At 66.5% G+C, this 56,656-nt stretch carries 50 protein-coding genes, 1 other RNA gene and 1 pseudogene (2 of these 52 running past the window's edge); 20 read left to right on the top strand and 32 right to left on the bottom strand.

What is annotated here, in order from left to right; translation table 11 throughout:
* Positions 1–1,229 carry the 3' portion of a Gfo/Idh/MocA family protein gene (locus VT85_RS22540; protein WP_068420224.1) on the top strand. 103 nt of this gene lie to the left of the window's left edge, so the window shows 1,229 of its 1,332 coding nt (coding positions 104–1,332); its start codon lies off the left edge, out of view; it ends in the stop codon at positions 1,227–1,229.
* A 203-nt stretch (positions 1,230–1,432) separates the two neighbouring features.
* Here VT85_RS22540 and VT85_RS22535 read toward each other — a convergent pair whose 3' ends face one another.
* The 5 genes from VT85_RS22535 to VT85_RS22515 all read right to left on the bottom strand — a co-directional run bounded on the left by VT85_RS22535 (position 1,433) and on the right by VT85_RS22515 (position 8,272).
* Positions 1,433–1,906, bottom strand: a complete 474-nt coding sequence (locus tag VT85_RS22535) for a hypothetical protein (protein WP_068420222.1) — start codon at positions 1,904–1,906, stop codon at positions 1,433–1,435.
* Positions 1,907–2,009: 103 nt separating this feature from the next.
* Positions 2,010–3,146, bottom strand: coding sequence for a DUF1559 domain-containing protein (locus tag VT85_RS22530; RefSeq protein WP_068420220.1), 1,137 nt, complete (start codon positions 3,144–3,146; stop codon positions 2,010–2,012).
* A 246-nt stretch (positions 3,147–3,392) separates the two neighbouring features.
* On the bottom strand, positions 3,393–5,054 hold the full coding sequence (locus VT85_RS22525; protein WP_068420218.1) for an acyltransferase family protein: 1,662 nt from the start codon (positions 5,052–5,054) through the stop codon (positions 3,393–3,395).
* An 819-nt stretch (positions 5,055–5,873) separates the two neighbouring features.
* A complete protein-coding gene (locus VT85_RS22520; RefSeq protein ID WP_068420216.1) occupies positions 5,874–7,691 on the bottom strand; it encodes a DUF2207 domain-containing protein in 1,818 nt (605 codons plus the stop codon).
* The gene (locus tag VT85_RS22515) at positions 7,688–8,272 is read right to left on the bottom strand and encodes a LemA family protein (RefSeq protein WP_068420214.1); all 585 of its coding nucleotides are present in this window, start codon (positions 8,270–8,272) and stop codon (positions 7,688–7,690) included. Before VT85_RS22515 ends, VT85_RS22520 begins: the two co-directional genes overlap by 4 nt.
* A 198-nt stretch (positions 8,273–8,470) precedes the next feature.
* Between VT85_RS22515 and VT85_RS22510 the strand changes: the two genes are divergently transcribed.
* A complete protein-coding gene (locus VT85_RS22510; RefSeq protein WP_156513034.1) occupies positions 8,471–9,166 on the top strand; it encodes a Uma2 family endonuclease in 696 nt (231 codons plus the stop codon).
* Between the two features lie 122 nt (positions 9,167–9,288).
* The gene (locus tag VT85_RS22505) at positions 9,289–11,349 is read left to right on the top strand and encodes a LamG domain-containing protein (protein WP_068420211.1); all 2,061 of its coding nucleotides are present in this window, start codon (positions 9,289–9,291) and stop codon (positions 11,347–11,349) included.
* 15 nt (positions 11,350–11,364) lie between these two features.
* Here the strand turns inward: VT85_RS22505 and VT85_RS22500 are convergent, their stop codons facing one another.
* Positions 11,365–11,664 (bottom strand): polyhydroxyalkanoic acid system family protein, encoded by a 300-nt coding sequence (locus tag VT85_RS22500; RefSeq protein ID WP_068420209.1) that lies wholly within the window; start codon positions 11,662–11,664, stop codon positions 11,365–11,367.
* Between the two features lie 146 nt (positions 11,665–11,810).
* On the opposite strand from VT85_RS22500, the gene VT85_RS22495 reads away from it, so the two are divergent.
* The 4 genes from VT85_RS22495 (at position 11,811) to VT85_RS22480 (ending at position 16,241) form a co-directional block, all read left to right on the top strand.
* The gene (locus VT85_RS22495; protein ID WP_068420208.1) at positions 11,811–12,266 is read left to right on the top strand and encodes a hypothetical protein; all 456 of its coding nucleotides are present in this window, start codon (positions 11,811–11,813) and stop codon (positions 12,264–12,266) included.
* A 294-nt stretch (positions 12,267–12,560) separates the two neighbouring features.
* Positions 12,561–13,460: a ThuA domain-containing protein gene (locus tag VT85_RS22490; RefSeq protein WP_082859037.1), complete on the top strand. Its 900-nt coding sequence runs from the start codon at positions 12,561–12,563 to the stop codon at positions 13,458–13,460.
* 147 nt (positions 13,461–13,607) lie between these two features.
* Entirely contained in the window at positions 13,608–14,801 is a 1,194-nt protein-coding gene (locus VT85_RS22485) for an acyltransferase family protein (RefSeq protein WP_082858810.1), read from the top strand.
* A gap of 252 nt (positions 14,802–15,053) precedes the next feature.
* Positions 15,054–16,241: a transposase gene (locus VT85_RS22480; protein WP_068411429.1), complete on the top strand. Its 1,188-nt coding sequence runs from the start codon at positions 15,054–15,056 to the stop codon at positions 16,239–16,241.
* A gap of 102 nt (positions 16,242–16,343) precedes the next feature.
* Here VT85_RS22480 and VT85_RS22475 read toward each other — a convergent pair whose 3' ends face one another.
* From VT85_RS22475 to VT85_RS22465, 3 genes are all read right to left on the bottom strand, one after another.
* Positions 16,344–16,886, bottom strand: a complete 543-nt coding sequence (locus VT85_RS22475) for a BON domain-containing protein (protein ID WP_082858809.1) — start codon at positions 16,884–16,886, stop codon at positions 16,344–16,346.
* A gap of 240 nt (positions 16,887–17,126) precedes the next feature.
* Entirely contained in the window at positions 17,127–18,248 is a 1,122-nt protein-coding gene (locus tag VT85_RS22470) for a DUF1559 domain-containing protein (protein ID WP_068420204.1), read from the bottom strand.
* A 255-nt stretch (positions 18,249–18,503) separates the two neighbouring features.
* Positions 18,504–18,707: a hypothetical protein gene (locus VT85_RS22465; RefSeq protein ID WP_156513033.1), complete on the bottom strand. Its 204-nt coding sequence runs from the start codon at positions 18,705–18,707 to the stop codon at positions 18,504–18,506.
* Between the two features lie 634 nt (positions 18,708–19,341).
* On the opposite strand from VT85_RS22465, the gene VT85_RS22460 reads away from it, so the two are divergent.
* The gene (locus tag VT85_RS22460) at positions 19,342–20,199 is read left to right on the top strand and encodes a hypothetical protein (protein ID WP_156513032.1); all 858 of its coding nucleotides are present in this window, start codon (positions 19,342–19,344) and stop codon (positions 20,197–20,199) included.
* Here VT85_RS22460 and VT85_RS22455 read toward each other — a convergent pair.
* The 5 genes from VT85_RS22455 to VT85_RS22435 form a co-directional block, all read right to left on the bottom strand.
* Positions 20,180–21,667 carry a DUF1501 domain-containing protein gene (locus tag VT85_RS22455; RefSeq protein ID WP_068420198.1) on the bottom strand — a complete coding sequence of 496 codons (1,488 nt, stop codon included), beginning with the start codon at positions 21,665–21,667 and terminating at the stop codon, positions 20,180–20,182. The two genes, VT85_RS22460 and VT85_RS22455, sit on opposite strands and share 20 nt — an antisense overlap.
* A 63-nt stretch (positions 21,668–21,730) precedes the next feature.
* Positions 21,731–22,258, bottom strand: coding sequence for a methylated-DNA--[protein]-cysteine S-methyltransferase (locus VT85_RS22450; protein WP_068420196.1), 528 nt, complete (start codon positions 22,256–22,258; stop codon positions 21,731–21,733).
* Positions 22,255–23,715 carry an AlkA N-terminal domain-containing protein gene (locus tag VT85_RS22445; protein ID WP_068420194.1) on the bottom strand — a complete coding sequence of 487 codons (1,461 nt, stop codon included), beginning with the start codon at positions 23,713–23,715 and terminating at the stop codon, positions 22,255–22,257. Before VT85_RS22445 ends, VT85_RS22450 begins: the two co-directional genes overlap by 4 nt.
* A gap of 73 nt (positions 23,716–23,788) precedes the next feature.
* Positions 23,789–24,403: a nitroreductase family protein gene (locus tag VT85_RS22440; protein ID WP_156513031.1), complete on the bottom strand. Its 615-nt coding sequence runs from the start codon at positions 24,401–24,403 to the stop codon at positions 23,789–23,791.
* Between the two features lie 24 nt (positions 24,404–24,427).
* Positions 24,428–27,553: a PSD1 and planctomycete cytochrome C domain-containing protein gene (locus tag VT85_RS22435; protein ID WP_068420192.1), complete on the bottom strand. Its 3,126-nt coding sequence runs from the start codon at positions 27,551–27,553 to the stop codon at positions 24,428–24,430.
* 280 nt (positions 27,554–27,833) lie between these two features.
* Between VT85_RS22435 and VT85_RS22430 the strand changes: the two genes are divergently transcribed.
* Genes VT85_RS22430 through VT85_RS22415 form a run of 4 tightly spaced genes read left to right on the top strand, consistent with a single transcriptional unit; the run spans position 27,834 to position 31,347 of the window.
* A complete protein-coding gene (locus tag VT85_RS22430) occupies positions 27,834–28,751 on the top strand; it encodes a glycosyltransferase family 2 protein (protein ID WP_068420190.1) in 918 nt (305 codons plus the stop codon).
* Positions 28,752–28,806: 55 nt separating this feature from the next.
* Positions 28,807–29,163, top strand: a complete 357-nt coding sequence (locus tag VT85_RS22425) for a lipid-A-disaccharide synthase N-terminal domain-containing protein (RefSeq protein ID WP_082859036.1) — start codon at positions 28,807–28,809, stop codon at positions 29,161–29,163.
* Between the two features lie 32 nt (positions 29,164–29,195).
* Positions 29,196–30,743: a hypothetical protein gene (locus VT85_RS22420; protein WP_068420188.1), complete on the top strand. Its 1,548-nt coding sequence runs from the start codon at positions 29,196–29,198 to the stop codon at positions 30,741–30,743.
* Positions 30,744–30,798: 55 nt separating this feature from the next.
* Entirely contained in the window at positions 30,799–31,347 is a 549-nt protein-coding gene (locus VT85_RS22415) for a dihydrofolate reductase family protein (RefSeq protein WP_068420186.1), read from the top strand.
* 4 nt (positions 31,348–31,351) lie between these two features.
* Here the strand turns inward: VT85_RS22415 and VT85_RS22410 are convergent, their stop codons facing one another.
* Positions 31,352–33,559, bottom strand: coding sequence for a PQQ-dependent sugar dehydrogenase (locus VT85_RS22410; RefSeq protein ID WP_197490937.1), 2,208 nt, complete (start codon positions 33,557–33,559; stop codon positions 31,352–31,354).
* A gap of 311 nt (positions 33,560–33,870) precedes the next feature.
* Between VT85_RS22410 and ssrA the strand changes: the two genes are divergently transcribed.
* Positions 33,871–34,237, top strand: a transfer-messenger RNA (tmRNA) gene (gene ssrA, locus VT85_RS22405).
* Positions 34,238–34,530: 293 nt separating this feature from the next.
* Here the strand turns inward: ssrA and VT85_RS30095 are convergent.
* Positions 34,531–34,947 (bottom strand): annotated as a pseudogene (locus VT85_RS30095) (hypothetical protein); the annotation flags it as partial.
* 54 nt (positions 34,948–35,001) lie between these two features.
* Here VT85_RS30095 and VT85_RS29380 point away from each other — a divergent pair.
* Positions 35,002–35,568: a hypothetical protein gene (locus VT85_RS29380; RefSeq protein ID WP_231871427.1), complete on the top strand. Its 567-nt coding sequence runs from the start codon at positions 35,002–35,004 to the stop codon at positions 35,566–35,568.
* 43 nt (positions 35,569–35,611) lie between these two features.
* Here the strand turns inward: VT85_RS29380 and VT85_RS22395 are convergent, their stop codons facing one another.
* The 11 genes from VT85_RS22395 to VT85_RS22345 form a co-directional block, all read right to left on the bottom strand.
* Positions 35,612–35,812 carry a helix-turn-helix transcriptional regulator gene (locus tag VT85_RS22395; RefSeq protein WP_068420180.1) on the bottom strand — a complete coding sequence of 67 codons (201 nt, stop codon included), beginning with the start codon at positions 35,810–35,812 and terminating at the stop codon, positions 35,612–35,614.
* 16 nt (positions 35,813–35,828) lie between these two features.
* On the bottom strand, positions 35,829–36,122 hold the full coding sequence (locus tag VT85_RS22390; protein WP_068420178.1) for a hypothetical protein: 294 nt from the start codon (positions 36,120–36,122) through the stop codon (positions 35,829–35,831).
* 143 nt (positions 36,123–36,265) lie between these two features.
* Positions 36,266–36,769 carry a hypothetical protein gene (locus VT85_RS22385; RefSeq protein ID WP_068420176.1) on the bottom strand — a complete coding sequence of 168 codons (504 nt, stop codon included), beginning with the start codon at positions 36,767–36,769 and terminating at the stop codon, positions 36,266–36,268.
* Between the two features lie 46 nt (positions 36,770–36,815).
* Positions 36,816–37,568: a hypothetical protein gene (locus VT85_RS22380; RefSeq protein WP_068420174.1), complete on the bottom strand. Its 753-nt coding sequence runs from the start codon at positions 37,566–37,568 to the stop codon at positions 36,816–36,818.
* Positions 37,569–37,611: 43 nt separating this feature from the next.
* On the bottom strand, positions 37,612–37,800 hold the full coding sequence (locus VT85_RS22375; protein WP_068420172.1) for a hypothetical protein: 189 nt from the start codon (positions 37,798–37,800) through the stop codon (positions 37,612–37,614).
* Positions 37,801–37,902: 102 nt separating this feature from the next.
* Positions 37,903–38,823 (bottom strand): hypothetical protein, encoded by a 921-nt coding sequence (locus VT85_RS22370; RefSeq protein WP_068420171.1) that lies wholly within the window; start codon positions 38,821–38,823, stop codon positions 37,903–37,905.
* A 2-nt stretch (positions 38,824–38,825) separates the two neighbouring features.
* Entirely contained in the window at positions 38,826–40,031 is a 1,206-nt protein-coding gene (locus VT85_RS22365; RefSeq protein ID WP_068420170.1) for a hypothetical protein, read from the bottom strand.
* A 73-nt stretch (positions 40,032–40,104) separates the two neighbouring features.
* A complete protein-coding gene (locus tag VT85_RS22360) occupies positions 40,105–40,455 on the bottom strand; it encodes a hypothetical protein (RefSeq protein WP_068420169.1) in 351 nt (116 codons plus the stop codon).
* Between the two features lie 50 nt (positions 40,456–40,505).
* Positions 40,506–42,371 carry a type IV secretory system conjugative DNA transfer family protein gene (locus VT85_RS22355; protein WP_068420168.1) on the bottom strand — a complete coding sequence of 622 codons (1,866 nt, stop codon included), beginning with the start codon at positions 42,369–42,371 and terminating at the stop codon, positions 40,506–40,508.
* 114 nt (positions 42,372–42,485) lie between these two features.
* Complete coding sequence (locus VT85_RS22350; RefSeq protein WP_068420167.1) at positions 42,486–43,277, bottom strand: ParB/RepB/Spo0J family partition protein; 792 nt, start codon at positions 43,275–43,277, stop codon at positions 42,486–42,488.
* A gap of 92 nt (positions 43,278–43,369) precedes the next feature.
* Positions 43,370–43,588 carry a hypothetical protein gene (locus tag VT85_RS22345; RefSeq protein WP_068420166.1) on the bottom strand — a complete coding sequence of 73 codons (219 nt, stop codon included), beginning with the start codon at positions 43,586–43,588 and terminating at the stop codon, positions 43,370–43,372.
* A gap of 479 nt (positions 43,589–44,067) precedes the next feature.
* On the opposite strand from VT85_RS22345, the gene VT85_RS27935 reads away from it, so the two are divergent.
* Complete coding sequence (locus VT85_RS27935; protein ID WP_156513030.1) at positions 44,068–44,334, top strand: hypothetical protein; 267 nt, start codon at positions 44,068–44,070, stop codon at positions 44,332–44,334.
* Between the two features lie 78 nt (positions 44,335–44,412).
* On the opposite strand, the gene VT85_RS27040 is transcribed toward VT85_RS27935, so the two are convergent.
* Positions 44,413–45,618 carry a HEAT repeat domain-containing protein gene (locus VT85_RS27040; protein WP_197490936.1) on the bottom strand — a complete coding sequence of 402 codons (1,206 nt, stop codon included), beginning with the start codon at positions 45,616–45,618 and terminating at the stop codon, positions 44,413–44,415.
* A gap of 797 nt (positions 45,619–46,415) precedes the next feature.
* Here VT85_RS27040 and VT85_RS22330 point away from each other — a divergent pair.
* From VT85_RS22330 to VT85_RS22320, 3 genes are all read left to right on the top strand, one after another.
* Entirely contained in the window at positions 46,416–47,309 is an 894-nt protein-coding gene (locus VT85_RS22330; RefSeq protein ID WP_068420160.1) for an ArdC family protein, read from the top strand.
* A gap of 286 nt (positions 47,310–47,595) precedes the next feature.
* Positions 47,596–47,910, top strand: a complete 315-nt coding sequence (locus VT85_RS22325) for a hypothetical protein (RefSeq protein WP_231871426.1) — start codon at positions 47,596–47,598, stop codon at positions 47,908–47,910.
* A gap of 77 nt (positions 47,911–47,987) precedes the next feature.
* Complete coding sequence (locus tag VT85_RS22320) at positions 47,988–49,886, top strand: ParB/RepB/Spo0J family partition protein (protein WP_082858803.1); 1,899 nt, start codon at positions 47,988–47,990, stop codon at positions 49,884–49,886.
* A 130-nt stretch (positions 49,887–50,016) separates the two neighbouring features.
* Here VT85_RS22320 and VT85_RS22315 read toward each other — a convergent pair whose 3' ends face one another.
* Together VT85_RS22315 and mobF are read right to left on the bottom strand one after the other, a co-directional pair.
* On the bottom strand, positions 50,017–50,493 hold the full coding sequence (locus VT85_RS22315) for a hypothetical protein (protein WP_068420158.1): 477 nt from the start codon (positions 50,491–50,493) through the stop codon (positions 50,017–50,019).
* On the bottom strand, positions 50,483–53,212 hold the full coding sequence (mobF, locus tag VT85_RS22310) for a MobF family relaxase (RefSeq protein ID WP_068420156.1): 2,730 nt from the start codon (positions 53,210–53,212) through the stop codon (positions 50,483–50,485). Before mobF ends, VT85_RS22315 begins: the two co-directional genes overlap by 11 nt.
* 280 nt (positions 53,213–53,492) lie before the next feature.
* On the opposite strand from mobF, the gene VT85_RS28725 reads away from it, so the two are divergent.
* Positions 53,493–53,702: a hypothetical protein gene (locus VT85_RS28725; protein WP_068420154.1), complete on the top strand. Its 210-nt coding sequence runs from the start codon at positions 53,493–53,495 to the stop codon at positions 53,700–53,702.
* A gap of 47 nt (positions 53,703–53,749) precedes the next feature.
* Positions 53,750–54,619, top strand: coding sequence for a prepilin-type N-terminal cleavage/methylation domain-containing protein (locus VT85_RS27035; RefSeq protein ID WP_082858802.1), 870 nt, complete (start codon positions 53,750–53,752; stop codon positions 54,617–54,619).
* 514 nt (positions 54,620–55,133) lie between these two features.
* Here VT85_RS27035 and VT85_RS27030 read toward each other — a convergent pair.
* Positions 55,134–56,039 carry a prepilin-type N-terminal cleavage/methylation domain-containing protein gene (locus VT85_RS27030; protein WP_082858801.1) on the bottom strand — a complete coding sequence of 302 codons (906 nt, stop codon included), beginning with the start codon at positions 56,037–56,039 and terminating at the stop codon, positions 55,134–55,136.
* A gap of 316 nt (positions 56,040–56,355) precedes the next feature.
* Positions 56,356–56,656: the 3' portion of a hypothetical protein gene (locus VT85_RS27930; protein ID WP_156513029.1), read on the bottom strand. 104 nt of this gene lie beyond the right edge of the window; 301 of the gene's 405 nt are visible here — the last part of the coding sequence; its start codon lies beyond the right edge, outside the window — the gene reads right to left on this strand; the stop codon is at positions 56,356–56,358.

Here is a 56,656-nt window from a genome sequence, read left to right as displayed (position 1 = left end):
CCCCCAGCGAGACCCTCCGCCACGCCAGCTTCGGCGCGTCCGGCATGGCGCTCGCCGACGTCCGCAGCCTGGCGGCCAGCCCCCACTTCAAGCTGGTGGCCGTGGCCGACGTCGACCTCGCCCGCACCGGCGAGATCAAGAGCCTCTTCCCGGACGTGAAGATCTACCAGGACTGGCGCGAGCTGCTCGACAAGGAGAAGGGCCTCGACTCGGTCAACGTCTCCACCCCCGACCACATGCACGCCCCGATCGCCATGAGCGCCATGCAGCGCGGGCTGCACGTCTACGGCCAGAAGCCGCTCACGCAGACGATCTATGAGGCCCGTCGGCTCACCGAGGCCGCGGCCCGAGACAAGAAGCTCGTCACCCAGATGGGCATCCAGATCCACTCGCACCCGGTCCATCGCCAGGTCGTCGCGACCATCCAGGCGGGCCTGATCGGCAAGGTGAAGGAGGTCCACAGCTGGAGCGGCAAGGACTGGGGCGACCGCAACCCCCGGCCCGACCGCCAGGACCCGGTCCCGGCCGGGCTGAGCTGGGACGGCTGGCTGGGCGTGGCCGCCGAACGGCCGTTCCTCGAAGGCTACTACCACCCCGGCAACTGGCGGAAGCGGCTCGATTTCGGGACCGGCACGTTCGGCGACATGGGCTGCCACATCCTGGACCCGGTGTACGAGTCGCTCGCCCTCACCGCGCCGAAGTCCGTCCGCTCCGACGGCGACGCCCCCGGCGCCGACAGCTGGGGCCTCGACAACCGCGTCCACTACATCTTCCCCGCCACGCCGCACACCGCCGAGGAACTCTCCCTCCACTGGTACAACGGCGCCAATCGGCCCTCCGACGAGGTCAAGGCGCTGCTGGGCGGCCGCGGGCTGGCGGACCAGGGCTCGCTCTACGTCGGCTCCGAAGGGGTCCTCTACTCCCCCTACATCGACTCGCCGGTGCTCTTCCCCGCCGACAAGTTCAAGGACGTCAAGCTCCCCGAGGCGGCCGGCGCCGACCACTACGTCCAGTTCCTCGACGCCTGCCGCGGCGAGGGCCGGACCTCGGCCCCCTTCGCCTACTCCGGCCCCCTGACCGAGATGGTCCTCCTGGGCTGCCTCGCCACCCGGTTCCCCCACACGACCCTCGAATGGGACGCCCCGAGCCTCAAGGTCACGAACTCCCCCGAGGCCTCCGCCCTGGTCCGCAAGAAGTACCGCGGCGGCTGGGAAGTCGAAGGCCTCTGAGAGTCCTCCCACCCGGCCCCCTTCCTCCGTCGCGGGGGAAGGGAGGCCGCGGGGCCGGATGAGGGGGAAGTCGCATTCGAAGGATGGCGTCCCTGCTCGTCCCCCGCGCGGGGGGACGCTTTGGAAAGTCCGCCTTCCGACCTTGGCCCAGCTCAGGGCCGATCGTCCAGAAGCGGTTGGCGGAGACGCCGCGCTTCGGGGGGTCACGCGCCCAGGGCGGCTTTGAGGGCGGCCTTGAGCTCCTCCTTGGCGTTGGGGGGGATTTCGGAGTCGGCGTCGATGGCGGCGACGAGCTTCGCGAGGACGTCCTGGGGCGCGGCGTCTTCGATGAGCCTGGCCTTCTTGGCGATGTTCTGCGCCAACTCCTCGGTCGACATCCCCTTCACGCCGCCGTCGGCGTCGCGCGCGGCGAACTCCTCGCCGTACTTGGCGGCGGCGGCCGACTCCTTGTCGCCGTCGTCGGGGTCTCGGCCGGCCTTGGCGTTCGCCTTGGCCTTGGCGTTCACCGGGGGCTTGCGGAGCGCGGCCTTGTAACGGACCAGTAGCTCCTGCGAAAGATTCTCAGGCGTGTACCGGGACAGCTCCTTGAGGTGGGAATCGTCGTCGCCGCAACCCGCGAGGAAGAGCGAAACGATCATCGCCAGGGCCGCCGGCGCGAGGAGGGAGGGAGTGCGCATGGCTTGAAGCTCGTTGGGGCAGAGGGGGGCGCCCGCGACCGCCGCCTCGTCGAGAATCGGGCGCGATCGCGGGCGATTCGAGTTCCTTCGGAGAAAGGCCGGATCAGTACGAGTCGGCGCTGACGACCTCGCCGCCGTTGCGGGTGCCGAGGGCCCACCAGGTGGGCAGGCTGATCGAATTCTTGATGAACCGGACGGAGCCGTCCATCATCGCCGCGACGACGCCCCCGGGGTGGTTGCTGGTCGGGTTCATGGCGCCGTCGCACTCGTGGCAGCGAAACGTGTCGGAGTAGTAGCAGACGACGGGGGAGACATTGGGGGGGAAGACGGTGGAGAACGTGTGCTTCTGCCAGCCGTCGGCGAACGACCAGGTCATGCCCCGCTCCTCGGTCCACGCCGGCCAGTTGTAGGCCGTCGCCAGCCCTTCGCGGACGACGATGTCGATGTAGGCGTCGTAGTTGTCCATGTAGTCCGAGTCGAGCGACCGGAGGTTCCGGCGCGGGTCGCGGTTCGTCCCGGTGCCGTTGCTCACGAGCGACTCGCTGAACGCCAGCGTGTTCGAGAAGCCGTCGGTGAACGAGCCGGCGCTGAAGCTCCGGTTGGTGTTCGCCCGCCACTTGGCGCTCCACGGCCCGTTCTCATTCATCCGGGACGACGAGATGAAGCCGGTCGACGCCGGCGGCGAGGCGGCGTTGGTCGACGGCGCGCCGGGCATCAGGTAGTTCCGCGGCACGCCGCAGCTCGCCACGTAATTGAAGTTCCCCCAGTTCACCCCCAGATAGGTGTTGCGCTCGCCGTCGGACGGGCAGAGGAACGCCGAGACCGATGCGAGGCTCGACGTGATGTTCGGCCCCTGCCGCGTCTCCATCTCCGTCCAGCCGTTCGTGTAGCCGAAGTTGATCGAATTGTACATCGGCATCTGTTCGACGAACGGCAGGATCACGCAGTACCACGAGCGGTTCCCCGACGAGCCGTTGGCCGGGCCGTCCCACTCGCTCGACCGCCGGAACATGTGCAAGGGCGTCGTCGTGTTCACGTCCATGTAATTCGCCGACGCCAGCGCCAACTGCTTCAGGTTGTTCGTGCACTGCGCCCGACGCGCGGCCTCGCGCGCCGCCTGGACCGCCGGGAGCAGAAGCGCGATCAAGACGGCGATGATCGCGATCACCACCAGCAGCTCGATCAGCGTGAAACCCAGCGGTCGGGAAGGTCGGGAGACGAGTCGGTTCGATCGTTTCATGGCTCGAAACCTCATCACGAAGATGAAAGAATCCGGCCTCTCGGCGCTGCGGGGAGCCGCGCCCAGGGTCGCCCGTCGAGGCGAGGAACGCCTGGAATATCAGTCATCCCGTTAAGATGTCCTTCAGACAAGCATCCTCGCTTTATGGCGCAACGTAACAGAACTCTTCTCCGATTCAAGTGGTCGGCCGATGAAATTCCCTGAATCTCTCGTCGAGCCCGAGGGGACCTCCTCGACGCGGAGCCGTCACGCGGGGACCGCCGACGCCTCCATGCGCGCCGGCCTCGTGCGCGGGCCGTTGAGGAACCGTCCCAGCCAGGTGTAGCGCACCAGGGTCTGGTACGTCCACAACAGGAAGGCGGTCACGACCACGACGATGAGCAGGAATTTCGCCAGGGCCGGGATCGGCCAGTCTCGCACCACGTACTGCGCCCCGATGATCAGGGGGAGGTGGGCGACGTAGAGCCAGTAGGCCGAGTCCGACAGATACCGCATCCTCGCGTTCTCGGCCGGGTGGGCCCGCCGGAACATCCCCATCAGGCCGAACGTCATGAGCCACGGGTAGGCCGCCTGTAAGAAGATCGAGAGGATTCGGCTCGACCGCGGCCCGAGCCCGATCCCTAAAGGCCCGGGCCATCCCGCCGCCAGGGCCGTCCCCAGCGGGAAGACGACGAGGAGCCCGATCGCGACCGGCAGCCACCAGGCCTCGCCGACGCGGCCGGATCGGTCGTCGGCCCGGTAGTAAAGCGCCCCGAAGCCGAAGAAGATCGCGTAATAGGCCAGGACGTGCGGGATCGGCAGGAGTCCGCTCGAGGAATCGGGCCCGAAGAACGGCGACGTTCCCCCGCCCCCCATGAACGCCTGCGGGAGCATCGTCAGGGGGACCAGCCAGAGGTATCGGGCGGGCGAGAGGACCAGCCAATCCGGCGTGCGGGCCGACGGAAGCCTTGCGACGAGGGCGGAGACGGCCGCGTAGCCGAGGACGAGCCACCAGAGGAACCAAAGGAACCAGAGGTGGCTGAAGACGGGGATCAGCATCAGCAGCTCCCCCAGCCCCAGTTGCTTCCCCGCCGTCGCGCCGTGGCTCCGCAGGAGTTCCGCGATCGCGGCCTTGCGGCCGCCCAGCCCGTCCTCGTCGAGGTCGAGCTTGAGGAGCGACGCGTAGTAGCGGGTCGTCTCCTCGTCGAGCGACGCGACATCCAGGGGCGTGTTGCCGGTTTTGTTCATCGCGTCGAGCTTCGCTCCGGCTCGCACGAGCGCCTCGACGACTTTCTCATGGCCCAGGAAGGCCGCCGCGTGCAGCGCCGTCCCGCCTTCCCGGTCGGCGGCGTTCACGTCGGCGCCGCGCGCGAGGAGCAGCTCGACGGCTTCGGCCCGACCGCCGGCCGCCGCCCAGAGCAACGGTGCGCCGCCTTGTTTGGGGTCCGGGTCGTTCACGGCCGCCCCGCTCGCCAGCCGCCGCTCGATGCCGTCGAGGTCGCCGACTCGCGCGGCCCCCCAGATGTCCGTCGCCTCGGCGTCGGACCGCGACGCGTCGCCGGGCTTGCCGACGGCGGACGAGAGCGCGACGCCGGAGATCCAGTTCGTGAGCGGGACGATGGTGACCATCCCCAGCAGCAAGGGGAGGAACACCCTGCGGAACCGATGCTTCACCAGCGCCCCGCGACCCCGCCGTTGCAGCAGCATCGCGCTGAAAAACCCGCACATGACGAAGAACAGCGGCATCCGAAAGCCATGGATCGCCGAGAAGAGGATCCCGAATCCCGAAGCTTGCCGACGATCCGCCACCATCCAGAACGAGGGGAAAAACGAGAGCGACCCATGCAGGACGATGCCCAGCAACATGGCCCAGGCTCGCAGGGCGTCCAGGTCGGCTCGACGGTCGGCGGCGGAGGTTTGGATGCTCATGGAAGACGTTCGCCCCGCCTCGTTCATTATTGAATTGAGCCAGCCCTTCCCGACCCCGGAGACCAATCGCGAAACCTAAGACGACCCAGAGACCGCCCGGACGTCCCGGCCGCGCCACGGGTTGGGCGAGCGGAGCAACGTCGAGTGCATTCGCCAGAGCACCCCGAGACGAGGCGGAAAGCGGCCGATCCTCGTCTCCCCTGGGGAATCCGGTTGTACTGTGCCAGATACGGGATGTTGCGGAACGACGTCACGGGCGGATCGTCGAGGGTCATGAGGCGTCGATGCTTCGCGCCGGTTTCGCTCAAGCGGCGCGGCCCCGAGGAACATCCCGAGGCATGGCGAAAGGGAGACTCCTCACTTAACACCACCACCTCAAGGGGGTCGGGAGGCGGCGAACGGGGCACCACGGGTTCTCTGAACCGGTGGACCGGCCGGGGAGTCGGACGACGGCTCGGGACCGGCCCGACGCCGATCCACGGGTTCGCGGAACCCGTGGCACCCGAGGAGATTCCGCCGGAACTCGGTGGCGTTGAGTGAGGAGTGTCGCGAAAAGCGCCGAACGAAGCCAATTTCGAGGCCCGAGAATCCAGCCGAAAGGACATGCAGCAAAAAGCTTTGCGATCAATGGCTTCGTTCGTGGGCGGGGGCGAACGAAGCCACTGGCGAAGAACGGGGGGCTCCATGACGAATCGAGGAAATCGTGACGAACGAAGCCGATTTCGGCTCCCTGATTTTGGCCTAAGTTTCATTCAGGTTGAGCTTTGCGGCCGATGGGTTCGTTTCGGAGGTCGCGCGAACGAAGCCAAATCTTCGGGGTCACCAGGAGGAGCCGCCGCCGCCGCCGAAGCCGCCGCCGGAGGAGCCGCCGCCACCGAAGCCGCCGCTCGACCAGTTGTAGCCGGCGCCCCGGCCGGAGGAGCCGCCGCCGGTGGAGCGGGGTTGGGTGGGGAACGTCCGGTTCATCGACCACATCGAGCGGTCCATGTCGTTGACCAGGACCCAGGTCGAGAAGTTGCCGGGGTCGGCCGGGCGGTACCAATCGGGGGGCTGGCGGTAGAGGTCGGCGAACGCCTTGCCCCAGCGGTCGGACAGGCCGAAGATGATCGCGTAAGGGAGCAGCCGCTCGAAGATCCCCTGGCGCTCCTGCTCGCGGATGTCGTCGACCTCGGCCCGGCGGATGTACTCCTCGAGCCCGGCGATCTTCTCCCAGGCGATCCGCCCCTTGCGCGTCTTCCGCGACATGTAACGGCTCGTCGCGACCACCGTCAGGGCCGACAGGATCAGGGCGACGATCACCGGGAACACGAAGATCCGGGAGAGGATCACGAGCTGGATCACGGCCGTCAGCCCGACCGCCGCGGCCACGGCGACCAGGCCCCCGACGAGGAAGCCCGTGCGCACCGACTGCGGGTTGCCGTCGAAGTACCGGTCCCGAGTCAGGATCTCATACAGGTAGTTCGTGACCACCGGCAGCACCGGGTAGAACTTCTCGCGGAGGTCGCTGAGGAGGACCTGGTCGCCGTCCCGGAAGATCCGGTCGAACAGCATCTTCTCGAACATCTTGAGCCCCTTCGGCTCGCGGATCTTGACGAACCGGGTGTCGGCTCCGGAGGAGAACCAGCCGCTGCGGGGGACGTCCTCGATGCGGAGATACCCGCGCACGGCGAGGTCGATGATCGTGGCGGAGACGTCCTTCATGTCGACCTGCTCGTCGACCAGCGTGCCGACCTCGGCCGGGGTCAGGCCGTCGGGGGGCTCGTAGCCGACGACGATGGTCCCCATCCCGGCCAGGTCGCGGCCCCTGGCGAACCAGGTGAGGAAGCAGAGGGCCGCGGTGATCGGGAAGACGACGTACGGGAAGTTGTCCATGAGCCACCAACCCAGGCGGCGGGCCGGGCCGGGCCGGGCGACGGCGTCGGCCGGCATGGTGACCTCGACGGTGATCCCCTCGCGGGCGGCGAGCCGGCCGGTCTCGTACTCGATCGTCCGGGCGTCGACCCGGCGCTTGCGGAAGTCGCGCCCGGAGACCCCGAAGCGGCCCACCCAGGCGTCGTACGAGACCTGGGAGTCGTCCAGGTCGCGGGGCAGGTGGACCGTCACCTTCGACTGGGCGATGGGGACCTGCCACTCGGTGCCGGTGGCGTTCCAGCGCAGGACGGCCCGGCCGCCGTCGGCCCAGGCCTGGTTCCCCTCCCAGAGGACGGCCCGCTGGACGTGGTAGCGGATGCGGTACCGGTTCCGCCCCTGGACCTCGTAGTCCGGCGAGCCGATCCGGATGCGGACCAGGTTCGACTCGTACGAGACCGAGGTGGGATACGACCGCCCCTCTCCGTCGTCCACCCCCAGGAGCCGGAACCGCAGCGAGTACTGGTGCACGCCGACGGCGTAGCGGATGGGGATCTCGCGGAGGATGCCGTGTTTGGGGACCTCGAAGTCGGCGTCGACCGTCTCCACGACGTCGAGCCCGGCGTCGGCCCCGATGGCCGCGTCGACGTCGAAGGCGGCGATCGTCCAGCCGTCGTCGCCCCGCGCGGGGGGGGCCGCGAAGGACGCGAGCAACCCCAGCGCGAAGGCCGCCGCGAACGCCCGCCCGGCCCGACTCATCAGCGTCTTCAAGGCCGTCGTCCCTTTCATCCCGGCGTCCCCGCAGGCCCGGACGCGGCGTCGAAGCTCACGCGAGGGGTGGCGCGCTCCCCCTCCTCGATCTGGAAGAAGGCCCGGGGCGAGAAGCCCGAGGCCGAGGCCACCAGCGACGACGGGAAGCCCTCGATCAGCGTGTTCAGGTCGCGAATCACGGCGTTGTAGTAGCGCCGGGCGTACTGGACGTGGTTCTCGACGTCGACGAGGGACCGATGCAGCTCCTGGAAGTTTTGCCCGGCCTTCAGCTCGGGATAGGCCTCGGCCACCGCGAACAACCGGCCCACGGCTCCCGAGAGGGTCTGCTCGGTCGCCCCGCGCTCGGGGACCGTGCCGGCCTGCGTCGCCTTCGTCCGCGCCTGGACCACTTCCTCCAGCGTCGCGGACTCGTGCCTGGCGTAGCCCTTGACCGTCTCGACCAGGGCCGGGACGAGGTCCCACCGCCGCTTCAGCTGGACGTCGATGTCGCTCCACGCCCCATCGGCCCGTCGGCTCAGGCTCACCAGCCGGTTGTACGTCCACGCCAGGTAGACCAGCGCCAGCCCCACCACCCCGGCCACAATCCAGAAGACCGTCACGGCAACGCCCCTTTCCCCGCCCGGAGCCTCCCCATTCGCCACGCGTCCATCGTATTCCGCCGCCCCCCCGGGACGAAGACCCTAAGCCGCCGAGTTTCCGGAATCGTCCCGCTCGCCTCCTTGCCCTGTACGCGATTCCACCTTAAGCTGGCGCGCAGGTGGGGACGCAGGACTCCCGGAACCGAGATGGACGCGATCATGAGCACGTCGGCCCTGAGATCCCGAAACGACCAGATCCTTTACCCGGACAGCGACGGCCAGCCGATGTCGGATAATACGGTGCAATTCCGCTGGATCGTCCTCATCAAGGAGGGCCTGGAGTTCCTGTTCCGGGACCGGCCCGACGTCTTCGTCGCCGGCGACCTCCTCGGGTACGCGGAGGAAGGGAACCCCAAGGCCCGGACCGCGCCGGACGTGATGGTCGCCTTCGGCCGGCCCAAGGGGGATCGCGGCTCCTACAAGCAGTGGGAGGAAGGCGGGATCGCGCCCCAGGTCGTCTTCGAGATCCTCTCGCCCGGCAACCGCGTCCCCGAGATGATGCGCAAGTTTCGCATCTATGAGGATCGCGGCGTCGAGGAATATTACATCTACAACCCCGACGACGGCGACCTGCAAGGCTGGATCCAGAAGGACGGCCGCCTGCAAGAAGTCCCCGACCCGCGCGGCTGGATCAGCCCCCGCCTCGGCGTCCGGTTCGAGCCCGGCGAAGGCCCCGAGAGCCTCAAGATCCTCCACCCCGACGGCACCCCCTTCAAGACCGCCCTGGAGATGCAGGAAGACGCCCAGGCCGAACGCCTCCGCGCCGACGCCGCCGAGGAATCCGCCAGGGTCGAACGGCTCCGCGCCGAGCGACTCGCCGCGCGGCTGCGCGAGCTGGGAGAGTCCGCCGACTGAGCCCGTCCAGAACCCTTCGATGGTGAAGCCTCCATGATGACCCGAACGATGCTCCTCCGGCTGTTCGTCCTGACGCTTTCGATCCTGGGCCCGACCGCCGCGCAGGCCGGGGAAGGGGGGCCTTGCGGGCGGGGGCGGCCGTGGTGGACGTGTCGCCGTCGACGTTCCCGGTGATCGTCAACGGCGGCTTCCTCCAGGCGATCGGCCACCAGACCCGCGACCCGCTGCACGCGCGCTGCGTGGTCCTGGACGATGGGACGACCAAGCTGGCCGTCGCGATCGTCGACAGCTGCATGATGCCTCGCGAACTGATCGACGAGGCCAAGGAACTCGCCTCCAAAACGACCGGCATCGCCGTCGATCGGATGCTGATCGCCGCGACCCACACCCACACCGCGCCTTCGGTCATGGGCGCGTTGGGGACTCCCGTCGATCCGGCCTATGCGAAGTTCCTGCCGGGGAAGATCGCCGAGGCGATCGAGAAGGCGGCGGCGGCCCTGGCCCCGGCGGAGATCGGCTGGGGAGCCGTCGACGACCCCGAGCACACCCACACCCGGCGCTGGATCCGACGGTTCGACCGGATCATCGACGACCCGTTCGGCGACAAGACCGTCCGGGCCAACATGCACCCCGGCTACGAGAACCCGGACGCCATCGCCCCCTCCGGCCCCACCGACCCGGCGCTCACCGTGCTGGCGATCCGCGAGCCCGGCGGCCGGCCGATCGCCGTCCTGGCGAATTACTCGATGCACTACTACGGCTCGACGCCGGTCTCGGCCGACTACTACGGCCGGTTCGCCGCGACCCTGGCGAAGAAGCTCGCCCCCGACGGCCCCGCGCCGGTCTGCATCATGTCGCAGGGGACCAGCGGTGATCAGATGTGGATGGACTACGGCAAGCCCAAGGTCGACCCCGGCCTCGACGCCTACGCCGACGGCGTCGCCGAATCGGCCCTCCGCGCCTATCAATCCATCAAGACCTACCGCGACCGCCCGGCCCTGGCGATGGCCGAGACCACGCTCACGCTGGGTCGCCGCACCCCCAGCCCCGAGCGGCTCGAATGGGCCCGCAAGATCGTCGCGGCCATGGGGGACCGGCCGCCCCAGAACTTCGGCGAGGTCTACCCCAAGGAGGCCGTCCACCTGCACGACGAGCCCGAGCGGACGCTCAAGCTCCAGGCCCTCCGCATCGGCGACCTGGGCGTCGTCGCCATCCCCGACGAGGTCTTCGCCCTCACCGGCCTGAAGCTCAAGGCCCGCAGCCCGCTCCCCCTGACCATGAACATCGAGCTGGCGAACGGCTCCGAAGGCTACATTCCGCCCCCGGAGCAGCACACGCTCGGCGGTTACACGACGTGGCCCGCGCGCACCGCCGGCCTGGAAGTCCAGGCCGAGCCGAAGATCATCGACGCCGCGCTCGGGCTGCTGGAGAAGGTCGCCGCCGCCCCCCGACGCGCCGAACGTCCCGCGCCGAGCCGATACGCCGAGGTCGTCCTCGCCGCCAGGCCCGCCGCCTTCTGGCGGCTCGACGAGATGGACGGGGCCGAGGCCCGCGACGCCACCGGCCATGAACGCCCGGCGCTGCGGCGGGGGGGCGTGGCCCTCTTCCTCCCCGGCCCCGACCTGCCGGGATTCCGGCCGAAGGACGGCCCGATCGACCGCGCCAACCACCTGGCGGGGGGCGCTCTCACGGCCGAACTCGCCGTCTCGCCCGAGGTCTATTCCGTCGACCTCTGGTTCTGGAACGGCCTCGAACCCGCCGGGCGAGCCGTCGCCGGGGTCCTCTTCGAACGCGGCCGTGACGACGTCCCCGGCGACGCCGTCCACCTCTCCGGGGCCGCCGAAGGCGTCCCGCCCCACCGCCTCGTCTTCACCCATGGCGGCCCCCAGGACCCCCGACCGGTGGTCGGCAAGACCGACGTGACTCCCAAGGCATGGCACCACCTGGCGCTCGTCCGGCAAGGCCGACGCGTCCTCGTCTACCTCGACGGGGTCCTCGACCTGGAGACCGACGCCGACGCCGAACCGTCGCCGAAGCGGGCCCCCTCCGCCTTCACCCTCGGCGACCGTCGCCAGCCCGCCGAGAGCCTGGAAGGCCTGCTCGACGAGGTCGCCGTCTACGACCGGGCCCTCACCGCCGACGAGATCGCCGAACACCTCCGCGCCGCCCTCGATCCGCAGTGACCACCGGCCGGGTCCTCACGCCCCCCCCTCCCGCTGGGCCTTCACCGTGCGTTCGATGAACCGACGCACCGAGGGCTCCAGCAGCTTGATCGCCAGCGGCACCCGCCCCCGCGCATGGACATGCGTGGGGTCGAGGTCCAGCACGACCTCGTACGACGGGCCCGAAAGCGCCGCTGACGTCCGATCCTCGGACCACCTCACCGCGTGGATCCACCGCGCGTAGTCCTCTCGCGCCTTCTCGATCACCGACTCGAAATTGGCCCGCGCGACATCCCACGCCTGGCCATGCTCGATCGACATGTTCAACTGGGCCATTTCTCAACTCACTCCTGGAATCTGCTTGACGCCCGTACACTGACGATGTATGTTTCGACGTCTCTGGTGATGGAGCAACCGGAACGGAGACCTGAGCGATCGATCGGAACCACGTCGCATCCCGAACGGATTATAGGGAGCCTCACATGCAGCGTCTCTTCGCATTCAACCTGCTGGTCCTGTCCGCGAGCCTCGTCGCCACCGCCCTGGGGGCGGGGGACGAGAAAAAGGCCGACTCGCCGGTGACGGCCATTGCGGCGTTCGACCGCCTCAAGACCCTGGTCGGCGACTGGAAGAACTCGTCCAGCGCGTGCGATCCGGGGGCCGAGGAGGTTCCCGGTTCCGACGTGGTGAAGTACAAGCTCACAGGCGCCGGTTCGGCCCTGGTCGAGGTCTCCATGCCCGGCACGCCGATGGAGATGACGTCGATCTACCACCTGGACGGCGACGACCTGCGGATGACCCACTACTGCGCCCTCGGGAACCAGCCCCGTCTGAAGCTCGACAAGACCGCGTCGAAGGCCGACCGCCTGGTCTTCGTGTCGACGGCGGCACGAACCTCGATCCGGCTAAAGACACCTACATCAGCGGACTGGTCGTGAACTTCCATCCCGACGGCCACGTCGTCGCCGACTGGCAGGGCTGCCAGGCGGGAGTGGCCGGCGGGCCCACCACGTTCGAGCTGACCCGCGCCCCGAAGTGAGGCTCGCGGTAAGCCCCCGTACTACCGGGAAACCGGAAGGCGCCCCGCCCCGGACGCCCCGCGCCAGCGGAGGCCCCGGGGCGTCGCCTTTTCCCCGTCGCAGCCTTCGGGCCGTTGTGCCCGGCCGGTGACGCGGTATCTTGGGGGTCGGTGGAATCGACAGGTATCTGGGCCGATCAGGGGGATGGCGAGCATGTCGCGAACGATGGGGATGCGGGCGATGGTCGCGGCGGGGGCGTTCGGGATGGCGGCCCTCACGCTGGGAGGGGCCGCGAAGGCCGCCGACAAGCTCAAGGTCCTGATCGTCGAGGGCCAGAACAATCACACCTGGGAGACGACGACGCCGCTCCTGAAAGAGGAACTGGAGCGGTCGGGCCGGTTCGAGGCGAGCGTGGCCACCACGCCCCCGGCCAAGGCGCCGGCCTCGGCCTGGGAGTCGTTCCACCCCAGCTTCAAGACGTACGACGTCGTCCTGACCAACTACAACGGCGAACCCTGGCCGGCTGCGATCCGCAAGGAGCTGGAGGAGTACGTCGCCGGCGGCGGCGGGCTCGTCGTCATGCACGCGGCCAACAATTCCTTCCCCGACTGGCCGGCGTACAACGAGATGATCGGCCTGGGCTGGCGCGATCCGGGCTTCGGCGATCGGATCACCATCGACGACGCCGGCAAGGTCGTCCGCACCCCCAAGGGCGAGGGACCCGGCTCCGGCCACGGCCCCCGGCACGCCTACACGGTCGTCGTCCGCCAGGCCGACCACCCCATCGTCAAGGGCCTCCCGAAGGAGTGGACCCACGCCGTGGATGAGCTTTACCACGGCCAGCGCGGGCCGGCGAAGAACATGGACGTGCTGGCCTCCGCCTTCTCCGACAAGGCCCAGGGGGGGACGGGGACCAACGAGCCGATGCTCTGGACCGTCCCGTTCGGCAAGGGGCGGGTCGTCACCAACGTCATGGGGCATACCGCCGGCGACGACCTCGGCGCCGTCCAGGCACCCGACTTCCGCGCCCTGATCGTCCGCTCCGCCGAGTGGGCCGCCACCGGCGCCGTCACCACCCCGGTCCCCGCCGACTTCCCGACGGTCGCGAAGTAATCCGCGAACGGCGAGGCGGCGTCGCGATCGTCGCCGCTTCGCCCCGTCAAACCGGCCCCCTCGACCGCGAAGCGATCGACGCGACGACCGCCCGGCCATTAGAATCGTCGTCGCGAAGATCAACACCCGACGATGGGGGAGCCTTTCATGTCGAGCCTCGCGACCGATCCGTCGATCGAAGACAACCTGGACGACCAGCCCGAGGACCGCGCCTTCGCGGTCGACGCCCCGCCGCCTCCCAGGCCCGAACGGCTGGTCTCGATCGACGCCCTCCGCGGGTTCGACATGTTCTGGATCATCGGCGGCGACGCCCTGGCCCGCTCGATTTGCGCCTGGTGGGGCACCCCCGAGAGCGCCCGGATCGGCGAGCAGATCACCCACGTCGACTGGGAAGGCTTCCGGTTCTACGACCTGATCTTCCCCCTCTTCCTCTTTGTCGTCGGGGCCGTGATCCCGTTCTCCCTGAAGAAGTACCAGACCGGCGAGCACCCCCGGGCGCTGGCTCTCGGGCGGACGGCGCGGCGGGTGGTGCTCTTGCTGGCGCTGGCGTTCATCTACAACGGCGCGCTCAAGTTCGACTTCGCCAACCTCCGGTACGTCGGCGTCCTCCAGCGGATCGCCGTCTGCTACGGGATCGCGGCGGTCATTTATTTGTTCACGAAAACGCGCACCCAGGCGATCCTCTTCGCCGCGATCCTGCTCGGCTACTGGGCGCTTCTGGCCCTGGTTCCGGCTCCCGAGACGGGCCTCCGGGGCGACTACAGCAAGGAGACGAACCTCTCGGGGTACGTCGACCGCCACGTCTTGCCGGGCCGGATCATGAAGAGCTATTACGGCTACGGCGACAACGAGGGCCTGCTCTCGACCATCCCCGCCGTGGCGACCGCGCTCCTCGGCGTCCTGGCCGGCGAGTGGCTCCTCTCGGCGCGCAAGCCGGGGATCAAGGCCCTGGGGCTCCTGGCCGCCGGGGCCTTGAGCGTCGCGGCCGGCTACTTCTGGGGCCAGAGCTTCCCCATCATCAAGAACCTCTGGACCAGCTCGTTCGTCCTCGTCGCGGGGGGCTTCAGCCTGCTCCTGCTGGGCCTCTTTTACCTGATCATCGACGTCTGGAAGCTGCGGGCCTGGGCCTTCTTCTTCGTCGTGATCGGCATGAACGCCATCACCATCTACATGGCGCAGAGCATCATCCCGTTCGGCACGATCCGCGACTACTTCCTGTCCGGGACGCTGGCCCTGCTCGACAAGCCCATCGCCCTCATCGTCGGCGCCGTCGGCGTCCTGGCCGTGAAGTGGCTGTTCCTGTACCACCTCTACCGGACCAAGACGTTCCTGCGCGTGTAAACGACACGCGGAAGATGGGGGATCCGAGGACGAGAGCCATCGACGTCGCTGGCGACTTGGCTGCGAACCCCGACGACGCCCGTGCTGGTCTTCCCCCTCATCTAACCCCTCCGGGGTTCGTCTTCCCCCGCGAGGGGCTTTCAGGGGGAGGTATTTCGTCCGGCTTATGGGAGAGGGGTATGGAACGGGGCACGGTCCCGGTTTATAGCGGACGGCTTACCAGGGCTGACCGCTGTTCGACCGGGAGGAGCCATGCCCCGCCCCGAACTACTGTACCGCTGGTCCGACCGCGTCGCGACTCGGTTCCCCACGCTGTCGCGATGCCAGGCCCGGGTCCTGGCCTGGTACAGCCTCGGGATGATCCTGGCACGCGGCGGCGGGCTGGACCGGGTGGCCGTCCACCTGGCGGCCCTGCTGGACGTGGGGCCCGGCACGGTCCGCCAGCGGCTCCGCGAGTTCTACCGCCCGGCCGCCTCGAAGCGGGGCCGGTCCCGCCGCGAGCTCGATCCCGAGGCCTGCTTCGGCCCGCTGCTGGGCTGGGTCCTCTCGAGCTGGGGCGACGGCCCCCTGGCCCTGGCCGTCGACGCCACCGCGCTGGGCGATCGGATGACGGTCCTGTGCGTCGCGGCGCTCTACCGGTCGTGCGCCGTGCCGGTCGCCTGGGCGGTCCTGCCGGGGAACGAGCCGGGGGCCTGGAACCCGCACTGGAAGCGGCTCCTGGGCCTGCTCCGCGAGCACGTCGGGCCGGACCGACGCGTGTTCGTCCTGTCGGACCGGGGGATCGAGTCGTCGGGCCTGTTCCGGGCGATCGTCGAGCTGGGCTGGCACCCGCTGATGCGGGCCAGGGCCCGGGGCTGCTTCCGGCCCCAGGGGGGCCGATGGGCGCGGATGCCCGAGCTGGCCCCGCGGCACGGGGCCCGGTTCCGGGCCCGCGGCCAGGCCTTCAAGACGAAGGAGGCGCGGCTGGACTGCACGCTGCTGGCGCGGTGGGACGAGGGCCGCGCCGACCCCTGGCTGATCCTCACCGACCTGCCGCCGGAACAGGCCGACGCGTCCTGGTACGCCGTGCGGGCCTGGATCGAGTGCTCGTTCAAGAAGATCAAGAGCGACGGCTGGCGGTGGGAGCGGAGCCGGATGGCCGACCCGGCGCGGGCGGCCCGGCTGTGGGCCGCGATGGCCCTGGCGACCCTGTGGACGCTGGAGGTCGGCGGCGCGGCCGACGCCGCCGATCGACCCGAGCCCGAGCCGGGGCCGGGGCCGGCCGCCGCCCCCAAGCCCCGGCGCTGGTCGACCTTCCTGCTGGGGGGCGCCGCCGTCCTGCGGGCCTGGATCGGGGGGGCCGACCCCGCCGGCCGCTTCCTCCCGGAGCCCTGGCCCGGCCCGCCGCGCGACGCCGCCCCGCCCCCCGAAGTATTGATGAAAATCGATACCTCCCCCTGAAAGCCCGCGAGGGGGGAAGACTGTTTGGATGGAAAGGGAGGACGAGCACGATATCCGTCGGGCTTCGTTTTCCGTCCGCGATAGGGGGCCAGAGGCCGTCGGTCAGTCCTGCGGCGAGGTCACGGGGGCGGTGGCCTTAACTCGAGGCCGGACGCGCTCCGCCGGGGCCGGGGTCACGGTCTTGGTGCGGACCTCGACTTCGGTCGCCTGGGTCGCGGTCTGGACGGCGAGCTGATCGACGACGCGGGTGACGCCAACGGTTTCGGCGGCCAGGTCGACCGCGTGCTTCTTGGCCTCGACGCTGGGGACCGAACCGCGAAGCGTGACGATGCCCTGGGCCTCGGACGAGAGTTCGAAGGCGCTGGTCTCAAGCTGCTTGTCCCAGTGCAAGCGGCCGTAGACGCGGGCCTCGATGCTCATGTCGTTGACCTTGGCGCGGGTCGTTTCGAACGTCTCGCGGACCGCCTCCTTGGTCCGGTTGAAGCCGCGTTCGAGCCCCTGACGGAGCGACCTCCCCGCCTCGTCCAGCTTCTCGCCGGCCCGCTCGATGGGCCCCGGCTCCTGCTGGGCGCGGACGACCATCCCGCCCGCGACGAGCCCCGCGCCCAGGGCCGCCGCCATGCCGAATCGCTTGAAGCTGTTCATCAACTACTCCTTGGTCTTGCCGTTGCGATGCGAGGATCTTCCAAGATCGACGGGTCCGACGTCGCCGCCGGGCTCGCCCGTTCCTCTCCTTCAGGGGCAAGAAGCATACCAGCCGGGGCTTCGGGAGTGGAGATCCATGAAAAAAGCCGACCCGCCGCGGCCGGGGAGGCTCGCGACGGGTCGGCGAAGGGGACGACTTGATCAGGGCAGGTCAGGCCGACCGAAAAGACGACTGGGAGATCAATAAGCGTCGGAGCTGATGATCTCGCCGCCGGCCTTGGTGCCCAGGGCCCACCAGATGTTCATGGCCACGGAGCCCTTGACGAACCGGGTGGAGCCGTCGCCCAGGAGGACGTTGGCACCGCCGGGATGGTTGCTGTTGGCGTTGGTGATGTGCGAGTGGTCCGAGGACTCCACGCCGCAACCCTGGCAGCCGAACCGGCAGGCGGACCAGCGGTACTGGGTCGAGCTCGGCGGCACGATGGTGCTGAACAGGGTGAAGGTCTCGCAGCCCCAGGCCCAGTGATAGCCGCGGTTGGTCTGCAGGCCGTTGCCCGCGGTCGCCGTCTGGAAGCCCGCGCTGCAGGTCTGGAGGATGCCGCTCATGGTGGCGCCCGGGGCGACCTCGCCCATGGTCAGCATGTTGTTGACGTCCTGCAGGGCCGTCAGGTTGCTGCCCCAGCTGCCCAGGCTGTCGACGTTCACGCCCGAGACGTAGGGGGCGGGCCGGCTGTTGCCCGAGCCCACGACGCCCTCGCTGAAGGCGATCGTGTTCGACGAGCCGTCGGTGCAGTCGGCGATGCCGTAGGACTGCTGGTACGAGAACAGGCCGCTGCTCTTCTTGCCGCCGCAATTCGGCGGGGGATCCTGACGGATGCCCCAGTCGATGTCGATCGTCGTGCCGCGGCTGGCGTAATAGCTGTTGTAGTACGTCCGGCCGGCGTTGGGGTCGGACGGGCAGAGGAAGGAGGAGATCTTGGTCCTCCAGACCGTCTGATTATTGACGTCGCCCTGGTTCAAGATCGGGTCGAAATTGAAGTTGGCGGCGTTGTAGATCGACTGCTGCTCCATGTAGCCCAGCAGCAGGGCCTGCGCGCTCCAGCCGGCCCAGGCGACGCAGCCGCCGTTCGGGACGTTGTAGGACGACGAGACGCCCATCGGGAACGAGTTGTTCGACGTGTGGTAGTTGTGCATCCCCAAGCCCATCTGCTTGAGGTTGTTGATGCACTGCGCGCGACGAGCGGCCTCGCGCGCGGATTGCACGGCGGGCAGCAAGAGCGCGATGAGCACGGCGATGATCGCAATCACCACCAGGAGCTCGATCAGGGTGAACCCCCGATCGCGACGATGAATCTGCTGCATGAGCGACCCCCTGACGAAATGAGATGGGAGAAAAGACCGGCGAACACGTTCAGGACCACGGAGTCCGAGCGTTCAATGGCTGCCGCGGGCGTCGTCCGGACTGAGACAGGCCGTCAGGCCCGCTGATCCGGCGAGATGAAAGACCGTACGACGACCCCGACAGCCGCGCCTTCGGCCGGACGAATTCGAGGCGGAGCAAGACCAAAAACGGTCGTCCGAAGGTCTCGTGACGTGAGCCGACGGCGACCCGCCAGGTCAATTCTTCGACGAGCCCTTCTTGGCGTACTTCTGCTGCATGTAATTCATGGAGTCCTTCATGGTCTCGGTCGGAGGCTTGTCCTCCTTGATTTCCGATACCTCGGAGGACCCGCCGCAGCCGGGCATGGAGATGGTCAGGGCCCCGAAGACGATCACGGCGCAGGCCGCCATCGCGAGGCCCACGAATCTGCTCGCTCGCATGGGTGAAATGAACCTCTTAAAAGTGGGTGGTGCGAGGCGAGGCGGAGGAGCAAGGCCCGGCGGAGGGTGACGATCCCGAGGGAGTCACGGAGCTGCACCAGGCGTCGACCGCCCCCCATCCTGATGGCCGACGCGGGACGTCGGTCCATCCGAACGCACGACGACGACGATCAAGCACGAGGGGGCGTTTCCCACCTCCAGGATTTCTTCCAGGTCCGATCAGCGTCGCGGGGCCTCAGGACTCGAGTCGATTTGACTTTGGCTCTGAAGAGGCCCTACGACGCGACGGCTCCCGTCCCTCGTTCACGCGAATTTCATTCACGCGAATTTCAGGCCAAGGGAATGAGCAGAATTGCCCATCCGGCACTCGCACTGCGGCAGTCTAAAGGCAAGACAATGGCATAAACAAGAGGTCGTCGACGATCAAGGGAATTTTCACGCGTCATTATAGGTACGTTTGGATAGGATTAGGAACTTTTAAGGTTACTGCGCGACCCCTCGACGGAATCCGGGGCGAGCGAACCGACGAACGGCCCGGAAAATCCTGCTTTCCCGGGGCGGTTCCTTGATACATTCCTGCATGACGACGGTTCAGGAACGAACGGGTTTCGCCAACCAGGCCGGGAGGGACGACATGTCGATGGGATCCGAATCGGGGGACCGGCGCGAGCTTCCGTCGAAGTTGCAGGTGCGCTATGGCGAGGAGGGGGGGGATTCGCCGCTGCTGATCTTCCATCCCCTGGCGGCTTGCCTGCTCGCGGGCGTGGCGGCGGGATTGCTGGCGTTCGCGTTCGGCGAAATGACCTGGGACGTGTTCCGGCCCGCCGACGTGGCCCGGCAGTTCCAGGGGGTGACGTCGAACCTGCCGACGGCCGAATCCCGCGACGTGGCGATGATCAAGAACGCGGCGCTGGCCGACGCCGGGCTCGGTGCGTTGCTGGGGCTCTTCCTCGGCCTGGCGGGCGGGATGGTGCGCGGCGACGTGCGGCGGGGGGGCGTCGGCGGGGCCGTCGGGCTGCTCGTCGGCGGGCTCGTCGGCGGGCTGCTGCCCCTCGCGGCGATGCCCCCGATCTATCGCCTCCACGAGCGCAACGGGATCGACCCGCTGCTCGTCGGGACGGCGGCCCAGGCCCTGGTTGCGGGGCTGATCGCCGCGACGGCGGGCGCGGCGTTCGGCGTGGCGCTCGGCGGCGTGAAGACGGCCCCTCGGTTCGCGTTGTCCGCCTTCGGCGGGGGCGTGCTTGGGGCCGTGCTCTACGCCATGGCGGGCGCCGCCTTCTTCCCGCTGGCCGAGACCGACCGGGCGCTGGCCTCGGAGCGTGGGGCGCGGTTCCTGGCCCACCTGCTGGTGGCGACCGGCGGCGCCGCGATGGTGGGCCTGGGCCTGACGGGCCGCCGCCGGCGTTCGCGGCGCTGGCCGTGGGAGCCTCCTCGCGAGTTCGACGACGCCGATCCCGCCGGGGCGCCCGACGCTACGCCAGGAGCTTCGTGACGACCTCGCCGCTGACGTCGGTGAGCCGGAACTGGCGGCCCTGGGATTTGAACGTCAGCCGGGTGTGATCCATCCCCAGCAGGTGGAGGAGGGTCGCCTGGAGGTCATGGATGTGGACGGCGTCCTCGACGACGTGGAAGCCCAGGTCGTCGGTCCGGCCGATCGTCTGGCCCCCCTTGATCCCGCCGCCGGCGAGCCACATCGTGAACGCCTGGGGGTGGTGGTCGCGTCCCATGCTGCGGCCCAGCGCGGCGTTGGATTCGACCATCGGCGTGCGGCCGAACTCGCCCCCCCAGACGATCAGGGTGTCGTCGAGCAGCCCGCGCTGCTTGAGGTCCATCACGAGCGCCGCGGCCCCCCGGTCAGTCTGCCCGCACGAGCCCTTCAGGCCGCCGGCGACGTCGGAGTGGTGGTCCCAGCCTTCATGGAAGAGGTTGACGAACCGCACCCCGCGCTCGACCAGCCGCCTCGCGACCAGGCAGTTGAGCGCGAACGAGGGTTGGTCCGGCTCCGCGCCGTAGAGGGCCAGGGTCGCGGCGGTCTCGCCGGAGAGGTCCATCAGCTCGGGGGCGCTCGCCTGCATGCGGAAGGCCATCTCGTAAGAGCTGATCCGGGTGGCGATCTCGGGGTCGCCCACGGCGCCGAGGTGCTGGCGGTTGAGGTCGCGGATCAGGTCGAGCGAGTCGCGGTCGAACTTCCGGTCCACCCCCGAAGGGCTGGCGACGTCGAGGATCGGATCGCCCTTGGAGCGGAAGGGGACCCCCTGGTACGAGGTGGGGAGGAAGCCGCTGGACCACAGGGCCGCGCCGCCGCTGAGGCCGCTGCCGGACGACAGGACGACGAAGCCGGGCAGGTCGGTCGACTCGCTCCCCAGGCCGTAGACCGACCACGCGCCGATGCACGGCCGACCCGGGAACGGCGAGCCCGTGTTGAGGAAGATCTGCGCGGGGGCGTGGTTGAACTGGTCGGTGTGCAGCGACTTGACGATGGCGATCTCGTCGGCGACCTTCGCCAGGTTCGGCAGCATCTCGGACAGCTCGGCACCCGATTCGCCGTGCCTCGCGAAGCGATACCGCGACGACATCAGGCTGGCGTCGGGCCGGATGAACGCGTACCGCTGGTCCTTGACGACCTCGGGGGGGATCGGCTTGCCGTCGTGGCGGGTCAGCTCGGGCTTGTTGTCGAACAGGTCGAGCTGGCTAGGCGCGCCGGCCATGAACAGGAAGATGACCCGCTTGGCCCGGGGCGCGAAGTGCGGCGGCCGGGGCGCGAGCGGATCGGCGGGGGTCGGGAACGGGGACGGATTCGCCGAGGCGGCGTCGGACGCGCGGGCCTTCCCCTGGGCTTGCAGCAGCATGGATGCGAGCGCCATCTTGCCCACGCCCACGCCGCAGTCGCGGAAGAAGTGGCGGCGCGTGCGGGCCAGGTTCCAGGCGACGACGCGATCCAGTTCGGGATTCCGTGACATCCGATCAGCCTCGCTCGGTCCGGTTGGCGGTTTCGTCGATTCGACCCGTTCCATTATCGCAGTTCACCCGGCGGACGACCACCTCGACGCCCCGGTGCGGGCCGCGCATCTCGCCTCGTGCTCCAGGAGCCACAGCTTGCGGTCCAGCCCGCCGGCGTACCCGGTGAGCCCGCCCCCGGCGCCGACGACCCGGTGGCAGGGGACGACCAGGCTGATCGGGTTCCGGGCGTTGGCGTGCCCCACCGCGCGGCCGGCGCCCGGCCGGCCGAGACGACGCGCCAGCTCGCCGTAGCCGACGCGCTCGCCGAAGCGAAGCGTCCGCAGGGCGGACCAGACGGCGTGCTGGAAGTCGGTCCCTCGCGGCGCGATCCGCAGGTCGAACGGGCTCGGCTCGCCTTCAAAGTATGCTTGCAACCAGCGTTCGGCCTCGCGGAACGGACCCGGGTCCGGCTTCCAGGAGTCCTCGACGGCCCTCGCGTAGCGGGCCTGCTCGGTGTACAGCCCCGTGAGGGCCTCGCCGTTCGACACGATCAATAGATCGCCGATCGGGCTCCGCAGGGTCGTATGATAGATCGTCCCGTCGCTCGTCATCGCGCCTCCTCCCGTCCTTCGAGTTTTCCCGACCCGTTCCAAAGACGCATCGCCGCGTACGCCCGCCAGGGCCGCCACGGCTCGGCCGCTTCCAGCACCTCGCGAGCGGTCCGCCCCCCCAGGGCCTTGCGCAGCACGAGGTCCGCGTGGGGGAAGGCGTCCGGCCAGCGCAGGCCGCGCATGCCGATGTAGGCGGCGGTCCACGGGCCGACGCCAGGGATCTCCGTCAGCCGTTCCATGCAGGCGACGGGGTCCGGCCCCGGCTCGAGCGAGACGAGCCTGTCGCGCGCGGCCTTCGCCAACGCACCCAGGCATTCCGCCCGGGCCGCGACCAGCCCCAGGGCGGCCAGCTCGCCGGGGGCGGCCTCGGCGACGCGCGCCGGCGAGGGGGCGAGACGGTCGAGTTGCGGGAACGGGGTCTCGATCGGCTCGCCGAAGGCCGAGGCGAACCGCCCCGCGAGCGTCGTCGCCGCGCGCACCGAAACCTGCTGGCCCAGCACCGCGCGGGCGGCCAGCTCGAAGCCGTCGAACGCCCCCGGGACGCGGAGCCCGGCGACCGTGCCGCGGAGCCGAGCGTCGCGGCCCAGGTGGTCGTCGATCACGTCGGGGCGGGCGTCGAGATCGAACAGGTCGCGGAGGCGGCCGAGGACGCGGGGCAGGGCGGGCGCCAGGCTCATCGGCAGCTCCACCCGGAGCGCGTGGCGGGCCGCGTCGGGCTCGACCTTCAGCCAACCCCGCGCCTCGCCGATCGCGACGGTGCGCAGGTACGACCCGCCGACCACGGCCTCGACGCCCGCGACGGCCCGATCGCCGAGGAACCGGAGCATCGAATCCCAGGCGAGCGGAGGACGGTACGCGAGCGTCAGCCGGATCTCGCCGCCGGCGATCTCCCGTCCTCGCGACCTGCGGATGTCGCGCGGGGTGAGCCGATACCGGGCGAGGAACAGGGCGTTGAACCGCCGGACGCTGGAGAACCCGCTGGCGAACGCGACGTCGATGATCGGCATCGCCGTATCGGTCAAAAGCTGCTTCGCGAGCAGCAGGCGATGCGTCTGGGCGAGCGCGACCGGCGAGACCCCGAGTTCCTGGCGGAGCACCCGCCTGAGGTGCCGTGAGCCGACGCCCATCTCGCCGGCGAGGGCCTCTACGCCCCCCTCTTCGTCCATCGCCCCCGCGCCGATCCGGCTCGCCGCAAGCCGCGCCGTCCGGCCGACAGCATCCACCGGCGCGGAGCCCGGCGCCAGCTCCGGGCGGCATCGCAGGCAAGGGCGAAACCCCGCCTGCTCCGCGGCGGAGGCGCCGGGGAAGAACCGGCAGCGGTCCCGCCTGGGCGTCCGCGCCGGGCAGATCGGGCGACAGTAGATCCGCGTGGACGTCACCCCCACGAAGAACAGCCCGTCGAAACGGGCGTCGCGGGCGGTCAGGACGCGGTGGCAGAGGTCGGGCTCAAGCTCCATGGCCGTATCCTACGCGCGGCCCGAGCCCGAATCTCGCCGTTTTCGGACCTGGCGGAGACTCGTCCCGCCCGGCTCAACCCATCAGCGGCGAGGCGGTCCCCCAGGCGTCGCCGAAGACGAACTCGGCGAGGGGCTTGCGGGACTTGGGCTCGGTGTCGCGAGGGCGGAGGTTCTCCGGGAGGGTCGCGGGGTCGCCGAGGTAGCCGATGGCGATCCCCGTCAACGGCTTCACGTCCTCGGGGACCTGGAACGCCTCGCGCACCTTGTCGGGGAGGATGCCGATCATCTGGTGGACGTACAGGCCTCGCGCGGTGGCCTCGACGGTCAGGCTGGCGCTGGAGGCGCCCAGGTCGTGCTCGGCGGCGGCGTTGGGCTTGCCGTTCAGCTTGAAGGTCCGCTTCGTGCAGCCGATCGCCAGCACCGGCGCGGCCGCCGCCCAGACCTGGTTCCCCTCGACCAGGCAGGAGAGGACCTTCGCGAACGCCTCCGGGTCGGCCTTGGTCGCGACGAGGTACGACCACGGCTGCTCATTGTAGGATGAGGCGGCCCAGCGTGCGGCCTCGAACAGCGCGAGCAGGTCGCCGTGGGAGACGGGCCGGTCGGAGAACGCGTAGGGGCTCCATCGCCGCGAGACCAACTCATGGACGGGGCGGTCGGGGGTCGGCCGTCGGATCTCATCGTGATACATGGCGGGGCTCCACGCGAGGATTCATCATTCCCTGGTCACGGTCTCGTCCAGGTTCAGGAGCACGCGGGCGACGGCCGTCCAGGCGGCGAGGTCGGGGACGTCGGCCGCCTCCGGCGCGGCGAGCAGGGGCGAGGGGGCCGCCTCGACGTTCGCGCCGGCGACCTGCGCGGCGTCGAGGCCGCCGTCGCGGAAGCGGGCGAGCTGGTCGTGGTAGTAGGCGAGGACGCGCGGGCGCTCGTCGTCGCGGGGGGGGCGGCCCAGCGCGAGGAGGAACGCGCGATCGAGCCGGTCGTCGGGCGACGGCGAGGGAGCCTCGCGGACGATCCGTCGGGCGAGGGCCTGCGCGGCCTCGATGAAGACGACGTCGTTGAGCATCGCCAGCGCCTGGAGCGGCGTGTTGGACCGTTCCCGGCGCATGCAAGCGACCTCGGGGGTGGGGGCGTCCATCGTGGCGAACGCGGCGTAGGGCGCGGTCCGCTTGAGGAACGTGTAGAGGCCGCGACGGTAGCGGTCGGCTCCCACGCTCGACTTCCACGCCTCCTGGCCGTACGACAGCGAGGTCGCGCCTTCGGGCTGCGGAGGCCGGACGCTGGGCCCGCCCACCCGCGAATCGAGCAGGCCGGCGACGGCGAGGGCCACGTCGCGGATCGTCTCGGCCCCCACCCGGAACCGAGGCCCGCGCGCCAGCAGCTCGTTCCTCGGGTCGCGGGCGATCTGCTCCGGCGTCGCGCGGCTGTCCTGGCGATAGGTGGCGCTGGTGACCATCAGCCGATGCATGGCCTTGAGGCTCCAGCCTCGTCGGGGGAATTCGGTCGCCAGCCAGTCGAGCAGTTCCGGGTGGGTGGGTCGCGAGCCCTGGGTGCCGAAGTCCTCGGGGGTCGTCACCAGGCCCCGGCCGAACAACGCCTGCCAGGCCTGGTTCATGGCGACGCGGCCGACCAGCGGATTCTCGGGCGCGACCAGCCAGCGGGCGAACGTCAGCCGATCCGCCGGCGCGCCGGGGGGTAGGGGGTGGAGGACCGCCGGGACGCCCGGTTCGACCGGATCGGCGACCTTCAAGAACTCCCCGCGCTTGTGGATATGGGTCGTCCGCGCGTGCTCGGCCGCCCGCTCGCGCAGGATCATCGTCGTGGCGAATCGGGGCGCCGACGCACGGAGCGCGTCGATCGGCTTCCGGGCGTCGGTCGTCTCGGGGGCGATCGACAGGTAGTGGGCCGCGAGCGCGCGGGCCTGATCCTCGGTGCGGCCGGAGGGGGGCGTCAGCAGGATCTCCTCGATCGCGGCGGGGACGCCCGACGCGGAGATCGGGCGGGGATCGGAGGCGAACGAGATGCGGAACCGGCCGATGGTGGTCTGGTGGATGAACTCCTGGTGGAGGGTCAGCCGAAGCTCGCCCGCGCCCAGGTCCTCGGCCAGTTCGAAGACGGCGGCGTGGGGCTTGCCGACGCCGCCGGAGACGCTCCATCCCGTGTCGGTGACGCCGTCGACCGCCAGCGCGGCCGAGCGCCCCTGCGCGGCGAAGTCCTCGGTCGCGCGGGCGATCTTCAGGTCCGTCGGCGGCCCGGACGAGCCCTCGGGACGGGCCTCGGCCTTCACCTCGGTCAGCAGGAAGTCGCCGACCTGGAAGAGGGGCGCGCGGCCGGGGCCCCCTTCGGGGAGGCTCGGATCGGGGAGGACTTCGAGGCGGATCGCCGTGACCCCCGGCCGCTCGACCTTGAGGTCGACCTCGTAGACGTCGTTGTTCGGCTTGTCGCCCGAGGCCAGGACCGAGCCGTCGGGCAGCACGGTCATCGTGGCGTGCTTGCGAGAAACGACCTTCATCGGCGTCGCGACGGTCCAGCGCGTGGGGCGGAGCGAGGCCTCCCAGGCGGCGAGCCGGGACGCGAGCGAATCGGGGCCTTCGGTCGGATAGCGGTCCGCGAGGGCCGCTTCCATCTCTCTCGCGCGGGCCTCGATGGCGTCGCGGCGGGCGGCGATCTCCGGGTCGGGGATCTCGATCTCGGGCTCGTCGGCGTTGTCGAGGAAGGCGAAGAGGCGGTAGTATTCGCGCTGGGTGATCGGGTCGTATTTATGCGTGTGGCATTGGGCGCACTGGATGGTGAGGCCGAGCCAGGTGGAGCCCGTGGTGGCGACGCGGTCGACGACGGCCGCGAAGCGGAACTCCTCGACGTCGATCCCGCCTTCCTCGTTGATCATCGTGTTGCGGTGGAAGCCCGTCGCCGCGAGCTGGTCGACGGTCGGGTTCGGCAGGAGGTCGCCGGCGATCTGCTCGACCGTGAACCGATCGAAGGGCATGTCGGCGTTGAGCGCCCGGACGACCCAGTCGCGGTAGGGCCAGATCGAACGTTCGCGGTCCTTCTCATAACCGTTGGTGTCGGCGTACCGGGCGCGGTCGAGCCAGTGCCGGGCCCACTGCTCGCCGTAGCGGGGCGAGGCCAGCAGGTGGTCGACCAGGCGTTCGTAGGCGTCGGGACGGTCGTCGGCGAGGAATCCGTCGATCTCATCGGGGGTCGGCGGCAGCCCGACGAGGTCGAGGCTCAGGCGGCGGATCAGGGTCCGGCGGTCGGCCTCTGGCGAGGGCTCGATGCCCTCCTGTTCGAGCCTCGCGAGGATGAAGCGGTCGATCGGGTTGCGAGCCCGGTCGGCGAGGGCCGGCTCGGGAATCGGCGGGGACTGGGGGGGGAGGAACGCCCAGTGGTCGGAGCCGGCGTGCGACTCGGCCGACGCCTCGTCGCCCCAGTCCGCGCCCTGGTCGATCCAGGCGCGGAGGAGGCCGACCTCGTCGGCGGTGAGGGGGTCGCCGGCACCTTCCGGGGGCATGGCGTAGTCGGGGTCGGTGCGGGCGACGACCTGGATCAGGAGGCTCTCGGCGGAGCGGCCGGTCTCGATGATCGGGCCGCTGTCGCCGCCGGCCATGGCTCGCTCGCGATCGTGCAGGACCAGGCCCCCCTGGTGCTTCTTCGGGCCGTGGCAGCGCTGGCAGCTGCGCTCCAGCAAGGGGGCCACGTCCTTCGCGAAATCGACCTGGCGAGTCGCGGGCGGCGGCAGTTCGGCGGGTTGCTCATCCTGGGCGAGCGCGGCGGGCGCCCCCCCGGCCACGAGTACGAAAGTCCAGACGAATCCGAGCCCGATCGCGATGCAACGTCCCATTACTGCCCCTCCTTCGGCTGATGAACAAGTATCCCATCCTCGGCCGGAAAAGGCGACCCATCCCTTACGAGGGGCGCCCCGGGGGCAAATCCGCCTGGACGGCGCGGGAAATCCGTGGAGAATACCGCCCGCCAAGTCTGATCCTATCTCTCGACGACAGGGACCGGTCGGCGAGAGGAAGCCGGGGCGAGGACGCCGCCGGACGAGAAACGTCGATCTCAACGCCCCAGGTCCATCGACCGTACCAGGGCGGAATTTCCGACGACCAAGGAGGTTCGCCGTGAAGTCGACACCCACGGGACGGCCGCATTTCTTCGATCCCTCCGGCCGACCCCCCCGGACCTGGAGGCGGGACGAGGGGGCGGCGATCGCCGAATCCTCGGAAGGTCCGCCCCCATTCCTCTCGGTGGTCGTGCCGGCCAAGGACGAGGCCGAGAGCCTCCCGCAACTGGTGACGGAGATCGTCGCGGCCCTGCGCCCGCTCTGCCGTCGCGACGAGCCCGCGGCCTCCCGGCTGCGCGGGTTCGAGATCCTGATCATCGACGACGGCTCGACCGACGCCACGCCCCAGGTCCTCCGCGATCTGGAGGCGGACCACCCCGAACTGCGGCCGATCCGCCTGCGGGCGAACGTCGGCCAGTCGGGCGCCACGGCCGTCGGCTTCCGCGCGGCGCGGGGGGCCTGGATCGCCACCCTTGACGCCGACCTTCAGAACGACCCGGCCGACCTGGAGACCCTCTGGCGCGAGCTGCCGGGGTACGACGCGGCCCTGGGCTGGCGACGGCTGCGCCGCGACAAGTGGAGCCGACGGCTGGTCAGCCGGTGGGCGAATCGGGTCCGCAACGCGGTCCTCGGCCAGTCGATCCGCGACACCGGCTGTTCGGTCCGGATCTTCCGGCGCGACCTGGCGCTGCGGCTCCCGCTGTTCCACGGCGTCCATCGTTTCCTCGGCCCGCTCTTGATCCGCGAGGGGGCGAAGGTCGTCCAGGTCCCGGTGAACCACCGCGCCCGGCCGCACGGAGCCTCGCACTACAACTTCCGCAATCGATCGTTCCGCGTGGTGGTCGACCTGCTGGGGGTCTCCTGGCTGATGCGGCGCCCCCTGCGTTACGAGGCGTTCGAGGCCCACGTCCCGGAGCCGGCGGTCGCGGCCGACGAGGCGTTCGACCGCCGCCGCACCGGGGAACTCGCGGCCTGACGCCGTTATGAGGGACGGCGGGCGTGCCTCGCTTCGTCGGGACGATCTGGGAATGATGTCTACCTATTCAAACTGGCTCATCATCGGCTTCGTCGGTCAGGGGCTGTTCACGGCGCGGTTCGTCGTGCAGTGGATGGCGTCGGAGCGAGAGGGCCGAGTCGTGGTGCCTTCGGCCTTCTGGTGGCTGAGCCTGCTGGGGGCGGCCTTGCTCTTCTCCTACGCGATTTCCCGCGGCGACCCGGTCTTCGCCGTGGGCCAATCGATAGGCGTCTTCATCTACATCCGTAATCTCATGATCGGATCGCGGAAGGGGGAACGCCCCGAGGCCGCGCCCGCCGCCGGATCGCTCGCGACGCTCGCGCCCCACTTCCGGGCCGAGGCCGCCGCCGAGACGATCGCCGGGCGGACCTGAACCGAGCGTCCGTCCCCAAGGGAGAGTGGTCGATGTTCCCGTTCGCCAAGAGAGACGGCCGCCGCGGCCCCCGACGGCCCGCCGCGCTTCGACTGGCACCGCCCGAGACGCTGGAGGACCGGCTGGCCCTGAGCGCCACGGCCGCCGCCTCGCCCGTCGTGATGGATTCGGCCACCACCCACGATTCGAAGGGCGTCACGATCGCGTACAAGGCCGACCCGACGGCGCAGGCGGGCTCGCCCCTGCGGTTCGGCGTCTATCGGTCGAGCGACGCCTCCTTCGACTCCTCGGACGCCCGGCTCGCCCTCTACGAAGCCCCCGCATCGGCCTCGACCCCGGGTTCGCACGAGCTGACCATTCCCGTCGCGGGGGGGCTGCCGATCGACGTCGCCCGTCCCTACGTCCTGGTGGTCGCGAACCCGGCCGCCCCCGGCGCCGACACCGACCCCGCGCGGACGGCCTCGTTCCGCAAATTCACGATCGGCGTCGTCACCCACGGCGGCATCATCAACACGAACTGGACTTACGGCTCCCCCTGGCAGCTCCAGATCGGCCGCTTGATGGAGGCCGAGGGCTACGACGCCGTCATTCCGTACAACTGGATCAGCGAGAGTCACCAGCCGGGGCACGCCGCGCCCCAGGGCCAGAAACTGGTGAACCAGCTCCAGCGGATGCTCGACCAGCTCTCGGACGATACGGTGGTGGATCTCCACATGATCGGCCACAGCCAGGGGGCCCTGGTCAACGCCGTCGCCCTGGCGAAGCTCGAGGAGTCCACCCCGGCCGAGCTGCGCGGGGGCTGGATCCAGGCCACGCTCCTCGACCCGCACGCGGCCAACAACTACGTCCCGGGCCAGATGAGCACGTCCAAGAACCCGGTCGGCGTCCTGGCTCGGGCGATCGTCTCGAACTACCAGGCGACGGCCAAGGACCCGACCATCTCCATCCCGGCGAACGTCGACCAGACCGAGGTGTTCTATCAGCACACCGACGTCCGCGACGTCCACAAGATCAACGCCAGCGGCTACAACCTCTGGGGCCAGGTGCCGGTCCCCAGCCGCAGCGACGCACCGATCCACTATTACAACCTGTCCCGCACCAACGCGACCCACAGCGGCGTCACCGGCGTGCAGTTCTGGTATCGCAACTTCATCGCCACGACCCTCGCCGAGCAGGCCCCGCTGCTCGAGGACCTGGAGCTGGAAGGCCGGCTGACGAACGCCTCGCCGTCGACCTGGGCCCCGACCTCCGCGACCGAGCAGCGAACCCTGGCGAACTGGGGCCCGGACCTGCTCGTCCAGGGGGACCGCCCGACGTTCTCCGGCACCGCCGCCCCCGGAGCGAGCGTCCGCGTCTACGTCGGGCGGACCTCCGACCTGACCACCGTCCGGGCCCTGGACGTGACCCGGGCCGACGCCTCCGGGAACTGGTCCGTGGACGCCGACAAGCCCTTCTTCGACGGCCGCTACCGGGCGGTCGCGATGGCCTATTCGCCCGAGCACCACACCCGCCCGGCCTTCGCCATCGTCAGCATGACCCCGATGGGACGCTTCTGGATCGGCGGCGACCCGCGAGCCTGAGTCGGGCGTCGAGCCCCACGCGACGTCTTATCCCCATCCAGGCGAGGCCCGCCGCATGAAGACGATCTATTACACCGCGACCAGCCTGGACGGCTACATCGCGGACCGGCGGAACTCGCTCGACTGGCTGCTCCAGTTCGGCGACCCGGGAAGCGACCACCAGGAGTTCCTCGCCGGCGTCGGCGCGATCGCGATGGGGGGGACGACCTACCAGTGGCTGCTGGACAACCACATTCGGCCCGATTCCGACGCCCCGCAGCCCTGGCCGTACGAGCCGCCGACCTGGGTCTTCACCTCCCGCTCGCGGGCCGTCGTCCCGGACGCCGACGTCCGCTTCGTGAGCGGGGACGTCGGCCCGGTCCACCGGCGGATGGTCGAGGCGGCCGCCGGCAAGAACGTCTGGCTCCTCGGCGGGGGCGAGTTGGTCGGCCGGTTCCACGACCAGGGCCTGCTCGACGAGATCGTCGTGCAGGTCGCGCCCGTGACGCTGGGCGGTGGCGCCCCGCTCCTCCCCCGCACGATCGCGATGCCTCCGCTGCGGCTCGCGTCGCTCAAGCTCCTGGACGCCGGGCTCGCGCAGCTCCACTACGAGGTGCCCCGCTGACCCCTCAACGCGGCGCGGTCGGCGGGCCGGAGCCGGGCAGCCGGGCGATCCATTCGCGGAGCATCGCCACGGCGTCCTCGTCGACCTGATCGGTCGCCAGCGGCGGCATCTGGCCGGACCCCCGGAACGCCATCCGGGAGAGGAGCGTCGAGCCGTCCGGATCGCCCGGCGCGAGGATCTTCGCGCCGGGGGTCGCGAGGGCGTCCTGTCGCGGCGTCATGTCGATCCCCAGCCGATGCGGGGGGGCTCCGGCGCTCAGGTCGATCGCCGCGTTCCCGCCGCCGGCCTCGACGTGGCAGCTCGCGCAGTTGGCGTGCAGGTACGCCCTCGCCCTCGCATCGAGCGGCGCCGCAGGGTCGCGAGGGTCCGCCAACCTGGCCCGCTCGGCGCGCGCGGGGGGATCGTTCGCGAAGTAGCCCAACCGTTGCAGCCGGTCGATCTGGTCCTCAGGCCCGGAGCCGTGGTCGTACTCCCGGTTCATCTGCGGCGTGGAGGGACCCAGTACGAAATTCGATGCCCGCGAGTGGCAGACCATGCATTCGGCGCGGCTCGGATAACGCCACACCTGCGCCCGCTTCCCGCCGTTTCCGGCGACCACGTCGAAGGTCCGATCGAGTCCCGACTTGTCGACGAGGGCGGCGTCGGTGCGCTCGTCGTTCCAGGCGTAAGTGTAGCCGACCCACTCGCCTTGCTCCTTCACCAGCAGGCGGGTCTCGACGGGCGCGGGGATGTCGCGACCGTCGCCGGACAGGTCGTACAGGAAGGTCTTCACCAGCACCGTACGGTCGGGGAAGGTCCAGCCGTTCGTCTCCGCGTACTCGATCTTCTCCAGGCCCGGCACCACCAGAAACCGCTCCTTGAGCGCGCCGTCCGACCAGAGGGGCGAGTTCACGTCGTAGGGGACGGCGCCCGGCGCGGGGGTGCGGGCGGGCGTCGAGGCGAACAGGCCGGTCTCGCTGAGCTTGCGGGGGAATCGCGAGGCGGCCTCGACGTCTTCCGGCGGCGATGGGACGAGGCGGTGGAAGGCGGTCCGGTGGTCGATCAGGATCAGCTCGCCGGCCGAATCCAGCCCGAAGCCCGTGAGCTGGAACGGCGTGTCGGCGATCTCGCGGTGGAAGACCTTGCGCCCCCCCTCGACCTTTACCGCCCAGACCTTGCCGGTCGAGTAATCCCCGTAGATATAAGCGCCTTTCAATTCGGGATGCTTCGCGCCGTGGTAGACCAGGCCGCCGGTCAGCGAGCGGGCCTCGGCGTGGTGGTGCTCGACGGTCGGCGGGGTCAAGGGCGCGTGGGCCAGCTTGCGGTCGGCGAGGAACGGGCGGCTCCCCTCGGTGGCGCTCCAGCCGTAGTTCGCCCCGCGCTCGACGAGGTTGGCGGTCTCCCAGAGGTCCTGGCCGTTCACGCCGGTCCAGAGCTGATCGGTGGCCTTGTCGTACGAGAGCCGCCAGGGGTTGCGCAGGCCGATCGCCCAGGTCTCGGGCCGCGCGCCGGGGATGTGCACGAACGGGTTGCCCGGTGGAGTGGCGTAGGCCGCGCCGGGGGCCGGGCGGTCAACGTCGATTCGCAGGATCTTCGCGGTCAGGTGGGTCAGGTCCTGCCCTCGATCGTCGAGGTCGGAATCGGCCGTGCCGTCGCCCGAGCTGACATAGAGCAGGCCGTCGCCGCCGAAGGCCACGTCGCCGCCGTTGTGCCCGTTCGACTCCCACTCGATGATCGTCAGCGCGCTCGCGGGATCGATCGCGAACGGGGGCCTGCGATCGACCGTGTAGCGGACCACGCGGGTGACGTGGACGTCGTCGGCCTTTCGGGTGTTCACGCCGACGAACAGCAGGCCGTTCTCCGCATAGCTCGGGTGGAAGTCCAGGCCGTAGGCGATCGTCTCGGGACCGAAGTCCAGCAGCACGTCGAAGCGGTCCACGTCGGGGCGATCGGCCGCGCGCAGTAGTCGCCCCGGCGGCGCCCAACCGCCGAGATGCTGGAGGATCAGGTAGGCGTCCGCCCCAGGTTCGCGCTCGAACGTCAGGGCCTGCTCCACCACCAGATTCGGGAACGCCTTCTCCGTGCGAAACGGGAGCGGCGGCTCGGGCGACCCGACGACCCTCGACGACGTCATCGAAGTCCGCCGCTCCTCCGGGAACGGATCACCTTCCCCGCCCTGGACATACACGGTCCATACGCCCAGCACCCACGAAACCAGCAAGATGGCTCGCATCGAAGAAGGCTCCGCGCAGGCCCTCACGAGGAGGGCGCGTGACTGAAAGACGACATGATCCAAAGCGACGTTGATTGAGTGGAGAGGAGGGCGGGAGCCCCATCCGTGAGGGGGACACCCAAGCCTATCCATATATGACGAAAGCCGCCGATTTTGGCAACCATCCTCCGCGGCTCTGCATCGAGTGGAAGTCGGCACCTAACCCGGACGCGACCTCCTTGACCTGGACGAAGAAAGAGCGATAATTAGGTTGCGATGGCGATCGTGAGACGTTTCGTCGACCGATCTCAATCGTTCTCTCCCTCACTCAAGGGGGCGAACCAGGATCGACCGGATGTCCGAAGTGAACGGTGGCGTGCCGAGGTTGGTCAGCAGGCCTCGTAAAAAGCCGACCGAAATTTAGCTGCCAACAACACTGTTGGTCTCCGTCTCGCTGCCTAAAAAACAGCAACGGCCCTGCGACGAGTCTTCTCCCGAGAGACCCGGCCAGGGACGCCAATTCGGGATCGCCTAGGCCAAACCGCTTGTTGAGGCCGAGGCTAAATTCATGACGAGCTAAGCCGAAAGGGATCCTGCCGACCGGAGCCCTGACGCCGACAACTAAATGACCGGCTACGCACGTAGAGGCCCTCGCCGACGCTTCTCGGGACGCGGGTGCAATTCCCGCCGCCTCCACTACTTACGTCAACCGCCAGCTCCTGACTGGCACTGACATAACACGACGAAACCCCTGCTCCGGCAGGGGTTTTTTCGTTTTCCGGGCCATTGGCCGGGCCGGGATCTCCGCCATCCGCTGACAGCTCCTGCCTCAATGCGCCGCCCGAATCCCGACCCATTTCCGACCGATCGGCGTTTGCCGATGTTTTGGGAAGGGGCAGCCCGGCCAGCGCCGCCGCCTGGTCCTCCAGGCCGATATGGGTGTATTTCATCGTCATCCGCACGTCGGCGTGCCGGGCCAGCTCCTTGGCTTCCACCAGCGTGGCGCCGTTCCTGAGCAACCCGGTGACGTGGCTGTGCCTGCCGGCCGCGTGGAAATCGGCGATGCCGTCCGGCGTTTCGTAGGGGATGCCGATGCGCTCCAGATCAAGCTTCACCATCAGCCAGGTTTTTTTTCGGTCCAGCCGGGGGAAGAGCGGCTGGTCCGCATCCATGCCTGCAATCCATTCTGACACCATCGCCACCAATTCCGGGTGCATCGGCAGCGTGTCTTCCCGCCGGTGCTTGGAGCATGCGGCCTGCACCTTGAGGATCGGCTGGGCGGCATGGAGTTGGAAGCTGCGCGGCGTCAGGCTAGCCAGTTCCGCCCGGCGGAGCCCGGTCAGGAACGACATGAGATAAACCCGCGCCCGCAATTCGCCGCTATAGCCCTGAATCTCGCAGCCGCTCATCCGGGCGGATGCCACCAGCCGTGAAACCTCTTCCGGCGCGAGCGCCCGACGCTTGTGCCGCACATCCGTTTCAGCGTTCAGCCGGTCGATGCCGGCCACCGGATTGACGGTCAGGCGTTTGCTCGCCACCAGCCACTTGCCGAATTCGTCGATCGCCTGCAGGTAGTGGTTGTAGGTGCGAGCGCCCAAGTCCTCTTCCCGGCGGATGGATTTGAGCGCGTTTTCCACCGCTTCCGCGTCCAGCTCGCCGAGCGTGGAAAAGCCGCAGGCTTCCACCAGCCGCCGCACCCGCGTCATGGTGAGCTTGCGGTGCTTGGGCGTGGCGTTGTCCAGCGAACGCTCGAACGCGGCCAGGTGCTCGGAAATGGCTGCCTGCTTGATGGCAAGCAATCGTTCCTGCGCCGGATCGATCATCCCGCGCCGCCGCAGGAGCACTTCGTTTTCGAGCTTCGCGGCCAGCTGTTCGGTCAGCCCCTTGTCGGTGAAACCTTTGGCATACGCTCGCTTGCCGTCGGCATCGACGTATTCGATCCACCAGGGCTTGTTTTTCTTGCCCTTGTCGCGGCTCTTCTTGAAGACAGACGCCATGGTGACGGCTCCGCCGGGGGAAAGGTGCCTTGATCTACGGTAACGGGGGAGTGGAATTCGCGCCAGCCGGATTTGCTCATTTACCATGCGGTGGCTGGCACCCAGCCTCGATCCAGCGCCGGATTTCGTCCGAGCGCCACCGGGTGTTGCGGCCCAGCCGCAGGGGCTGCGGCAGCTGCCTCGCGGAGAGCAGGCGCCACAGCGTCCGCTCCGAAATTCCAAGCAGGCCGGCCAGCTCTTCCGCCGAGATCAGCTGCGGTGCGGTGTCGGTGCTCATCGTAAAGCATGCTCCTTCAGAAACCGCCATGCCCGTCATGCGTGCATGGCGATTCGGTCCGATAAAATTCCGGCATGGGCAGGCAAAGTTGCCTGCCGTCGCTGATCGTGACGAGCAGCGATTCCTCCGGGCCGAAGAGGGCGGTGGCTACCACCTGGCCGGCATCGTCCACCACGTAGGAGAGCCAGTGATTGCCCGGCTCTTCCCAGGAGGTGCAGGCCATTTCCCAGATCACCGCCGCGAGCGTTTCCCAGGCATCGACGGTTTCAATCCGGCCGTCGCTGGCCCGAAGCGTCTGCCAGGTGAACATGTTTCCTCCGCAAGGCTACGCCGGCCGAAATCCGGCGCCAAAATGTGCGTTCGGAGAGTGCGTTCGGAGAGATGGAGCCTTGCCGCCACTTCCCCGGCAGCAGAGCGGCAGCGATTCCTCGCGTGAACTCAATGCCTTGGTGCTCATCGCCGCACCCTCCTGGCTTCGAGCATATGGACGAGTTCCCAGAGCAGGACGGCGATCACGCTGATTTCGGCTGGTGCCAGGAAAGACTTGATGGACGGCATGGGGCTGCCGCACGCCCAACCCATCAGGGTGATCAGGAGCATGACGCCGGCCCATAAGCCCGCTGTCAGGACCGCTTCCCGCGACAGGCTGCGCCGATGGGCGCGGTGACGGATATGCGTGCGCATGGCGTTTTCTTCCTCCACGTCCAGGAACGCGCCGAGCGCCGCCAGCTCCTCCAGCCCGGAGTGGATGGCGGTATAAAAATCCCGGTCCAGGTTGGCCGCTTCGCTCTCGTTCAGATGAGTATTGATGCGGGCACGGCACTGCTTGGCCAGCCGCAGCGCCATCGCATGGGTGACGGTGGCCGGCGGATGTCTGGCCATGAATCCAGCCAGAATCGCGGCGCGGCACGCCGGCGTTTCTTCCGCCGGTGCCGCCTGCAGATAAAGGTCCGACATGATCGCCTTTCCTCCGATGAAGCTTGGTGGGGTAAGGAAGCGGCGGCTACCGCCGCCGCGGGCCGCGCGTGTGCGCGGGTTCCGGCGCCGGGCAGGGGTTGGACGGCTGCGCCCGCTCGGATTCCGGCGCATCGCCCGCCTTGCGGCCGAACATCACATCCCAAGATGTGTGAAAGGACACGCCCTTGTGCGGGTTGCTCGGGGCATTCCGCGCCAGCGCGGTAAGCTTTTCGCCGTGCCCGAGCGCGGCATCCAGGGCTTCCGGACTGATTTCCCCGTTGCGTAGCGGGTAGTAGAGCGCTTCGTAATGGGTTTGGCTGTCGAGGCCGAAATCCACGATGCTGGCGAGGCTCGGCCAGCAATCCAGGCAGACCGCTTTGATCAGGCCGCGTGTTGTATCGCGGATGGAACTGCCGGGCGTCGCCACGCCGGGCGTTGCGTGTGGACCCAGATCCTGATGCGCAGTGAGCAGGGGGAAAATCCCATGGGCCTGGAGCGTGTCCATCAGCGTCATGGGTTTTTCCGGCCCCAACGTGGCTTCTTCGGCCTGGAAATGCTCCAACGCGTTGCGGATTTCGGATTCCGGCTGGCGGGCGGCCTCACGCTGAAACTCCGGCCAGGTCCTCTCCGCTTCCCGGAAATAGACCTCTTTCAAGCGTTCCGCCGGCTGCATTCCCACCACCGGATCGAGCGCATGGGCTTCCAGGTAGTGCCGGTACTGCACGCGGTTCACTGTGTCGAAAAGCTCCCGCTCTTTTGCCTTCCGCTCGGCTTCACTCCACTGCGGCGTGTTGCTCATGCTGTAATCTCCTGGTGTTCGAGAGCGATGCGATGGCTACGCATTAGCGGCTAGCAGGCGTGGGCGTCTTCAGCGCTTCCAGTTCGCGCCGGGCGATCAGATAGAATTCACGGTCGGCATCGGCCCATTCCTCTTCCCGCAGGCACGCCTGCACGATGCTCCGGCACTGCCGGGCGATGCGAATGGCCGCTTCGTGGATTTCGGGCGTGGTCGCTATGTGCAAGGGAATCATGGGTTTGAACCCTCTAGAGCGCGCGGAGTGAGTATGCCGGGCAGATCGGTGAGGATCTGCCCGGTAGTGGAGTCCGGCAGCCGCTTGGTGCCGGCCGTCGCGTTACTCGGGTGCGGGTGACGGATTTCCCTTGCTGAAATCCCGCTTCGGCCAGGCGGCAAGCCTGACCGCGAGCGTGACCAGCCCCATCCCGCCGGCCGCCACCAGCAGCATGGCCAGCGGCCTGGCGCTGGCATGGGCGGTTTCCTCGATGGCCTTGCCGGTCGCCGCCGCCACCGGGGCGATCGCTTCCCTGGCGACGGAATCCGCCACCTGCACCGTGCCGGATACGACCGGTACCGCCACTGTCATCGCCAATTCCTTGGTGCCATCGATGAAGGGAACCGGATCGTTCAAAAACGCCGTCAGCACGGCGGCGGACGCCAGTTCCTTCTTATGCTCCCAGATGAAGTTCATCGCCTTGTCACCGTAGCGGGCAATCACGCCCATCAGCTCCGGGGTGCGGCCAATGGCAGCCAGCTCGCCGCCATCGGCCAGCATCGCCAGCCGCCTGCCGCTTTGCGGACCGATCGCCTTCATGGCACGCACGGCCGGCGTGCCGAACTGCTCCAGCACCGGCTCCGCGATGCCTTTGTGGCGAAGCAGCGCTTCCGCAGCGTCATCGCCGAATTGGGCGAATAGACGCATGCCTTGCGGCCGGGACAGCAGCTCCGCCGCTTCGTCCCCGTGGCGCACCAGCAGCCGCATCACCTTCGGCCCGTGCTCGCCGGCATCATCGGCGAGCGTGATGGCCTTGGTGCCGACCGCCCGCACGGCATGGATCGCGTCATCGCCGTGCCGGGAAGCCGCGCCAGCAATGCGGATACTGAGCTGTTCCGCGCCTTCGCCCGCGGCTTTGGCGCCGAACTTTTTGAGCAGGTATTCCGCCGCCTCGCGTGCTGCCTTCGTTCGATCGGCCCTGGCGGTGCTACCCAACGCCAGGCAGGCAATCACCGTCAGGATGGGAATCGCTCGGAAACGCATGGTCAATCCTCCTGGTAATCGTCGAGCACGGCCTTGGCGAATTTCAGGATGTCGCCGCGTGGGGTGGATTTCGCGGGATCGATGCCGTAGAGGCGGGTAGTATCCGCCTTCGGGCCGTATATCTGCCGGTAGAGCGCGAAATGCAGTGCCACTTCCCGGCGGTTGTACATGGCTTCCATCAGCACCCGGAGGCCGGGATTGCCGTGTTGCTCCAGCGCCTTGAGCGCCTTGGAGCAGGCTTCCCGCACCTCCGCGTCGGGGTAATCAAGGGAAAACGTGTAAAGGCCCCGGTACAACTGGCGCTCTTCTGCATCGCCTTCCAGAGTCAGCAGCCGGAGCTGATCGAGCGCGGTGTGCACATGGCCGACGATGCGCGCTTCCGGGTCATAGCCGCTGATGTCGATGGCACCCTTCAGCGTGTCATCCACCGTTTTGCCGGCCATCAGGTTAATGGCCGTTTTCTTGATGAAATGATCGTCCCTGCGGTTTAACAGTTCCCCGGCCTTGTTTCCAAGGAACCAGGAAGCGGCTTCACGGGCGATCAGCACGCCGACATCGGTGCGGGCGGAGGAGGCAATCGCTTCCACCGCCTGATCCATGGAAGGGCAGGCCGTGGCGAAAGCCGGCAGTACCGGCAACGCGAGCTTTCCGGCCAGCGCTTCGTCCGGCAGATCGGCGCGGAGCGCCACAATCAGCCGGTTTTCCTCCGCCTGCAGCTTGGCGGCATATTCGGCCATCGCCCCATCCACCGCCTTCCGCAAGCGGTTGATGTCAATCACTTTGACTTCCAACCGGCACCGGATGTGATCGTGGAACGGATCGGGCAGGAGCGCATCCACTTCCGGCGGCAACCAGTGCCCGGCATTGCCGAGGCCGAACCATTCGTAGAGCTTCCGGTCCACCTGCCTGAACGCCGGTTGCGTGAGGCAATCCAGGTACATGGCTTTGCCGCGCCACCCGAGCAGATCCTCCGCAAACGGTTTGGCCGCGCCCCTGGCGTCCGCGAACACCGGGTCAAAATGCTGTTTCAGCACCGGATCGATCGCATTCAGGCCGGTGGCTGCGCATTGGTCCATCCGCTCCATGGCCTTCGCCCAGGCGGCATCCTCTGGTGTGGCAGGAAACCTGGCCTGCTGCGCAACGGCGGGTGACGTCAGCACGGCCAGGATGATGAGTGAGCAAGGCCACGGTCGATATCTCAACGTCATCGAAGGAAATCCTTGATGCGAAGGGAAGGAAGCCTTCCGTGGCGAAACTCGCGCGTCCGTGCGGTGACAGCGTTTAGCGGCCACGCCCGCCGCGTTCCTGGTGCATGGGTTGCGCATCCAGACCGTGATCGGGCTGCTGATCGCGGTCGAACACGCCGCTTTCGCGGGCGACTTCCGCCGAAGTGGGGTTGAGGATGGAGCCGATTTCGGTGCACTGGATGGAATCGGGGAAGGCTTTGAGCGCCGTGCCGATTTCATCCGCGCCCTGGCGGAACGCGGCTTCGATGGTGCCGTCCTTCAGGATGGGATGCGCGGCGGCGCGGATGCCCATCACCACCGCCTTGCCGGCATCCAGCGCCTGCCCGACCAGGCTTTGCCTGGGTTGTTCCAACTGCTGCTCGTTCTGCGGGGTTTTCTCGGCCATGGTTGCGTCTCCGGGTGAGGGGAGGGAAAACGAAGCGTCCGACTCACCGGCTAACGCCGGTAAGTGTTCCGGTAGGGCGGCAGCTTGCCGCCCTTCTTGGCCTGGCTGGCGGCGACAGGTGTTTTCGTCGCGGGGATGCCCTGCCGCTCCTCCAGCAGCAGGAACATCCCAAACGCATACAAGGCGGCCACGCCGAGCATCAGCAGGGAGCGCACGCCATCGCGCAACCCCAGCCGGTTCCGCCCCATCGGCGGACCGCCCTGGAATTCCGGGTCGTTGTAGTAAAACACCCGCCTGGCCAGAATCGGCGGCATGTTCTTGTGGGTGATGATCACGCGGTCTTCGGGCAGGCGCAGGATTTCATCCGGCGTCAGCAGATCGCGGCCGGTTTCGTTGGTGGTTTTCGAGCGGTTGCGCGTATAGGTGCGTTGCTGCGGCGGCTGACCCAGCGAGCTGCCGACCGGCTTGGAGGTGGAATCGCCGTCCGTTTCGGAGGTGACGACGATGGTTTCCTTGCCCAGCCGCTTGCTGACGGCTTCGGCGCTGGCGTAATCGTTCAGGCCCCAGTAAATCTGGGTATCCATGTTGTCCAGGAACTTGCCCGGTTCGCCGAAGCATTCCTTCAGTTGGGAGACGCTTTGGTAGAAGAAAAAGAGCCTGATTCCGTACCCGCGAAGCAACGATATCGCATCCTCCAAAACTTGAAATCTGCCGATATGCGCGGCCTCGTCGAGGAGGAACAGCACCGGGCGCGATTCGTCGGCACCGTCGCGGGTGAGGTAGCGGAGCAAACTCACGATCCACAGCCGCAGCAGCGCCGCCTGTGTGTGCAGCTGATCTTCCGGGATGGTGAGATAGATGCTTAAGCTGCCGCTCCGCAGCCCCGCAGGGTCGAAGGAGGTGGAACGCATGCTGGCCGCGACCGGCAGCGAATCGAGGAACGAGCAGTGCCGCGCAACCGTCGTCAGCACTGAGGAAAGTTCTTCGCCCTGGTAATGCGTCAGTTGGTTGCCCAGACGCTTGAGCATGCCCCCCATGGCGGTAGAACGCTTCATCGCCGCAATGGCGGTCTTGAGCGATTCCGGGCTAGCCAGAATGTCCTGCACCGTCTGCAGGTTGCGCTCCTCCGGCGTCCCGTGCGCCACCACGAAGGCGATGATCGAGTAAAGGAACCGCTCGGCACTGTCATTCCAATGCGGGTCCGTTTCGTGGCCGGTGCGGATCACCATCGCATTCGCCACGGACTTGATTTGATCGAGCGCCCGCGGGTCATCGTGATGGATAAGGCTCAGCACGTTGAACGTGTCTTTACTACCGCCGAAGGGGTCGAGGTGTACCACTTGCTGGCCGAAAAACTTCCGGCGAATCCAGGCGGTGATCCGAAACAATTCCCTCTTCGGATCGTTCACCACCAAGGAACCCCAATGCGCAATCGCATTGGTGATGGCATAGGAAACCCCCTTGCCTCGGCCGGATGGGCTGAATGCGACGACGTGCGTAAACACCGGCAGGCGGATCAGCACGCCGAGCTGTTTTCCGCGGAAGCTGTCCAGGAAACGGCGGCACGCCTTGTCGGCGCGGGATATCGGCGCGGTCATCAGCTCTTTGATGAGCTGCAGGCGGGATGGCCGGAATGCCGCATCGGCACGGCCCAACACCAGGCCAAAGACGCTCCCCAGCATGCCGTAAGCAGCGAGATCCGCCATATCGGCAAAGCGGGCGGTTCCGTACGCCCCGCTGGTCGAGCGGCGGCGCATCCGGCTGAGGAGGAAGAGCCCGGCTATCAACCCGGCGGGCACGGGAAACATCGCGGCCACCATGGCGGTGCCGGCGATCAACAGAACCACCGAAAGCGACAGGCACAGGCGGCAAACGGCCACCCAGCCGAGATAGATCATCCGGCGGAGGAATCGCATGCATTCTTTCCTTTCCATCGGTTAGCAGGATTCGGCGCGCCACTGGCCGTGCGCGGAATCCCCGCTCCCCGGATGAAGCGGGGATTCACACGCGGCAGGCAATCGGGTTAAAACTCAGGTGGATGAAGGGCGGCGGAGCGATTTGGCGAATGCCGGCAGGTCCATGCCCTTCTGCTCCGCCTGCTGAAGCTGCTGCTTCAGCTCATCCAGCGCCTCGGACAGTTGGGCGAGCGTGACGCCGCGGTGCACGCTCAGCGGGAAGGATGCCAGGCGAATCGCGTGGCTGCGCTGCTTGTCCTCCGTTTCAGCGGGTTCCGGCTTGCCGAGCATCGTGCGAACCTGCTTCCGCGTGATCGGTCCCTTCACCTGCTCGGCCAGGTGGATTTGCAGTTCCGGTGACAGCGCCGCCAGCTCATAGCCGGAGGTTTCCGGCAGATCGCGGCTGTCCACCCGCGCCAGCAGCGCCGGCGTGAGTTTGAGCAGGGCCAGCTTCTTCGTCACAGTGCCGTTGGACACATTCAGGAGCGACGCCAGCTTGGAGGCGTTCAGTCCCTGGCGCTCCATCAGGCATTTGTAGCCGGCTGCTTCCTCCGAGGGTTTGAGATCGGCGCGTTGCAGGTTCTCGATCAGCTGGTAAATATCCGCCTGGCCATCCTCCAGCGGGCCGGGAAAAACACGCGCCCAGATGGTTTTCAGGCCGAGCTTCTGCGCGCAGAGCACCCGGCGGTTGCCCCAGATGGCGAAGTAGCAATCGCGCGCCGCATCAGCCCAAAGGCCCGGCGGCTGCAGGATGCCGTATCGCTGGATGGACGCCTGGAGCGAATCCAGCTCGTAAGCTTTGCGGAAATTGTCGGGATCGAGGTGCACCTTGGCGGTCGGCACCTCCACCGGCGGCGGCAGGACCATCGCGGTTTCTCCGAAGGAAGCGAATCGGGTTCATCGGCGGAGCACCTTTCTGGAAAAGGTGTGCGTTGAGGTTTGGAAAAAACCGTGATTTGTCAGCCGGCCACCGGGGTGCCGGCCACAGTCATTTCGGCCGGCGCGGGCACGCTGATCTTGATGCGCCCACACTGCATAGCTGGAAGCGCATTGGCCGTTGGCGCGGCCAGGATCAGGCAGGCGGGATGGACGAGGATGGTGAGCGGTTCAAAGCCCGGTGCCGGTGCCGGAGCGGCGATGAACACGGAGCTAAGCGGCTGATCGTTATGCCGAATCATGGGGTTGCTCCTTCTGCCCGGACGGATGATGGACGCTCACCACGCACGGCAACCGGGCACGCCGCGTGGCAGCAGGTGTTAAAGGTTTGCTCAGAGGTTTTCAGCGTTTGGGGAAGAGGCCGGTACGGACGATGGCTACGCCATCCCAGCGGTCGACTGGAAATCCCCGGTCGTAGACCAGGCTAGGGTTTCGCCTGATCGTTGGGCCGGGTGCGGCCGGCTCATATCCGACAGCCATATCCTAAGGGGGGAAAATCGATCGGCAAGAAGTGTTAAGCGGGACCGAACACCCGGCCGTCCAGCCCTGATTAAGGCTGCCTGCCGGAGGATTGCCTGGCGAGTGTCTGGGCCTGAGCTTCGATGTCTCGAATCAGTTGCTGGGCATGATGAGGCCCGCTAGCAAGCCCATAACGGATATACAGTTCAGACGCGTCCGCGGCATAAGCCTTCTGATCTTCGATATATACCGGATCGCGCGGATGACCTATCGCCTGGAGAAAGGCCCCTTCCGCCACCATTCGCTCCGCGAAGAGCATGTGACCTATCGAATCCCCGGCGCTTCCTGGTTTCTGCGTGTCGAACAGGGTGCGTGTTTCGTAATCGGTATCGACCTGATCGGCATGAAGGCGTCGAACCGCCCCAAACGTGAGTTTATCGCTGGGGAAATCGATTTTCCCCATCTCTATGTTCAACGCGTCAACCATGATCCGCCTGCCGCACCAAAGTCATTCTCCTCTCCTGCATAGGGCGATTATTGTTAACCATGACTGTCCATTTGTTCAATTTAAATATTGCCGGTGCAGACTTTTCGTTCGCCGCCCCCCTCACTCTCTGTCTGGTAACAAGCGGAAGAAGCCGAACCAATCGGGGGCCAGGTGCCGCCTCAGGAATTTGTCTGTCCACTGCCATGCGGCCTGAGCGTCATCGGTAAATCGGGCGGGCAAGCCCTTCGGTTTTGAAACGATCTGAAAATCCGGATTCTTCATCACAGCAGGAAAGAAATCCATCAACTTGTCGAAAATTACGCTGAATGACTGCACGCTGGTGGGAAGGTCATCGTTAGCCAGATTGTGGAAATGATGATTCAGCAAAGCCTCCCTGGTCGCCCTCAATGAGTTTCCGCCTTCCATATAGGCGCGCATAACAATGTAGAACATTTTGAGTTGAATCATCCGGTTGAGCGCGTCCGCTTCGAGAACCGCCAATCGCAGCCGGTTTTGACTATTATCGGTCCAGCCTCGGCTGAATGCGTCGAGGACGCCTTGGGCATACGCGGCGGCCACGCGGACGTGCGGCTCCTTGTCGGTGTGGCGCAAGATCCATACAGGTTTCCAGGCTTGCTTGGCAGCCGGCCCGATCCAACCTAAGGACTCGGCGGCATAGGCGCGGACGTAGCTGTCTTCATCAGCTAAGGCTTCGATCAAAGGAGGAACCGCGTCCTGTGCGGCTGGGCCGATGTGTCCAAGCGAACGGGCAGCGCTTTGTCGAACTCTTCCGGCAATGTCGCGTAGTAGCCGGATGAGCACGGGTACTACGATTTGTGCAAATGGGTGGTCGGGTTCTCCGAGGGCGCCAGCTACACAGACGCGAACGTTGATTTCTGCGTCCCCAGCAGCCTCAACGAGCGCCGAAACCGTCACCTGATCAGCGGGATCGATTTGACCAAGTGCGGATGCTGCATAGCTTCGATCAAGCTCTTCGCCATGGCGTAACGCAAGGATCAAATGCGGGACCGAAGCCTTGGCTTGCAATCCGATTTGCCATAATGAATCGTATACAGCTCGACGTACGTCCGGTTCTCTGTCCTTGAGGCCATGTATAAGGGTTTGGATCGCTTGGTCATTAATCGGCTTTATCCATCCCAGTGCAGCGGCAGCGGCTACGCGAACTTCGGCAGCCCGATCGCTCATCGCATCTGCCATCACAGCCACGGCTTGTTCGGCTTCCTGCCCTAGGGTTTTTAAAAATTCAATATGGTCATCACTGGAGGTTTCCGCCGCCTCTCGAATCGCTCTCACGAGCGGGTTCAAATATCGCACTCGACTCGGATGTTCCATATGTCACGCATGCCCATCGAAGCGTTGCTTAGCAGATTGCGGCAACCACACGGAAAGACAAGGTTCCACGCTAGCGTTCTTCTCTGCAGGCAGGGAAGGTGAATGCTATCCCCCCGCCCCAGATTGCATGTGGACAGTCCGAGTCGTTTCGGCGAATCCTGGGGGTGGCGGTGACGGCCTATTTCCCCATGAGAAAAGGACTTCCGTCGAAATTATACTCGATTGCCTGCCCAGCGTGGAGACGGAACGCCGGAGCACGGTGATTCCCGGCCAGCCAGAAGCCCTAGGAGCGACGGAAACGCTGCGTCTGCCCAATTCCCTCTGCCAATGCCGTTCCGCGCATTTGGTGACAACCCAGGCGGGTTCACGGCCTATCCAGAGCCTTACCCCTGCCGGAGCGGAAGCTGGGCGGGGTTGCGAGAGCGTAGGCAGGGGTGCCGCCTGCAGCGCGGGCGGCAGATGTTCAGTGCATGCAATCTCGTGCTGGCACCCCGGCAGGAGCCGGCCGCGTGCTCCCAGGGTCCGCTTCGCTCCCGTGCCTCCGGCACCGGCTACCGCCGCCTTACCGCTCGCTGGTGCGAAACACCGGGGGTGATCCCCCAGGGTTTTCAAGGGCCGCTTCGCTCGAAACCGCATCTTCCGCGGCTATCGCCTTGTGCAGACACGGTTTCGTCCCTTGATAACCCTTCCCCCCTGGAAAGCCCTTCCCTTCGTTCCGGTTGAATGCGCGCCGCATTCAAACCGGACATATCAACGAAGGAGCAAGAGCCATGAACACCGACCGAGCCGATATCTATACCCGCGTCACCGACCACATCGTTTCCGAGCTGGAGCGCGGCGTGCGTCCGTGGCTCCAGCCGTGGAACGCCGAGCATCTGGCGGGCAAGATCACCCGCCCACTTCGCTCCAGTGGCCAGCCGTACCGTGGAATTAACGTGATTCAACTCTGGATGAGCGCCGCTGCCCAGGGCTTTGCCGCCCCGCTGTGGATTACCTTCAAGCAGGCCAGGGAATTGGGCGGCCACATCAAGGCCGGAGCCAAGGGCACGCTGGTTGTCTATTCCGACCGCATGACCAAAACCGACACCACCGACGATGGCGAAGAGGTGGAGAAGGATATTTATTTCATGAAGGGCTATACCGTCTTCAACGCCGAGCAGACCGAAGGCTTGCCCGCTCATTTCTACGCGACCGCTTCCACCCAGCTCCAGCCGCAGGAGCGGATTGCCCAGGCTGACCTCTTCTACGCCAATACGCAAGCCGACATCCGCCATGGCGGCAACCGGGCTTACTATGCGGAAGCGCCGGATTACGTGCAGATGCCGCCCTTTGAAACGTTCCGCGATGCGCAGTCCTATTGCTCCACGCTCGCCCACGAGCTGACCCACTGGACGAAGCATGGCAGCCGATTGAACCGGGATTTTGGCCGGAAGAAGTTCGGCGATGAAGGCTACGCCCGCGAAGAGCTGGTGGCCGAGCTTGGCGCCGCGTTCCTTTCCGCCGATCTGGCGATCACGCCGGAGCCGCGGGAAGACCACGCCAGCTACCTGGATCACTGGCTGAAAGTGCTGAGGGAAGACAAACGCGCCATCTTCTCCGCCGCTGCCGAGGCGCAGAAGGCGGTGGATTTTCTGCACGCCCTGCAGCCGAAGCCGGAAGGCTGAACACAGAACATAGGCCGGCGGCGCGAAGCCGCGCCGCCGGCAGCACCGCCACCGCGTGGGCAACGCCCCCAAGCGGGGCCTGCAGCCCCATCGCCGTCAAGCGGCAAGCCTCCGGTCGCACGGCGGTGTCCCCAGTTTTCGGCTGCCCGCGCGCGGCCAGCCTGCAAACCGGGTGATTCCCCTCCGCCGCCCGACCGCCTGACGGCTCCCCCCGCTCATTGCCGCTTGGCTAGCTCATTGAATGCCGGGCGCATTCAATGTGTTAACCATATTAGGAGACGAACTTATGACGAACATGCAACCCGAAAAACCGCCGTTTCCCCGGCTGGTCATCGCCAACCCCAAATTTCCACTCGGTGACGTGGTGATGACCGCCAACGCCGCCGAACAGCTTCCCTCGGTGGAAGTGGCGCACGCTTTGTGCCGCCACGCGTCCGGCGATTGGGGAGAGGTGTGTGAGGATGACCGTGCCAGCAACGAGGAAGCGCTGACCGAGGGCTACCGGCTGCTATCGGTCTATCGTGCTGGCGAAACCGTGTTCTGGATTATCACCGAGGCCGACCGCAGCGTCACCACGGTACTGATGCCGGACGATTACTGAGTTAAACGACTGACCGGGCGGGGATTGCAGCCCCGCCCGGAATTCCCCCGAAATGCATACAAACGGAGATTGACACTATGAATACGCAACTAATCGAAGTCAAGAAGCTTGCTAAATCCCCGCTCAACGTCCGGCGCACCGGAAACGCCGCCGCGTGCGACGAGCTGAAAGCATCCATCCGCGCCCATGGCCTGTTGCAGAATCTGAGCGTCCACCCTGCCAAGAAGGGGAAATTTCAGGTATTTGCCGGAGGCAGGCGGCTGGCCGCACTGCACGCGCTCCAGTCGGAAGGCCATCTGCCGGACGATTACGCCGTGCCCTGCCACATCTACACGGAAGCACAGGCGCAGGAGTTGAGCTTGGCGGAAAACACCGTGCGCCACGCCATGCACCCGGCGGACGAGTGTGAAGCCTTCGCCCGGCTGGCCGGGCAAGGGCTATCCTCCGCCGACATCGCTACGCGCTTCGGCGTGGAGGAAGCCCATGTTCTGAAACGCCTGAAACTGGCGCGGGTCGCGCCGGAGCTGCTGAGCGCGTACCGCGCGGGAGAAATCAGCCTCGAATGCCTGATGGCTTTCACGTTGACCGATGACCACAAGCGGCAAGTGAGCGTCTATCGCGGCTTGTCGGAGTGGCAGCGTAACGCCCGCGACATCCGCGCCCTATTGACCGAAACCATGCCGAGCGGCAAGGACAGGCTGGCGGTGTTCGTCGGGCTGGATGCCTACCAACAGGCAGGCGGTATCATCCGCGCCGATTTGTTCGGGGAAGCGGTCTATCTGGAAAACCCGGAGCTTTTGCACCGCATCGCCGCCGAGCGGATGGAAGCGGAGCGGCAGGCGCTGCTGGCCGAAGGCTGGGCATGGGTCGAGATCATGCCGGAGCGCGACTGGCAGTTTCTCCACCAGTGCAGCCGGATTACCCCCAAACCGCTGAACGTGCCGGAGGAGCTTCTGGAACGCCAAGCCCGTGCAGAATCCGAGCTGAACGACATTCTGGCAGCGCTGGACGACACGGAATCCGAGGCGCTGATAGAGGCACAGGAGGCAGCCGAGGCGGCGCTGGAAGCCATCGCCGCCGAGCTGGCACGGTTCACCGCTTACGATCCAGAGCAGATGCAACTTGCCGGATGTTGCCTCATCATCGGACACAACGGGGCATTGGAGGTGGAAAAAGGGCTGTTGCTCAAAGGCGATGCCAAACGGCTGGCAGCGCCCTGCGCCCACGCAAAGGGCGCGGCAGGAAAAATGCCGGATTCGCTCCGCCGCGATCTGGAAGCCTACCGCCTGCAAGTGGCGCAAGCGGCCATCGCCGGAAACCCGGCGCTCGCCTTCGATTGGCTGGCCTTCACCCTCGTCCGTGACGCATTCGGCCAGCCCATTTCAACCGGGCTGGATATTCGCCTGATTGAGCACCGGGGTAAATTCGACGGAGCCGGCGACACGGCAGCGGCGAACGCGATGGAGGCGATTCGGCAGGGCTTGCCCCGGCATTGGCTGGAGCCGGAGGAGGAAGCCGAGCAATTCCGCCAGTTCCGGGCGATGCCGGAGACGGCAAAGCACGCCATCTTCGCCTTCTGCGTGGCGCAGAGCCTACAGCCGCAGCTCTCCACCGGCCATGAGGCAACCGCCTATGAGCAGGCGATGACGCTGACCGGCGTGGAGGTGGCCGCTTTCTGGCGACCGGGCAAGGCGCAGTATCTGAAGCGGCTCACCCGCGCACAGCTGCTGGCGCTCGGTGCCGAGCTTGTGGGCGAAGCGTGGGCGTACCAACGCATGGACTACAAGAAAACCGAGCTGGTGGAGCGGCTTGACGCCGCGTTCCGCGAGCCGGAGCAGCCCGGACACAGCGCCGAGGCGGCGGCAAAACTCGCCGCGTGGCTACCGGAAGGCATGGCGTTCCTGCCACGGGAGGCAGAAGCGGCGGAACCAGTAGTGGAACCGAACGCTATTGGCGTGGAACACGCAGCCGCCTGATGCGTTACGGGGTGGGCGGCTTGGCCGCCTGCCCTCCAATTTAGCGGGGGCGGCAAAACGCCGCGCGGTGCCCGCCGCGCTCGCTCCCTGCGCTCACGCTCCGGTCGCTCGCTTCGAGTGCGCGGGAGCGTCAGAATTCCACCGGGTGAAACGCGATGCGGTGGATGACCGGTGAGGATTCGGGTTCAAAATCCCGCTCCGCCGGCAGCTCGCGCATCCACGGCATGCGCTGGAGGGAGAGGTAATCGAACAGCGGCCACAGATGCCGCCCTTCGATCGTGACTTCCGTGATGATCCGGGATTTGAAGCAGAGGATGAGCGTTTCTCCCGAAGTGCCGGTGGCGGGACGGTATTCCGGGAAGCTGTCCAGGTCGGCGTACATGCCAACCCGCACCGCCCGATCTTTCAGGAAGAAATGCACGCGCGGCAGCGGTTTGTAGCTGGGCATGGCAAACGCCCGGTAATCGCCGCTCATGGTGAGCAGCGAAACCGCCTCATCTTCCTCGCGCGGCGGCACTGCTGCGGTGCCTGCGCCGGGATCAGGCCGATTCAAGATCGCCTGGATGCCGGAAATCGAGCGCCGGTCCGGCGCCAAGCTAGCGTCCATGGACATGACTCCTCTCCGGTTGCGGGGTATCGTGGGATACGCGTATACGCTGATAGAAGCGTAAGCGTTTCAGCTTATCCGCTTGCCGACGCATGCGTTCGGCAAGGCTGGCCTTGCGGGCCGCGTGCGGCGGCTGAAACAGGTTGGGGTGCGCCGCGTGGCCCACCAGGTCGAGCGCCGCGATTTTGGCGGAAGAGCGCTGGATGCCCTCGCGCACCGCTTCCTTGTCGTCGGTATAGAGTGTCAGCCGCTCGCGGGCGCGCGAGCTGGAGACATACATCTGCTCCCGATTGATCGCCGGCAGCGAGATTGCCGCCATGCCGAGGATGACGCGATCAACCGTTTTGCCCTGGCTGCCGAAGGAGGTTTCCACGTAGCCGTGCCGGAAATGCCCTTCCTCCTTGCCGACCACCCAGCCGTTTTCAAGGCGGATATTGCCGCCTTCGGTGAAGCCAGCCACGCGGTAGCTGGAGCCGTTGGTGAGCTTGTGCTTGCCATCGAGGGAGCGGCCATTAGCGGTGAACCGGATCAGATCGCCTTTGGCCAGGTGGATGGTTTCCGGGCGGTAGACCTGGAATCTCGCCGCTTCGCCGACCGGCAGGCCGGCGCGCGCGTCCTCTGCCCCGGAGAATGCCAGCCGGTCGCCTTTGCCAAAGCCCTGCTTCGCATTCTGGTGGAACTGGAGCACATCGCCGCCCTGGTAATTGCGTGCATCACCGCGCTCGGCTTCGCTTAAGTTCCGTGCCACCAGCCGGGTAAACGCCCGCTCCTCCTTGCCCAGCTTCTTCGCCAGCCTGAGCTGGCGGCGGATTTCCCGCGTGATGCGCTCGCCTTCGGCATGGGTGGGGCTGACCACCAGGGCGGTTTTCTTGTCGTTGATGGCCTGCACATATTCGTTGGCCAGGTGCCAATAGCGGTCGCCTTCCCGGTTTTCCTTCACCCAGCCCAGCCGGTCGAGCTGATCGAAGCCGGAAACCGTCTCACCAGCCGCCAGGGCTTCCACCGCCTTCCGGTAGTGGCTGCCCTTCTGCCGCTTGATCGTGGCGATGGTAAAGGGCGTGATTCCGCCGTAGGTGGTCAGCACATGCAGGAGCGATCCCCTGGCCACCGAGCCATGCTGGCGGGAATCGCCGACGAAATTGAGCTTCAGATTTTTCTCGGCGGCAAGGCCGAACAGCCGGTAGGCGTCCCGGTGCCCGAGAAGGGAGGATTCATCGATGACGACGCGGCCATCCTTCGCCCGCTCCTGCATCCGTTCATCCAGCAGGAAATGCGCGACCGTCACCGCCTCAAACCCTTCCTTGTTCAGCACTTTGGCCGCTTCGGCCGTGCTGGCCAGATACGTCACCTCCTCGCCGGCCAGCCGCATCGCCTGATCGTAAATGCCGAGCGCGGTGGTCTTGCCGGTGCCGGCAATCGCGTTGACCACGTTGACGCGGCAGCTGGAGGTAAGAAGGCCCTGCACCGCCCGCCACTGGTCGTCATCGAGCGCGCCACGGTTCAGCCCGTCCGGCAGCCCCACCGGTTTGACCGGCCCCATCCGGGTAGCAAATGCCGCGATTTCTTCCTCTTCCCGCTGTACCGCCTTGGTGGTAGCCAGCAGCCGGTCGCCCTTGGTGCGCGTAATGATGCCCTGACGCGGCAGCTCCGCCGCTACCTCATCCGCCGTGACATCGCCCAGGCCGTAGAGCAGCGCCACCCGCTTCAGCTCCCGTTCCGGCACTACCGATGCCTTCTCAAAGCAGTGGTGGACCGCGTAGGACACCGCCTCGCTGGCAGAAACCCTGGCATCCGGCGCGATCCGCCTGCCGTACACGGCGGCCAGCGCCTGCCGGTCGGCATCCGAAAGCTGCCCTTCCCAGGCAGCCCGCAGCTCTGCCGGTGTCAGCTCCTTCTGCTTGCCCGAGCGCGTCTTTGCACCCAGCTCGTGCTTGTACTCCTCCCGGTAGGTGGGATCGTTCTTCCGCTTCTCCTCGTGCGCTTCCTGCACTTCCTCCGAACGCTTGCTGAACCGGTCGATCACCGCTTGCGGCACCCCGGCGATTTCCCACTCCTTCAGGCCCCGACTGCGGTCGATGCGGTAGCCCATGCCCTCCAGCCGATTGGCTAGCCGGGCATAGAAGGCGGCGGTGAAATACTCTCCGTCCCGCTTGATCGCTGCGAATTGTCCGGCCTTGATCCGGTCCTCATCCGCATCGAAGGTGGCGTTGAACACCAGCACATGACGGTGACGGTGCATGTCCGGCACCGCGCCACCCACCGGGCGCGCCGTACTGTGGTCGAAGCTGGCATAGAGCAGATTGCCGGTGGTGCGATCGCAATCCGCGCCCTGCCTCCGCACGCGCGTCTGCATGTCGGCTTCCAGCTCTTCCATGGTTTCCCGGATGGAGGCGTCGAAGGCAGATAGAAGCTCCTGGCGGCCCGATTCGCCGGCCAGCGCTTCCACGATGCTGAAGGATTTGGGGGCGGAGAACACGAAGTCATAGCCCACCCGCCGCTCCGCGTTGGTGCGCGGCGTGAGCGATTTCCCCGTGGCGGGATGGAGGTTGTCGCAGAGCCGGTCAAAGCTCGCCTTGTCCACGGTGCCGGACAGGCCCATCCGCTCCGCCAGCGTACCTCCCCAGGCGCCCAATGTTTCCTGCCCATCCGCGTAATAGTCGCTGGCCGCGTAGTAGTTCTTCGCGCCGGAAGCGGTGGTGACTTGGTGGATGCGCAGCATAGGGTTGCCTTGCGGGGTGCCACTAGATGATGTGCATCATATGAGCGCTTACCCCCAAGTCAAGCGGTTTTGCACGCATTGGTTGTTACTGATTCATTGGCTACAGGCGTCTCCCCTTAGCTTTGCTCAAGGGATTTTTCGCGGGGAAAAAGCGGGTCGTGGAACGACCGCCGCCAAGCATTGGCATTCGCCTGTCAGTTGAGCGACTGACCAAAGCGAATAGCCTGGCCGCATCCGGCTGTGTTTGACGAGGCTGCCGAATCGGGCTATCGCTGGCACCATGACCGAGGTTGATTTCACTGATTCGCAGCTACCGCCGGATGAGCTGAAGGAAGTGCGACAACGCTACCGGGAGGAGCGGCGTGCCGAGGAAGATCGATTGGCAGGGAAACGTGGCAGGCTTCGGCTCTGCTTCGGTAGCGAAGACTACGCCAAGAGCGGGCTTGGCTTGTCGGAGTTACCATTGCCGCTGATCGAGTTGACCGACTGAATCTGCCGTTTTACGAATGGTTAACCATTCGCTGCTAGGCTGGCAGGATGAATAATCATGCCCGCGTCCCCGATTGTTGTCGCTCTCGCTCCGCTCCAGGTTTCACGCTCATTGAGCTGAGCATTGTGCTGGTGATTATCGGGCTGGTGGTTGGCGGCGTGCTGGTGGGGAGCGATCTGATCGAGGCTGCAAAAGTCCGCGCAGCAGGCGGACAGATCGAAGAGTACGAACTAGCGATCGGTTCATTCCGGCTAAAGTATAACGCTCTCCCTGGTGACTTGACAGCCTCGCAATCAATGGCTTTCGGCATGACCCCTCGCACGGATAGTGCACTTTACTGCTCCGGCGGCGACCAGAGAATTTACACATACAGTGGCGGTGCCTGCGGCAAGGACTATTCGACTTATCGGCTTGGCTCAGAAAATATTATTTTCTGGCGTGACCTTTCGCAGGCAGGCATGATCAAGGAATCCTTTGTAACGGCCACCGAAACAATATGGGTCCGCGAGATAACCCAATCACAGTTGACCACTTTTATTCCAGCCTCCAAATTGGATGGAAATTTTATTACCTTCGGCTCGTTTGATTATCCGGCAGCCAGTAGCCGCCGCCCGTTTTATCCTGCCCCTGCAACATTCTATATGATTAAGGGTGTCACAGGCACAGACTATGCTAATTTAATAGATAAACTTGCAATTAAGCCGTTACTCGCATTTGCATTTGACAGCAAATTTGACGACGGTATTCCAAATACGGGGATCGTAAGAGCAGCGGATGCGAATGCCAATTCAAGCACGCCTGCTTATTCAGCGGGTACTTACCCAAGCACATGCCGCACGGCTGTTAACGAGTATGCCACGGCATTGGGAGAGCCGGGATGCAGGCTTTTGATCAAGTCCAAAGCCTGGCCGCAGTAATTGGAAAAGTTAATTTCAACAAACGCCTTGCCACTTAACCTCGCTTCGGTCGCAGCGGAAGGATCATAACCGCTCTGGAACCCTCAACCGCCGTAAGGACCTCGACATGCTGTTCTACGCTGGTTCCGGTAGGGGCAGTCTCATGGCCGAGATCGATCATTCCCGATTCGCAGTTATCACCAGGCGACATGCCGCTATTTAGTTAGGTTATACTTTGGAGTATAGCATCAGGAAACATGCATTCGACGAATACGCCGTATTGTACGCACTCAGGCTTTATGGGCGGAAGTAAAGGGCTGCCAGGAGTATTAGAATCGAGACGGCGACAATTTTGCCATTGCCGATCATCCATTGCCTTGAAGTTATGGGTATCCCGTCGTAGTTCGACTTGTGGATTGCATTTCATGGACAACACTTTAGCAAAACGATGGTTAACAACTTATTAACCGCCCGGCTACCCGCTCCTCCCCTTTGCGAGCTGTCCGAGCGGTGAACCCGTCGAGGGCGGCGCTGGCTACCGCATTTTCACAAGCATGGAGCACTGCGGAGAGTTGTTGTTTGTATTGTATAATGTGGATGCACTGGTGGTAACGCACAGGTTTGGGCGGTCGTCTATGTATATCGTTATATCGTAGCTGACTCCTGCGATTGCGCCTCCGAGTATTCTGACAGCCCTGACGGTGCCCGTACTAGGTATACCGTCATCTATCTTGCTGTCGAGGGCGAAGGCTTGCATCGGGAGCAAGCGATGATCGTGTGCAGGCGGCACGGCAGCTCCGAATTGACAGTTCTGATTAATCCATCCCATTATTGCAGTGTCGGAAATGCAACTGAGCATGAACCAGTTATCCCCGAAGATTCGGGAAGTCACAGGCAGTATGCCTGCAAGAGGATTCATTTTAAGCGCCGGATAGTCCACTCCGGCACTCATGGTGGTTCGAAGCGCCCCGCCGTATACTCCATCGTCTCTGTAGCCACTCAGATAAAAGTTGTAATTTCCTGCGATTAAATTGGCGTCGCCCAAATGCATGAAAAAGTAAGTCATCTCGTGATTCACAAAGCCGTACCTGCCAGATGAGCAGTAAACAAGATCCTGTACGCAATTAAAGGCACCGTTGCCGTCTCCGGAATTTCTGGAAACGGCATGAGAATAACGCAAGCCGAATGCCTGTGCTTTGTTAGCCGGGATATCGCCAGGTAAGTTTCCGTACTTCAATTTGAAGACGTTTGCCGCAGTGCTGTATTGCTCAAGCTGCGACGCCGTCGCCCGAAGTTTTGCCGCCTCGATCAAATCCCTTCCCACCAGCACGCCGCCGACCACCAGTCCGATGACGACCAGCACGATGGACAGCTCGATCAGCGTGAAGCCAGAGCTGGTGCGAATCGGCATGCAGATAGAGTGTTTCATGTGGCGTACCATAAAGTCATCCGGTTAATCCTCCGTTAACAGTCTTGCCTTGATCGAGCGGCAGAGGCGGTCTACCATGCGGGCAACGCCATGAGCATAGGTGAGAGCGCATGCCACGGATGTATAGCGAGAAGCACGGGCGGGAGCACAAGGCCAGAATCATCACCCAGCAGCAGGAGTACCGCCACGAAGGCGAAAGCGTGCTAGTGACGCACGACACGCCGAAAGGCAGCCCATGCTGAGACCAGGCCGGAAGGCGGCAGGAAGTTTTAGAACTCCTAATGTGAAGATACACGCGGTTGTCTATGGCAATGACAAATTCAGATTGTCATGGGCGGAAGTAAAGGGCTGCCAGGAGTATTAGAATCGAGACGGCGACAATTTTGACATTGCCGATCATCCATCGACTTGAAGTCATGGGTTTCGCGTCGTAGTTCGCCTTGTTGATTTTCGGGTAAAGTGGAACATAGAGAACCTGGATTGGATCGCCAACGCGTTGCTTCCACATCTGATAGTCGGTCCGACCCACGCCGAACCAGTTCTTGTAGGTTTTGTCAAGATCGTCCTTGAATTCATAGAACACAAGGTCTGAATGCCCAGGCTCGCCACTTACGGCAGTAGCGGTTATC

This window comes from Planctomyces sp. SH-PL62 (assembly GCF_001610895.1).
Taxonomy (GTDB): domain Bacteria; phylum Planctomycetota; class Planctomycetia; order Isosphaerales; family Isosphaeraceae; genus Paludisphaera.
Note: the sequence above shows the minus strand (reverse complement) of the source record. Positions and strands in the feature narration are given on the sequence as shown.

What these genes read in the sequence shown, in the direction of transcription:
- VT85_RS22535 (WP_068420222.1), bottom strand. Translation starts at nt 1,906, where the DNA reads ATGCGCACTCCCTCCCTCCTCGCGCCGGCGGCCCTGGCGATGATCGTT.
- VT85_RS22530 (WP_068420220.1), bottom strand. Translation starts at nt 3,146, where the DNA reads ATGAAACGATCGAACCGACTCGTCTCCCGACCTTCCCGACCGCTGGGT.
- VT85_RS22525 (WP_068420218.1), bottom strand. Translation starts at nt 5,054, where the DNA reads ATGAGCATCCAAACCTCCGCCGCCGACCGTCGAGCCGACCTGGACGCC.
- VT85_RS22520 (WP_068420216.1), bottom strand. Translation starts at nt 7,691, where the DNA reads ATGAAAGGGACGACGGCCTTGAAGACGCTGATGAGTCGGGCCGGGCGG.
- VT85_RS22510 (WP_156513034.1), top strand. Translation starts at nt 8,471, where the DNA reads ATGAGCACGTCGGCCCTGAGATCCCGAAACGACCAGATCCTTTACCCG.
- VT85_RS22500 (WP_068420209.1), bottom strand. Translation starts at nt 11,664, where the DNA reads ATGGCCCAGTTGAACATGTCGATCGAGCATGGCCAGGCGTGGGATGTC.
- VT85_RS22495 (WP_068420208.1), top strand. Translation starts at nt 11,811, where the DNA reads ATGCAGCGTCTCTTCGCATTCAACCTGCTGGTCCTGTCCGCGAGCCTC.
- VT85_RS22490 (WP_082859037.1), top strand. Translation starts at nt 12,561, where the DNA reads ATGTCGCGAACGATGGGGATGCGGGCGATGGTCGCGGCGGGGGCGTTC.
- VT85_RS22485 (WP_082858810.1), top strand. Translation starts at nt 13,608, where the DNA reads ATGTCGAGCCTCGCGACCGATCCGTCGATCGAAGACAACCTGGACGAC.
- VT85_RS22480 (WP_068411429.1), top strand. Translation starts at nt 15,054, where the DNA reads ATGCCCCGCCCCGAACTACTGTACCGCTGGTCCGACCGCGTCGCGACT.
- VT85_RS22475 (WP_082858809.1), bottom strand. Translation starts at nt 16,886, where the DNA reads ATGAACAGCTTCAAGCGATTCGGCATGGCGGCGGCCCTGGGCGCGGGG.
- VT85_RS22470 (WP_068420204.1), bottom strand. Translation starts at nt 18,248, where the DNA reads ATGCAGCAGATTCATCGTCGCGATCGGGGGTTCACCCTGATCGAGCTC.
- VT85_RS22465 (WP_156513033.1), bottom strand. Translation starts at nt 18,707, where the DNA reads ATGCGAGCGAGCAGATTCGTGGGCCTCGCGATGGCGGCCTGCGCCGTG.
- VT85_RS22460 (WP_156513032.1), top strand. Translation starts at nt 19,342, where the DNA reads ATGTCGATGGGATCCGAATCGGGGGACCGGCGCGAGCTTCCGTCGAAG.
- VT85_RS22455 (WP_068420198.1), bottom strand. Translation starts at nt 21,667, where the DNA reads ATGTCACGGAATCCCGAACTGGATCGCGTCGTCGCCTGGAACCTGGCC.
- VT85_RS22450 (WP_068420196.1), bottom strand. Translation starts at nt 22,258, where the DNA reads ATGACGAGCGACGGGACGATCTATCATACGACCCTGCGGAGCCCGATC.
- VT85_RS22445 (WP_068420194.1), bottom strand. Translation starts at nt 23,715, where the DNA reads ATGGAGCTTGAGCCCGACCTCTGCCACCGCGTCCTGACCGCCCGCGAC.
- VT85_RS22440 (WP_156513031.1), bottom strand. Translation starts at nt 24,403, where the DNA reads ATGTATCACGATGAGATCCGACGGCCGACCCCCGACCGCCCCGTCCAT.
- VT85_RS22435 (WP_068420192.1), bottom strand. Translation starts at nt 27,553, where the DNA reads ATGGGACGTTGCATCGCGATCGGGCTCGGATTCGTCTGGACTTTCGTA.
- VT85_RS22425 (WP_082859036.1), top strand. Translation starts at nt 28,807, where the DNA reads ATGTCTACCTATTCAAACTGGCTCATCATCGGCTTCGTCGGTCAGGGG.
- VT85_RS22420 (WP_068420188.1), top strand. Translation starts at nt 29,196, where the DNA reads ATGTTCCCGTTCGCCAAGAGAGACGGCCGCCGCGGCCCCCGACGGCCC.
- VT85_RS22415 (WP_068420186.1), top strand. Translation starts at nt 30,799, where the DNA reads ATGAAGACGATCTATTACACCGCGACCAGCCTGGACGGCTACATCGCG.
- VT85_RS22410 (WP_197490937.1), bottom strand. Translation starts at nt 33,559, where the DNA reads ATGCGAGCCATCTTGCTGGTTTCGTGGGTGCTGGGCGTATGGACCGTG.
- VT85_RS22395 (WP_068420180.1), bottom strand. Translation starts at nt 35,812, where the DNA reads ATGAGCACCGACACCGCACCGCAGCTGATCTCGGCGGAAGAGCTGGCC.
- VT85_RS22390 (WP_068420178.1), bottom strand. Translation starts at nt 36,122, where the DNA reads ATGTTCACCTGGCAGACGCTTCGGGCCAGCGACGGCCGGATTGAAACC.
- VT85_RS22385 (WP_068420176.1), bottom strand. Translation starts at nt 36,769, where the DNA reads ATGTCGGACCTTTATCTGCAGGCGGCACCGGCGGAAGAAACGCCGGCG.
- VT85_RS22380 (WP_068420174.1), bottom strand. Translation starts at nt 37,568, where the DNA reads ATGAGCAACACGCCGCAGTGGAGTGAAGCCGAGCGGAAGGCAAAAGAG.
- VT85_RS22375 (WP_068420172.1), bottom strand. Translation starts at nt 37,800, where the DNA reads ATGATTCCCTTGCACATAGCGACCACGCCCGAAATCCACGAAGCGGCC.
- VT85_RS22370 (WP_068420171.1), bottom strand. Translation starts at nt 38,823, where the DNA reads ATGCGTTTCCGAGCGATTCCCATCCTGACGGTGATTGCCTGCCTGGCG.
- VT85_RS22365 (WP_068420170.1), bottom strand. Translation starts at nt 40,031, where the DNA reads ATGACGTTGAGATATCGACCGTGGCCTTGCTCACTCATCATCCTGGCC.
- VT85_RS22360 (WP_068420169.1), bottom strand. Translation starts at nt 40,455, where the DNA reads ATGGCCGAGAAAACCCCGCAGAACGAGCAGCAGTTGGAACAACCCAGG.
- VT85_RS22355 (WP_068420168.1), bottom strand. Translation starts at nt 42,371, where the DNA reads ATGCGATTCCTCCGCCGGATGATCTATCTCGGCTGGGTGGCCGTTTGC.
- VT85_RS22350 (WP_068420167.1), bottom strand. Translation starts at nt 43,277, where the DNA reads ATGGTCCTGCCGCCGCCGGTGGAGGTGCCGACCGCCAAGGTGCACCTC.
- VT85_RS22345 (WP_068420166.1), bottom strand. Translation starts at nt 43,588, where the DNA reads ATGATTCGGCATAACGATCAGCCGCTTAGCTCCGTGTTCATCGCCGCT.
- VT85_RS27935 (WP_156513030.1), top strand. Translation starts at nt 44,068, where the DNA reads ATGACCTATCGCCTGGAGAAAGGCCCCTTCCGCCACCATTCGCTCCGC.
- VT85_RS22330 (WP_068420160.1), top strand. Translation starts at nt 46,416, where the DNA reads ATGAACACCGACCGAGCCGATATCTATACCCGCGTCACCGACCACATC.
- VT85_RS22325 (WP_231871426.1), top strand. Translation starts at nt 47,596, where the DNA reads ATGACGAACATGCAACCCGAAAAACCGCCGTTTCCCCGGCTGGTCATC.
- VT85_RS22320 (WP_082858803.1), top strand. Translation starts at nt 47,988, where the DNA reads ATGAATACGCAACTAATCGAAGTCAAGAAGCTTGCTAAATCCCCGCTC.
- VT85_RS22315 (WP_068420158.1), bottom strand. Translation starts at nt 50,493, where the DNA reads ATGGACGCTAGCTTGGCGCCGGACCGGCGCTCGATTTCCGGCATCCAG.
- mobF (WP_068420156.1), bottom strand. Translation starts at nt 53,212, where the DNA reads ATGCTGCGCATCCACCAAGTCACCACCGCTTCCGGCGCGAAGAACTAC.
- VT85_RS28725 (WP_068420154.1), top strand. Translation starts at nt 53,493, where the DNA reads ATGACCGAGGTTGATTTCACTGATTCGCAGCTACCGCCGGATGAGCTG.
- VT85_RS27035 (WP_082858802.1), top strand. Translation starts at nt 53,750, where the DNA reads ATGAATAATCATGCCCGCGTCCCCGATTGTTGTCGCTCTCGCTCCGCT.
- VT85_RS27030 (WP_082858801.1), bottom strand. Translation starts at nt 56,039, where the DNA reads ATGGTACGCCACATGAAACACTCTATCTGCATGCCGATTCGCACCAGC.